Origin of the sequence: Desulfoprunum benzoelyticum, assembly GCF_014201505.1 — a bacterium.
GTDB classification, from domain to species: Bacteria; Desulfobacterota; Desulfobulbia; order Desulfobulbales; family Desulfocapsaceae; genus Desulfoprunum; species Desulfoprunum benzoelyticum.
Map to the genome: position 1 here is coordinate 1 of NZ_JACHEO010000001.1, position 57,671 is coordinate 57,671.

Consider the following 57,671-nt stretch of genomic DNA (forward strand, 5'->3'; position numbering starts at 1 on the left):
AGATCTATACCGGCACCAATCAGATCACCCGGATGGTCACCGGCCGGGCCCTGCTGTTCACGTAACCCGGGGACAGGCCGATACGAACAGATACGTGTTTCAAGAGACCGTCGAGTCTCGCCCCTGCGCTCAGAAGTGGCGGCATCGGTAAAGCCGATGCCGTCATGTATCAGCCGTACACTTGCGTCGAGTGGGTGCTGATGTATCTGGTGCCACACAAGCTCGGCGCAACAAACTGCCCGATCAAATTCCGACTTTCAAATGGTGAAATTGCCACCATCATGGATGACATCAGCCCAGAAAAGAATGAACGTCATCGATTCTCACGTCCATTGAACACCAGCCCGGTACTGGACAAGCTCCTCCTTTCCCGCTCGCTTTTTCACCTCGACGATCCGTCATATTTTTCGTTTTTCAGCTACCTGCAATTTTTCGGAATACCACCTTTTTTTTGAAACGGTTGTGAGAATGGGCGATACGTGTCCCTTTTTCAACCGCAGACAATATGAACAAGACGTTACTATCGAGAAACCCAAAAAGGGAGTTGCGTTATGAAAGAGTTCAATCCGTTGATCGGCAAAATGCATTTGAAAGAGATCCGGCATCCGATGGTCGACCCGATATCGGCCATGCGGATCAAGAGAGGAAAAATCGTCACCGCTGAAGAGGCCATCGATCTTATCCGCGATAATGACACGATTGTCACGGCAGGCTTTATCGGGGCCGGATTTGCCGAGGAACTTGCCATCGCCCTCAAGGAGCGGTTCCTGGAGACCGGCCGGCCGAGAAATCTGACGCTGACGTATGCGGCAGGCCAGGGGGACGGGAAAACCAAAGGGCTGAATCACCTGGCCCAGGAAGGCCTGGTGGGAAAACTCATCTGCGGTCATACCGGTGTTTGCCCGGAACTGGGGAAACTGGTCTTCGAGAACAAGATCCTCGCCTACAACGTTCCCCTGGGGGTTGCATCCCAACTGTATCGCGATATCGCCGCCGGCAAGCCGGGCAATCTGACCCATGTCGGCCTCGGCACCTTTATCGATCCCCGGGTCGATGGCGGCAAGATCAACGAACTGACCAAGACCCAGGGTGAAGATATTGTCACGGTGATGAATGTCAAAGGCAGGGACTATCTGTTCTACCACGCTTTCCCCATCCATGTCGCCTTCCTGCGTGGGACGTCGGCCGACCCTGACGGCAACATCACCATGGAGAAGGAAGCCATGGTCCTCGATGCGCTGTCGATGGCCCAGGCTGTCAGGAACTCCGGCGGGGTCGTCATCGTCCAGGTTAAAAGGATTGCCGACAGCGGCACGCTCAATGCCCGTGATGTCATCATCCCCGGCATCCTGGTCGACTGCGTCGTGGTAGGCAAACCGGAAAACCATCTTCAAACGTATGGTACGTCCTATAGTGCGGCATTCAGTTGCGAGCAGAGGGTGCCGATGCAGGCGATCCCGCCGCTGGAAATGGGTTCTCGCAAGATCATTGCCAGACGAGCTGTATGCGAGTTGAAGCCCAACAGCATCGTCAACCTCGGCGTCGGTATTCCGGAAGGGGTCTCCCGGGTGGCCAACGAAGAACGGGTGCTGGAATATGCCACCCTGACCGCCGAATCGGGGATCATCGGCGGCCTGCCGATGGGAGGACTGGATTTCGGCGCCGGCATCAACGTCGATGCCCTGATTACCGGCAATTATATGTTTGACTTCTACGATGGCGGCGGGCTCGACATTGCCTTCCTCGGCATGGCGGAGACGGACGCGGAAGGGAACGTCAACGTCAGCAAGTTCGGGCCTCGGGTGACAGGTCCTGGAGGGTTCATCAACATCAGCCAGAATGCCAAGAAAGTCGCTTCGTCGGGACGTTCACCGCCGGTGGGCTCAAGACTTCGGTTGAGGACGGCAAGCTGTTCATCGACCAGGAAGGGCAGGAGAAAAAGTTCGTCCGCCAGGTGGAACAGAAAACGTTCAGCGGCAGGTACGCCGCAAGCATCCGGCAGCAGGTACTGTATATCACCGAGCGCTGTGTCTTCACCTTATGCGAGGAAGGGCTGGAACTGATTGAGATCGCTCCGGGGATAGACCTGGAGTCCCAGATTCTGGCACTGATGGATTTCAAACCGGTCATGCGCCGGCCGCCGAAGCTGATGGACGAACGACTATTCCGGCTCCGCCGCATGGGGATCAAGGACGACCTGCTGAACATCCCCGTCGAGGATCGTTTCACCTACCATCCGGAACAGAACACCATCTACATCAACCTCGAAAACTACTACATGAAATCGAGTGAAGATATTCAAGAGCTGAAAAGGGTCGTGGGGGCGATACTGGAGCCTCTCGGCCGGAAGGTGCACACCGTCGTCAACTACGACAACTTCAACGTCTCGCCGCATCTGGTCGACGAATACGTCGAACTGGTGAAGTACGCGGCACAATTCTACGAGAGCGTCACCCGCTATACGACCAGCACCTTCCTGCGGATGAAACTCGGTGATGAAATGCAGAAGCGGGGCGTTGCTCCCCACATTTATGAAAGCAGGGAAGAGGCGCGCAAGGCGATGGCCGACGTCTGAGTCGTCACAACAGATGATGGCAACCTCCAGGCAATGATGGTAGGATCATCGGCAGAGTGCCGGGACAACGACCTTTCCCGGCACCGGCCGCGTGATCCACAGCCAGATCGCCCTCCAGGTCGCCGAACGGGGAGAAGAACAATGACAGTCATCGATTTCCATGTCCATCTGGCCGACGCCCGGTACTTGAAGCCGGAGATCATGGCGTTCATGCGGGAGAACAATCCCGGTTACTGCCGGCACTTCGGCGGCGGGCCTCATCCCGAAGGGATCGTAGCCTATTTCGCAGCGCAAGGGGTGACTCGGGCGGTTATGCTCGCCGAGTACGCACCGAAGGCCACCGGGGTGGTGTCAAATGAAGCCATCGCCGGGTTTTGCCGCGATCACCAGGAACTGATCCCTTTCGCCTCCATCTCGCTCGAGACCGATGCCTCCTATGTGGATCAGGCCCGGCATGCCGTGGAGGAACTGGGCATGAAGGGTTTCAAACTCCTTCCCTCCTATCAGCATTTTTATCCCAACGATCCGGCATTCTTCCCGTTTTTCGATTACGTCCAATCACAGCGGTTGCCGGTCATGTTTCACACCGGTTCCTCGATTTTCCAGGGGACGCGGATCAAGTATGCCGATCCGCTGCTGCTCGACGATGTGGCCGATGAATTCCCGGAGCTGACCATCATCATGGAGCACGGCGGGCGGCCATTCTGGTATGACCGGGCAGCATGGCTGCTCACCAGACATCGCAACGTCCACATCGGCATCGCCGGGATCGCCACGCGCCATCTTCCCCGCTATTTTCCCAATCTCGAAAAGTATGCCGACCGCTTCCTGTTCGGGAGCGACTGGCCGGCGGTACCGCTGGATGTCGAGGGGCTTGTCGACAGGGTGCTGGCGCTGCCCTATTCAGTCGACACCAAGGCGAGCATCCTTTACGGCAATGCCGAACGGTTGTTGGGCCTCAAGAACTGAGATCTCGACTTCTCCCGCTGTCGTCCCGACCACCCCCAATGTCATCTCGACCGCCAGGGAGAGATCTCCAGCGACAAAGCCGAGTTTTCTCGCTGGTGCTTGAAAAAACAACAATAAAACCGTCATTCCATCCATTCCTTCTCCCTCTTCTCGACCTTCCCCCCTCCTTGTCATCCCGGCCGTAAGGAAGAAATCTCCATCGGCGGAAACGAGATTATCTGCCCTGCCTGCATTGCCGCGGTTTGGTCTGGTGGCGGCGATTACTGTCAGTATCTCTCTTTTTTCGTCGATTATTTCTTTTGCTTTGACAAAAATTACACCTTAGGTAAGGTTACACATTATATAGTTGTTCGTTAAATATTTATGCATTGCTGTGTTTGGGTGGCGGTTAGTCGGCGGGTGAACACCGATCAATCGATGCTGGCGATTACTTCCCGCGGCAGGAATAACAGGGGAGGAAGGCCAAAAACCGCCGGGCCGGCAGGAGTGTGTCGTGTAAGAGGTTGGTATGATAGATGTTCACAAGGCACAACAGATTATTCAGGCGGCAATCCCGGTTCTGGGAAGCGAAAGCGTGCCCCTGCTCGAGTCCCTGGGACGGGTGTTGGCCCGGGATATTGTCGCCACCGAAGATTCCCCGGGCACCGATATTTCGACCAAAGACGGTTTCACCCTCCATCATAAGTCGCTCACCGGGGCGTCGCCGCAATCCCCGGTCTTCCTCAAGATCATCGGCGAATCGGCCGCCGGCCGGCCGTGCGGGGCCGCAGTCAAGGCCGGCGAAGCGGTGCGGATCATGGCCGGCGGTATGGTGCCGGATGGGGCGGATACGGTCGTCGGCCTCGAGATTGTCACCGAGGACCACGGCTATGTCGTCTGCACCAGCGCGCCGAGGCGGGGGGGCAGTGTCCGTCTGCGGGGGGCGTTGCTCAAAAACGGCGAGACCGTCTTTCGCGCCGGCATGGTGGTCGGTCCGGCGGAGGTGGGGGTATTGGCGTCGCTGCGGCGGGCCTATGTCCCGGTGCATCGGCGTCCCCTGGTGGCGATTGCCACTACCGGCGATGAACTGGCGGACTTTCATGAGCCGGCCTCGCCGTCGAAAACCATGAGTTCCAACCTCTATGCCCTGGCGGCCCAGGTGCTGGAAGCCGGGGCGGTGCCGCTGTGCATCGGGATCGTCGGGGACGAACTGGAGACTCTGCAGACCCATCTCCGCGAGGCCCTCCATGCCGATGTCATCATCACCTCGGGCGGCATGTCCAAGGGCCGGTATGATCTGGTCCGGGAGTCCTTTGCCGCGCTGGGGATGGACATGAAGCTCTCGACCCTGCTCGGCAAACCCGGCAAGCCTGCGATCTTCGGCAAGATCGGCGCCAGTCTCGTCTTCGGGCTGCCGGGTAGCCCACCGGCGGCGATGATCTCGTTTGAGCAGTTCATCCGACCGGCGATCCTCAGAATGATGGGCCACGCCCGGGTGCCCTCTCGGTCGGCAGCCGATGACCGCCAGGAAGGAACCGGCGACGGCCTGTTTTCTTTGTACCAACTGTTCAAACAGGGGCGGGCGGCGATGCCGGCGGAAAACGGACCCTCGCCGATCCCGTTGAGAATGTCCTCGCCCTGACCAGATTCGCTATCCGTAGGTGGCATTGGGATAAGCCCGGCTACCGGTTCCGGAGCGTTGAAAAGCAAATGCGCCATAGATGGAGATGAGCACAGATGAGATACGCAGAGACAGGATATAACTTGGAAATTGACTTGGCCACCGGCAAGATCGAACGGGTGGAAACCGACCCGAATCTGCTGGGGCAGCATCTCGGGGGGCTGGGGACCAACGTCAAGCTGATGTGGGACCGGGTGCCCCCCGAGACCAAGGCCTTCGACCCTGAAAATCTCCTGATCTTCAGTAACGGCCTGTTGTGTGGCACCCCCGCCTTCAGCATGAACCGGACCGTGCTGTCCTTTGTTTCGCCGCAATCCGATCTGCTGGCCTACCCCATGATGGGCGGTTTCTGGGCGACGGAGCTGAAGTTCGCCGGCTATGACAAGGTCATCTTCCGTAACAAGTCACCGAAGCTGGTCTACATCTACATCAACAATGACAAGGTGGAAATACGGGATGCCGCCCACCTCAAGGGCAAAGGGGCGGTCGAAACGCAGGAACTGATCCGGGAGGAGTTGAAGGAGCCGAGGGCTCAGGTCGCCGCCATCGGCCTGGCCGGGGAGAATCGGGTCTTTACCGCCTCGATCGAGCAGGGCCGGTCGAGTGCCAGCCGCCTCGGCGGCGGCGCCGTCATGGGCGATAAAAACATCAAGGCGGTCGCCGTTCGGGGCACAAAAGACGTCAATCTCGCCCGCGGGGCCGAGTTCATGGCCCACATGAAGGACATAACAAAATACATTCATTACAGGAATAACAATCCCCTGCCGGGTGTCATGACCATCCTCTCCGGCATCGGCTCGCCCCAGGAGATGAAGCACACCGATGAAAAGTGGCACACGGAGAGTTTTGCCTGGGGCAACGCCCGCAAACGACGAAAAGACTTCTGGACCAAGGACATCGAGAAAAGCTGGAAAGAAACGCAGGACAATGCGATCAAGCGCTTTGTCAGTTGCTTCAACTGCCCGCAGCAATGCGGCGGCTTGATCACCCATGGCGACGTATCGAGTTACATGATGAAATGTTTCTCGAAACTGACCTACCTGATGGGCGCCTATGTCGATGATCTGGACTTCGGTTTCAGGATCGCCAAACGGGCCTTCGAGTACGGCGTCGACTCCTTCTCGACGCCGCAGATCCTGGCCTTCGCCGTCGAGCTGTATGAGGCCGGCATCCTGACCGACAAGGATTTCGAGGGGTGTCCGACCGACAAGGAGGGCCGGTTCGTCTGGCTCCTCGACCGGCTGGTGCGGAGAGAGGGAATCGGTGATGTCCTGGCCGACGGCACCTACTGGGCCGCCCGCAAGATCGGCAACGGCGCCGAGGCCTACGATCACAATACCGTCAAGAAGCACGAGCAGATGAACATCAAACTCGGCATGCTCGACCCCCTGTATTACCTGATGTACGCCACCAACGAGAAGATCAGCATCACCCAGATCGAGGGTAACTGGCCCCAGGGCGCGTTCCCCTCGCGGGAGGATCGGGAGGCGTTCGTGGCCGACTGGCCCCAGCTCCCCGACGACAAGTTCAAACAGTATTTCCTCGACTGGAACCCGCGCGGCGAAAATTCCAATCCCTATTACCCGACGCCGCAGATGTGCAGTGAAATAGTGGACTGGATGGAGATGCTGCACAATGTCGACGATGCCATCGGCCTGTGTGCGGGGATGGGATCGTTCTGCCTGAAACCGCCGTATCACATCCACAACTATCCGAAACTGATTTCGGCCGCGACCGGAATGGATCTCGATGAAGAGGGCCTGAAGAAGATCGTCAGCCGCAGCCGCAACCTGCACCGGGCCTTCAACAACCGCCGGGGCATGACCCGGGCGGATGAAAAACCGCCCGAGGATCATTGGAAACATCGCTTCCCCGAGTATGAAGAGCAACTCCTCAGCACGTACTACACCTATAAAGGCTGGAATCATGACGGTGTCCCGACACGGGAGAAATTGATGGAACTGGATTTGGGCTATGTCGCCGATGACCTGGAAAAGAGAGGAATTTTGAAAGATGGCCAAAATAAAGAAGATAATTAAGACAATCACGGTCGATGCGGATAAGTGCAACGGCTGCCGGAGCTGCGAGGTGATCTGCTCCGCCTTCCATTCCACGCCGAAGTACAGCACCATCAACACGGCCAGGGCACGGATTCACGTGACGACCCACCGTCTGAAAAACATCTGGCTGCCGGTTTTCGCGGGGGACTATGTCCCGGCGGAATGCGGTTGCCGCGATAAGTATCTGCTTGACGGCAAGGAATACAGTGAATGCAGCTTCTGCCGGGCGGCCTGCCCCTCACGGGATCTGTTCAAGGAACCGGATTCCGGACTGCCCCTCAAATGCGATATGTGCGAGGGCGAAGCAACACCGCTGTGCGTCGAGTGGTGTCTCAACGACGTCCTGACCTATCAGGAGCGGGAAGAGGAGGTCGAAGAACCGGTTATGATGGGAGATCTCGAGAAGGGACTGGAGTCCCTGGTCGCCAGATTCGGGCTGGACAAGCTCACCGGTTCTCTGACCCGTCTGTCGCGGAAGGATTGAGGGGAAATCGTCCGCTCGCCCCGTCGCCGGCCGGCCATCGGCGGCGCTGTTCCGGCTTGGAACCGTGAAGGGGATTTCCGGAGCGACCACATCCCTGGGGGCGAGCGATCTGGTGTTGAGGTCGAGCCGCTCCTCGGGGAACAAGGTGACTTGAGTTGTGAGAAAGTCTACGGCACACGTTCAGCAGTTGCAGAAGATGTATTCCCTTGACAACGGCAGATTGCAGGGAGAAGCCGGGTGGGAGAAATTTCCCCTCTTCTGGTTCATCCTGTTCCTGTCGTACCAATGCACCCGGAAATGCAGGTACTGTTATGCCCTCAACCAGGCCGGGGTCGGCAGACAGCGGCTGGAAATGGATGAGGATACATTTGCGGTGCTGCTCGATTGGATTCCGGATGTCTGGAGACGGAACAACGTCAAGGTCAACATCGTCAACTTTCTGGGCGGCGAGCCCCTGCTGCGGACCGATCGGATCAGAAAGGTCATGGATGTCGTCTACAGCCATACCGATGGGATGCAGGGGCTGGTCAACACCAACGCCGATCTGGTCGATACGGTCAATTGGGACGATCTTGAATCGATCCAGTGGATGACGGTCAACATTGCCGACACGAGCCTGGAAGAGCTGGCGCGACGGATGAACGTCATCCGGCAAAGGTCGAATGTCATCAATCAGACCATCGCCGCCACCCTCGATGAGGTCAATCTCGAACGGGTTGTGGACATCACCCGTTTCGGGATGGAAAACGGCTACCGGTTGCGGTTCTACAAGAATCTGTTTGCAGCACCTGGTGGTGAATATCATCGAAAATTGTTGAAGAAATATCACGAAGTCGTTGATCTGCTGGAAAAATACATCGCTCGCGGCTTCAATGTCCATACGACGTTTCTCATTGATATTCTCATCCCCTCCTGGGACCTTCCCTCCAGCCCTTATCCCTGCGGCAGGAGATTGGCCGTGGTCTTTCCCGATGGAACGATCGGCCCCTGCATCCGTAACCACGGCTTTACGACCGGAACCATACTTGATCCGGATCCGCTGCGCCGCCTGCAGTGCGCGATGTTTCACTATGACGGGACAAGATCGGACCTGCCGGAAGATTGCCGGGAATGCCCCAGTAGAGATGTCTGCCAGGGTGGATGTCCGAATGACAAGTTACTGGTGACCGGAAACAGTGCGGGCAGATCGGTTGCCTGTGACCTGCACCGGGAGATTATTCCCCGGTTGCAGCACCTGGATAGTCTGCAACGGCGCTCCTGACCTGCCTTGTGCGCCCCCTGAACCTGCTGATACAAGGAAAACATGGCTTTCATACCCGATACGATCGCCACCTGGCGGATGATGCAACCGGAAACCCGTGACAGGGCGACGGGCGAGATCATTCCAGGCCGGTTTGAACTGGTGGAGATACCGGCGCCCGAATTGGCCGCCGGAGAGGTGCTGGTGGAAATCGCCGGCTGCGGCGTCTGCGAATCGGATCTCGGGTTCTTCTACGATGGCATCCCCACCGCCGGAATTCCGCCGGTGACGCTGGGACATGAAATTTCCGGAATCGTGGTGGCCGGCGAGACTTCCTGGCTCGACAAGGAGGTCGTCATTACCGGTTACGGCACCGGAATCCATGGGGGATTTGCCAGCCACATTGCGGTGCCGGCCGGTAATCTGTGCGAAATTACACATCGTGGAAACATCCCCCTGGAGCACATGGCGGCGGTTGCCGATACCGTCGCCGCATCTTTTCAGGCTGGCAGAAGAGCGGCGGTAACGGGCGGGGACAATGTGGTCGTGATAGGTGCGGGGGGGAGGGGGCCGTTCATCGTGCAGATGGCCAAGGCCTTCGGGGCGGCAACCGTGATGGTCGTCGATGTCGTGGACAGCCGTCTCCACAGGATGCTGACCTGTGGCGCCGATGCTGTCATCACCGCCGTCGGCAAAGCGCCGGAGGAGGTGGCCGCCGAGGTGCGGCATCTTCGGGAGACGCACGGACTGCCGACCTCCGGGTGGAAGATTTTCGAGGCCACCGGAACCAGTTCCGGCCGGGAAACGGCACTGGCCCTTGTCGGCGAGGGTGAAAGACTCATCCTCGTTGCCTCCGACACGGCCACCGGTGAATATGCGATGAGCCCATTCCCCGCACTGGATGCCGAAATCATCGGTATCGATGGATGCCCGCCGGACGTTTTTCCCCTGGTTCTGGACATGGTGAGCTCGGGGAAGATTGTCCTCGGTCCATTCGTGCAAACCCGCCCGATGAGCTGGATCCGGGAGGCGTTCGCGGAGGCACGTGGAACACCTCCGGCCAGGCACACCATTCTGACGGCCGATGATATCGGTCTGGAGGATTGCCCGGAGCCCAAGTCCTGCCGGTAACGTGGTGTTCCATGCGTTTCGCTGATCATTGGCAAGCTGCTTTCCGCCGCTGTGCTGCCATCGAATACATCTCACCGAATCCCGGCAGGAAAAAATGAGAAACCTCGTAAATTTCCGAGCTGTTGGTTGTTCACTGTTCTGGTTCACTGTGGCCAGGGAAGCGCAAGCATCCTGAGGATATAGTGCAACTGAACATGAAACCAAGGAGGAACAGATGACATGTAAGAAAATTTTGCTCTGCGGGGTGCTGATTTCCGGCCTGGCAGGCGTCGAGGCGGTGGCCGCGGCAGAAACCGTGCCGGGGGCGGCGGTTGAACCTGAGAAGGTCAAAAAAATGCGAGGGGCCAGTGGTACGCCGGTCAACTCCGCCATCGCCGGCGGAGCGATCGTGCCGAAGGGAATGCTGTCGAGTGCCTTGAATTTTTCCTACCGCGACAAGGATGATATCGTCGACAATAACGGCAACGGGGCGAGAACGTCTGAGAATGAATTGTTCCTGCTGAAATTGCGGTACAGCCCGACCGATCGTTTCGAGATCGCCTTCGTACCGGGGTACGTCAACATCGATCGTGATGCCTTTGGTCCCAATGGGTCGGATAGTATCGATGGGTCAACGGATTTTGCCCTTGCCGGCAGCTATGCCTTTTTTTCGCAACGGCTCGGCGATCCTCTCAGCGCCGCCGTTATCCTGGGTGTCAACATGCCTACCGGTCAGGAGGGGGTCGATCATCCCCCCGGCAGCGATGTCTGGTCGTTTAACGGGAAAATCGGGATAACGAAGGTCTGGCATCCCAACCACCGCGTCGACTGGGACCTGGGCATCGTCCAGCCGACGGAAACCGGCAATCAGGGGTTCAAGAAGGACACCGTCTGGTCGACGACCGGCAGCTATCACTACGTCTTCAACCCCAGGTTCGATCTGGGCCTGGAATTCACCGTCGAGAACACCAATGACTGGGAGCGCTACGGCGCTGACCTGAACAACGGCGGCATCGAGGTCTATGCCGGGCCGACGGCGAACTATGTCATCCCGAAATGGAATATGTGGCTGGGCGCCGGCCTGTTCTTCCCCGTCGTCAGGGAGTACGACATCCCGACGGCAACCGATGATATCCAGGTAGAAGTCAAGCTCGGCAAGGTCTGGAGCTGGTAAGACAACACGGCATGATCTTCCTGCTCAAATCCGTTTGGGCAGGAAGAATGGTCGTTTGACCAGCGAGATCCCGCCCGGCGGACAACCGGATCATTTAATGCCGTGCTTGACGGCAAAACGCATCAACTCCGCCGAACTCTTGAGCCCCAGGGTCTCCATCATGCTGTACTTGTGAAATTCGACCGTCCTGGCCGAGATCCCGAGGAGAGTGGCGGCCTCCTTCACCGAAAGGCCCTCGGCGATCAGCTGCAGGACCTCGCGCTGGCGCGTGGTCAGCCGGGCCAGCTCCGCTCCCGGCTCCTCGCCACTGGGGCGATTGCGTTGATAATTGAGCAGTTCACCGGCCAGCAGCGGGGTGATGTAGGTTCTCCCCTTGAGGGCGCTGCTGATGGCGGTCAGCAGTTCTGACGGGGCCGAATGTTTGAGCACATAACCGGACGCCCCGGCCTCGAAGGCGCTCGCGGAGTAGGCGACATCGAGGTGCATGGTCAGAAAGACGACGGCGACATCCTTGTTTTTCTTCTTCAATTGCCGGACCGCCTCGATCCCGTTCAAGAGCGGCATCGACACATCCGCCACCACCACGTCCGGCATCAGCCTGTCCGCCGCCTCCAGCAGAGCCCGGCCGTCTTCGACGATCCCCACCAGTTGATAGTCCGATTCCAGCAGACCGCGCAGCCCCTCGGCCACCATGCGATGGTCGTCAGCAAGCAGTATTCTCGGCTTTTTCATCCTCCCCCCTGTGTACAGGAACCGACAGCGTGATCACCGTTCCATTCCCCGGTTCGGAACTGACGGTGAATTCCCCTTTGACATACTGTACCCGCTCCCGCATGCTGGCCAGGCCGATACCGGGCGTATGGCGGGCGCATTTTGGTTCAAAACCGGCGCCGTCGTCCTCGATGGTCGCCAGCAGCCGGTTGGCCGAGCCTTTGAGGAAGACGTCGACGTGCCGGGCGTGGGCATGCTTGGCAATGTTGCGCAGGCCTTCCTGGATGACGCGATAGATACACAGGGCAGCGTCCGGCGACAGGTTTTCCGGCAGAGCCTCGTAGTGGCAGGTCACCGGGATGTCCTCCCGGTCGGAAAAGTTGGTGCAGAGCGAGTTGATCGCCCGTTCCAGGCCGAGATCCTTGAGGATCGCCGGGTGCAGTTCTCTGGAGAGGGCGTGGATATCGTCGGAAAGATTGATCACCTGCTTCTTGATGTGGCCGATCCTGTCCCGCAGCGGGGCTGGTTCGAGCTGCGCCGAGTGGAGCTCGAGGGTGCCGGTTTCGATCGCCAGTGCCGCGAGTCGCTGGGCGTAATCGTCGTGAAACTCGCGCGACAGACGGCTCAGCTCTTCTTCCTGAGAGGAGATCAGACGGCCGGCCAGTGTCTGCAGTTCACTCCGGCTGTCCTGCAGGGCGGCCTCGGCCTTTTTGCGCTGCCGCAGGTTGAACACCAGGCCGACGATCAGCAGCGTCTGCAGGGCCAGCAGAACGACGACGCCGATGATATACCGTTTGTACAGATCCCAGAGCGATGCCTCGCGAAAGAGGATGGTGCTGTCCTTGGGCAGCAGTCTCTCGGCGATGTTGTGGCGCTGGAGTTGTCGCCAGTCATACTGGGTGAGGGCGATGTCGTCGGGGGTGATGAAGGGCGAATCGCCGGGAGGCTGGGCGCGCAGGATGCGCAGGGCCATTTCTCCTGCCTTCCTGCCTTCGAGGCGCAGGGAAATCAGCGGCCCGCCGATGATGCCGTCGCCCAGGTAGGATTCATAGGGGCCGAAGATGGGCAGATCGGTATGGGCGGCAATCGAGCGCAGTACATTGCGCGGTACGTAACTATGACCTTTGCCGTCGACGAACAGGGTCGAATAGAAAATGATCGAATCGGGAGAAAGTTTTTCTACCCGTTCAAGGATATCACCCAGCCCCAGACCGGTGAGGTCGGTAAATTCCACCTTTGGCGTCACTGCCGCGAGGGCTTTACGGAGGGCGGCGGATCGGGCACGATCGTTTTCGAAGGATCCGGCAATCAGGACGGCGTGTGCCGTGTCCGGCTTGAAACGGAGGGCCGATTCGACCAGATACTGCGACACGGCAGCCGGTTCCAGCACCCCGCTGACTCTCTCTTTCAGGGGTGAGGTGAGAAGAGGCTCGCTGAGCGACTCGGGAATGGAGCACATGACGATCGGGATGCCGGAAAAGAGCTTGTCGCCGTACTCCATCAGAAAATATGCCGCCGGCACATCAACGCAGACCACCAGGTCGATATTGCCGCCAACGTAGCGGTTGTGGAGGAGGTTGGCCAGCGCCGTGCGCTGCGGCATATCGCGAAAACGGGAGAGATCGAGATATTCGGAATACAGCTGGACCGATCTCCGGTTTTCCTTGCCCAACCCTTCCATCAGGCCCTGTTCCACCATCTCGGTAGCCGGGAAATCACGTGGCTGCGAATAGAGGACAACCACCTGCTTCTCCCTGGTGCCATTCGGTTGGGGCTCGGCGGTGAGCGGAGCGGGACGGCCGATGAGGAGTATCGCCATCAGGACCACGACGATGTGAACAACGTTGGGGGAAAGTGACCCTGGTGATTGTTTTCCAGACATGCTTGTTTCGCTCCGGCCGGTGCGGGAGTGCCGCTTTTTTGAATTTGAAACTGTATTCTACAGGATAAGGGGGAAAAATGGAAAAATGCTCCAACGGCGGAAGGAATTTCCGACCGGGCCTACTCGGAGTCGAAAAAAGCAGGAGAGGGAAGCCGGATTGCAGGTCCGGTTTCCCTCTCCGATGGCCCGTACGTCAGGATGATGATTATTCGATCTCTTCCAGGCTCTTGCCGCCGGTGCGCTGGCCCCAGAGCAGCAGCGGGATGATCGGCAGGAAGAAGAGGACAGCCACCGAGGTGAAGATACCGGCAAACCCATACGCCTGATGGATTATCGGGATCAGCGGCTGCGAAGCGGAGACCGACAGCCGAGCCAGGCCGTTGTGGAAACCGGTGGCGGTGTTGCGCATCCGCGTCGGGTAGGATTCGGCGGTATAGGAGAACAGGATGAAGTTCAAGGCCATGTTGAAGACCGTGACGGTGAAGCCGAGGAGGGTCAGCATCACCAGGCTCTTCATGCCGCCGAAGACCAGGGCGGCGACTGCTGCCAGGACGCCGAGGATGGCGAGGGGTGTCTTCCTGCCGCCCATATCGGAAACGAGCGAGTTGAGGAAGCAGCCGACCGGCACGCCGATGCTGATGATGGTCATTGCGGTGAGGCTTTCCTTGACCGAGAAGCCAAGCATCTTCAGGAGCTGGGTGGTCCAGGTTGTCAGCAGGAAGCCGGCCGGGGTGATGCAGATGAACAGCAGCATGATCAGCAGGGTCCGGCCGATGTATTTCTTCGTGAACATGCCGGTCAGCACTTCCATGACCGAAATTTTCGGCTGCACCGATTTGGCGGCCTCGGAGAGGTCGATGTCCTTACCGGTCAGGTAGGTGACGATTTCCTCGGCCTCCTTGACGCGGCCGTGGGCCACCAGCCAGCGTGGCGATTCCTTGAGATACTTGAGACCAAGGAGAAAGGGAATGACGCCCAGGCCACCGGCGTAAAAGATCAACCGCCAGGCCTCGTCAGCCATGGGGATGACCATCCGGCAGACTAGGGCGACCACCGGTACGGCGCAGAAGCCGATGGCGGCGACCCGGCCCTGCCACATGCCGCGGGTCTGGCACGGCGCCATTTCGGCGATATAGGCCTGGGAGGTGACCATCATGCAGAACACGCCGAAGCCGGTGAGGGCCCGGAAGATGGTGAAGATAACAAAATTGTCGGTGAAGCCGGTGATCACCGAACTCACCGAGAAGATGACAATGGAGATGAGGAAGGTCTTGCGCCGGCCGATGAAGTCGGAGATGACGCCGCCGAGGAAGCCGCCCGAGGTCATGCCGATAAAGTACCAGAACAGGATCGTGGCGATGTCGGTGGGTTTGAGGCCCCAGGACTGGGCGATGGCCGGGGCGGCAAAGCCGAAGTTCCAGTTGTCGAACTGCTCGAAGAAATACGCGGCCATGATGATGAAGAACAGCAGCGCATGGATGCCGCGGACGGGGATGCCGTCGAAGTAGTTGTTGACAAACCGGCCTTCGGTTTTTCCCACGTCGAGGACGCAGGGGGTCTGGTCATTCAGTTCGAATCCCAGGCCGGGGGCGCAGTTGGCTTTAGCTTTTGGCGTTGGTTCCATAGATTCCTCTTTCCGTCGTGTTGTGAGATTACAGTTGCCTCGGTACCATCGGTTGCATGCCGCATTTCTTTGAGATATTTTCCCGCCCTCCGGCAGATGAGCGTTCCCTGCTCATGCACGTCATTTAAAGAAAAAGCGGCTCCTCCAACAACTCGCAAACTTACGAGGTTTTTTACTTAATGTTACGAGGTAGAGGACGTGGTGGACTGGTGCTGGGGATGGGGATGGAAGCCTGAAGGGGTCGGGTGAGGGACAGAGGGCTTGGCGACGCGGGATGTCAAGAAAGGCGGTGGTGACAGGTGTCGCCGAGCGACGGGCGAGTGCTGCGATCAGAACGCAAACACCCTGACGTGTTGTCGGGGTTGGATGGAGGGCGACGAATACGCTTCTCCTTTCCCCTCTGACAACGCCAGGGTGTGATGTACTGCCGATTGGCAGCTATGCCGAGATTACCCTGCGATCACGAACAGCAGATGGTCACGCCGGTCTGGTACTTCTTGTCGTTGATGATCAGCTTGAGCTTGAACACGCCGTTCAGGCCGAGCTTGCTCACGTGCATCTTGACGTCGCGGTCGTCCTTCTCGAGGAAGGCGCCGGAACACATGGCCAGGTGCACCACTGCAGCGGTGTTGATGAAGTAGTGGTGGCTCTCCTGCTCGTTTTCCAGGCAGAGCATGGCCAGGGTGCCCTTCTCGAACCGGCCGTGGAACACGAAACGGTCCTCGTCCTCCTCGATGAGCAGGTTGTGGAAGGAGGGCGGCAGGGCGAACACCTCTTCCGCCTCGGGCACGGTGTCGAACTCCTCGGTGACCTCGAGGCTGCCGAGCAGCTGGCCGTCGCCGAGCACCAGGTTGTCGCCGTCATGGTAGAGCGGCAGCTTTTCGGCCCGGTAAAAGTTGCCCTCGGTCTCCAGCTGGTAGAGGACCACGCCGTCCTTCTCCTCGACCGTGATCGAACGCAGTTCCACGTTCGGGTCGTCCGCATCGAGGAAGGCGCCCAGGCCCTTGGCGGCGTAGCCGCTCTCGCGGCCGATGCCGCCGGAGTGGATCATGTAGTGGCCCTCGGCGTAGAACTCGACGTTGCAGATGTAGGGGCTGAAGAACTCCTGGCCGCGCTCCTTGCCGTACTGCCAGACCTGCTCGATCTCCATCTTCTCGGTGTCGATGCAGTAGCGCACGCCGCGGCTGAAGTTGTCGCGGTTGTCGATGTATTTTTCTTTCGACTTGGCACGGTACTGGCCGTTGTCGAAGCACATCACGTCGCCGTTCGGGCAGATGACGCAGGCGTGCTGCTCGTACTGCCAGTCGAACCTGGACAGATCCCCAACCGGCTTGAAGAAGTACTTGTCGACCAATTCCTGGGGCCAGCCTTCCGGGTCGCCGATGACCCAGTTGAGGTCGCCGGTCTCGTAGTCGATGTTGATCACCGCGTCCTGGTGCCGACCGGACAGCGTCAGGCTGTGGGTCTTCTTGTCGTACCAGACGGCGTTGTTGTGGAACCAGTCATGGGCGTCCTGCGAACCGGAGCCGCCCACGTCCATGGGCAGCACCTTGCGGTAGTCCCAGGTCTTGAGGATATCGCCGGTGTTGCGGTCGATGAGCACGCACATGTCCTCCACCGTCTCCCGGAAGAAGTCCTGGGTGAGGGCGAGGAGGTTGCCGTCCTCCATCTCGAAGTGGTCGTGATGGTAGTTGCCCGGCATGCGGTATTCCTTGTAGATCTTGCCCAAGAGGTTGATCTCGATCATGCCGGTGCTGTTGTAAGGCATGTGGCAGAAGCGGCTGGAACCGGTGACGATGTTGCCGTTCTTCATCCGCTTGATGTCGAACATGGTGTTCTCGGTGAGCATCCAGCGGATGTCGCCCTTGTAGTCGTAGGCGGTGGGCAGGTTCTTGCCGGCCGGGGTGAGGAACATGATGTTGTCGCCCAGGTAGTCGAGCGTGGCCTGGATGTTCTGGCAGCGGCACACATCCTCGGGCAGTTTGCCGGTCTGGATGGTCAGGGTGGTGGTCTCGCCGCCCGGCAGGCTGACGGTCACGGTGTTGGCGAAGTCCTCGTAGAGGCCGAGTACGGGCAGGAAGTGCTCGGTGGCGGCCTTGAAGGCGTGGGTGAGGTTCTCGCGCTCGAAGCGTTTGCCGTGCACGGTCAGGGTCGGGGCCACGGCGGTCGGGGTGGTGAACATCACCAGGGCGCAGAGGGGGTTGATCAGGTAGGGGTTGACCACCACCTTGGGCGCGGCAAAGGTCGGCTTCTCGGCCTTGAAGGCGGCGAGGAACTCCCGCTCGGCGCGGTTTTGGCGGGTGATGAGATGATCCTCACTGATGTAACGGACTTTTGTGCTCATGGTAGGCTCCTTTTCAGGCGATCGCTTCGATCGCTTTGATGATGGCGGGTTTCTGTTTCAGGCCTTCCAACCGGCTGACCTCCTTGCCGTCCTTGAAGAACAGCATGGTGGGGAAGCCCTTGACGCCGAGGCGCTCCTTCAGTTCCCGGTTTTCGTCGAAATCGATGATGTAGATGGGGAAGTCCGGCTTCTGCTTGGCGATGTCCTTGAGGACAAAGGCCAGCATCTTGCACGGCCCGCAGGTCTTGGAATAGAACTCGATCAGCATGGGCACGCTGTGGTCGAGCGACTCGTACTCTTTTTCGTTGACTTCGGTGATCATGGTGGGCTCCTTAATGTTTAAAACAACTCACTGTTTGAGGGATTCGACGTAGGAGGCGGCGCTGTTGGCGGCCACGGCGCCGTCGCCACAGGCGGTGACGATCTGGCGCAGGTGTTTGACGGTGATGTCGCCGGCGCCGAAGATGCCCGGGACCTTGGTGCGCATGCGCGCGTCGGCCTCGATGCAGCCGGTGCGGTCGACGATGCCGAGCTTGGCAAAGGCCTCGGACGAGGCCGCAAAACCGATGTATTCGAACACGCCGTCGCAGGTGACGTAGCGTTCGGTGGCGTCTTCCTTGGTGGACTTGAAGCGCACGCCGGTGAGGCGGTCCTCGCCGGTGAACTCGAGCACCTCCTGGTAGGGGTAGACCGTGACGTTGGGCATCTTGCGCAGCTGGTCGCAGGCCTTGGGGTCGGCGGTCAGGTCGAACATGGTGACGATGGTCAGCCTGGTGCAGATGCCGGCCAGGTAGATGGACTCTTCCACCGCCGAGTTGCCGCCACCGATGACCACCACCTCCTTGTCGCGGTACTGGGCGCCGTCGCAGATCGCGCACCAGCTGATGCCGGAGCCGGCCCACTGGTCCTCGCCGGGCACGCCGAGCCGCCGGGGCACGGTGCCGGTGGCCAGGATCACGGCCCTGGCCTTGTACACAGCGTCGTCCTCCTCGCAGACCACGGTCTTCCACTCGCCCTCGTCCTTCAGGTCGATGACCGTGCGGTAGTCGAACTCCACGCCCAGTTCCTGGGTGTGCTCGAACATCTTGATGGCCAGCTCGGCGCCTGTCAGCTTGCCGGCGCCGGTGTAGTTCTCGATCTCGTTGGTGTTGATGATCGCCCCGCCGGGGGCGAGCCGGTCGAGCATCAGGACCTTCATGTTGGCCCGGATGGCGTAGATGGCGGCGGTCATGCCGGCCGGGCCTGCGCCGACGATGACGATATCGTAGGTATTCTCCATGGTATGCCTCCCTGACCGTGATCGCGGTCAAAATATGATGAAACTGAAACGAGCCGCTGCAATCGCAGGAGCGATCGACTCGAGCGCCATGAAACCGACAAGGGAATTTTTCAGCAGGGACTGCCATCCATTTCGTTGCAGGTCATTCCCGGCGCCGGTTGAACGCTCGTCATGTTCATGGTGTGATTAAATAAAAAACCGGCCCTGGGAACAACTCGGAAACTTACGAGGTTTTGCGTTTAATTTTTCGAGGGAGGGGAAATTCGAGCGTCAGGCAGTGGTCGATCGGCAGTGTCGGCCAATGTGAGAGCGGAGGTTCGAAACATTCGATACTGTTGAAATGCTGCAGTCAAAAAACGGTCGAGGCGAGGTCCCCGACCGTTTGAGCGATTTCAATATTTGCGCGGTGCAACGGCAGCTTAAATCTTGATCTTCATTTTTCTGATAAAAAAATCGGCGCCGATGCCGATCGCGAAGGCCCAGCCCATGTTCGGGACGACCAGGGCGATGCCGGCGATCAGCAGGGCGACGAAATATTCCTCGTTGGTTTTCAGGCTGCGCAGCAGCGGGCAGAGTTCGAGGCCGGCGAAGACCAGCAGCACCCCGAGGACCGACTGGGGAATGAGAGCCAGCAGGGTGAAGCCGAACTCACCGAGCACCAGGGCGACGACAATGAAAAATATGCCGATCATGATCGGGGCGCCGCCGGTCCGGGCGCCGAAGCGGAAGTGGGCCGCCAGCCCGCCGGTGCCGTGGCACATCGGCACCGCCCCGAACAATCCGGCCGGCAGGTTGATGATACCCATCGAGAAGGCGAACATCCCCGCCTTGGCCTTGCGCAGTTGCGAATTGCCGCTGAACAGGCTGGTGCAGGTATCGGCTGTGCCGACGCAGGCATTGCCGATCGTCAGCGGAATCTGGGGCAGGATCAGCATGATGAAGGCGGTCCAGAAATCGGCCGGCGTCGGGTGGATGAGGTGCATGTCCGTGGGGCCGAGCGTCAGGGGGCGGCCGGCAAGTCCGCCCAGGGCGATCCCCGAGACGATGCCGACGGCGAGGGCGGCAAGGGCGGCCGGGAACCGTTTGTTGTCGAGCAGCAGCAGCACCAGGCAGAAGACCGCGATGCCGATGACCATGTTGACCGGAAGCCCGCTCAAACGGCCGGAAACTCCGGACATGAACAGATCCTTGTGTATGATCAGTTCGATGCCTTTTTTGAGGAAGATCAGTCCCAGGGTCAGCTGGATGCCCCGGACCACCGCCTGGGAGAAAAGTTTGGCCAGCTGGTCGACCATGCCGGTCAGGGAGAGGGCGAGGAGGATGACCCCGAAGATGATGCCGGCGGCGCCGATGACCGATTCGGTGATGACCGCCGGGTAGGCGATGGCGATGGCGCCCACGGCCTTCAACGGCTGCACCGGAATCGGCAGACGGTAGTAGAAGCCCGCCAGCAGGTAAAACAGGCCGAAGGCGAGAAACACCGTCGATGGGCTCAGATTGTTGATCAGGATCATAGCCACGACGATGGGCAGCAGGGTCCCCAGGTCGCCGAAGGCGCCGGAAAGTTCGACCCGGTCGAATCGCAGGGCGGCTGTCTCGGTGGAGGACTGGTCCGGGGAATGATCCCGGCCGGACTGCTCCGGCTGCAGATCCGGCTGTTTGTCTGGGTTCGTGGTCATTGGTCACTCCTCGGCACGGGCTGTTTCCGGCCCCGCATGTCCTGCTGTATCCGGAACCGACGGGCATCCATAGCAGGAGTGCACGGATCCCGACGGCAGGGCGATAGGGAAGTTTTGCTAACACGATTAAAAAAATAATCGTGTTACAAATTCTTACCGTGATCAAGGTCGGTTTGTCAAGTTTTTCAGGGCCTGATCGCAGCGGGTGCAGGCGGCGATGACAGGAGGCGGGCGGTGACGGACGGGCATCGGCCTTCGGCGGCGAAAGACGAAATCAGAAACCGGTCAGCAGGCCGGTCCGTTCGAAATAAGCGATCGCCTGCCACAGATCTTCCTGGGAATGCGGTTCGAGCGTGATGATCGGGTGACAGTCCTGCTGTTTCAGGAAATGGAAGAGACCGGGAAAATCGAAGCTGCCCAGTCCCGGGGCGAGGTGCTGATCCTTTTGCCCCGAGTTGTCGTGGAGATGCAGCTGGCCGAGCCAGGGCAGCATGGCGGGCAGCCAGTCCTGCCAGGAGCCGCGGGCAAAGGCGGTCACATGGCCGACATCGAGGCAGAACCCGATCGCCGGGTGCTGCAGTTCCGTTAAAACCATCCTGTGTATGTCGGGGGTGGTCTCGTAGGTATTTTCGAGCATGATCCGTGCCCCGACAGCTGCCGCCTGATCCGCCAGCATTCGCCAGGTGGCGAGAGACTGGGCCAGCCAGCGATCGAAGAAATAACCGTGCTTGTTCTCCTCGTACTGGAGGTGGCAGACAATCGATCGCGGTTGGAAGATCGCCGCCAGCTTTATCGCCCGCCGCAGTTTATCCTGGCTTTTGGCAAGGATATACGGATCAAGTGACCCGGGGGCGAGGTCGATGAAGGGGGCGTGCAGCGTACACTGCAGGCCCCGGTCGTCGAGCAGTTTCTTGATCCGTGTGAACTCGCCGATATCCTCATCGTACAGACAGGTCCCCTCGAGGCCGATCTCGGGTTGCAGGCGGTATTCGAGAACGAGGTCCAGCAGCCTGCCTTTGAGGTCGTACCAGGGGGCGTTGACGAAACAGCCCTGAAGCACGTTCGATCGCGGCGGCATCGGTTCAGCCTGCCGCGAGGGGACGGGACAGAACCGCCTCCTTGAAGGTGTCGATGCCGATCCGTTCGATGAAGCGGCATGCCCGTTCCTTTGTCTTCCCGTGTTCGACGTAGTAATCGATGCAACGGTTGATCAGGGTGATGGCCTCATCCTCGCTGATCTCCTCGGCGATGATATCGCCGACCCGGGCCGCCTTGCCGGAATTGCCGCCGAACGAGATCGTCCAGCCCTTTTTCCTGCCGGTCACGCCGATATCGCGGACCAGGCCTTCGGCACAGGTAAAGGGGCAGCCGGAGACCCCGACCTTGAGCTTGGCGGGCATTTCCCGGCCGGCCAGCATGTTTTCGAGCTTGATGCCGAAGCCGAGCGAATCCTGGGCCCCGAACTTGCAGACTGCTGTGCCGGGGCAGGCCTGGACGTAATGGAGGCAGAGCTCGGTGGCCTTGCCGGGGTCCATTCCCAGGTCGGCATAGATGTCGTTGATCTGCTCGGCCTTCATGCCGACCAGGGCGATGCGGTGACCGGAGGTCAGCTTGACGATCGGGATGTCGTATTTTTCCACGACCGTCGCCAGGTTCCGAAGTTTTTCTTTGGTCAGCAGACCGCAGGGGATGCGGGGAACAATGGCGTAGGTTTCTTTATCGCGCTGCAGGATCGCACCTTTGGGGGCTTCTTCCGTCGACATGATTATCTCTCCTCTTCATCGTGATGGTAGTGAAAACAGGGTTTGGGAATCAATGTGCATATGCATCAATCGGCATATATTACCAGATTTTCTTCTCAATGCACCGCCGATTTGAAGCGATGGTGATCTTGTCGACTGATCGGCAGATCCCCGGACGAGCGAGTGGTTGGTCCGGGATCCGTGGCGATGGGGGGCTCGGGTGGTTCAATCCGTCGCCTGGCGGCGGCGACTGCGGGCCTACGACCGGTTCTTCGTGACCGCCCGGCCACCGGCGGCTTTGCGCCGCAGCAGTCGGGTGAGGATGCCTTCCAGTTCGTCGCGGTTGATCGGCTTGCTGAGATAGTCATCCATCCCGGAGCGGAGGCATTTGTCGCGGTCCTGCGGCCGGGCATGGGCGGTCAGGGCGACAATCGGTACCTCGGACTGTTTGTCGGGAAGCATCCGGATCCTGCGGGTCGCCTGAAATCCGTCGAGTTCCGGCATCTGCAAGTCCATCAACACCAGGTCGAAGGGACCGGAGTCGTAGATCGCGGCGAGGGCGGCGGCACCGTTGGCGACAGAGGTGACCTCGATTCCGAACTGGTTGAGCAGGGTGGTCGCCAGCATCTGGTTGATCGGCTCGTCTTCGGCGAGGAGGACCCTTCTGCCGGACAGACTCGTGCTCTCCGCTGCCGCAGCGGCCGTCTCGGTCTGGCGTTTCGGATCGATTCTGGCGGCGGTCTTTTTCAGGGCGCAGATGAACCAGAAGGTGGAGCCGTGGCCCGGGGTGCTGTCGACGTAGATCTTGCTTCCCATCAGCGATGCCAGCTGCGACGAGATCGCCAGTCCGAGGCCGGTCCCCCCGTATTTGCGCGTCGTCGAGGTGTCGGCCTGGTTGAACGATTCGAAGATCAGGTGCTGCTTATTGACCGGAATGCCGATCCCGGTGTCGACGACGTTGAACCGCAGGCAGACCTCGTCCTCGGTCGTGGCGGTCATCGGTACGACCTCGAGCCGCACCTCGCCCCTGTCGGTGAACTTGATGGCGTTATTGAGCAGGTTGATGAGTATCTGGCTCAGGCGGTTCGGATCGCCGTGGACCCACTGGGGCACCGTTTCATCGATGTGGCGGGAGAGGACGAGATCCTTCTGAAGGGCCGGCAGATCGAGCATGTGAAGGCACTCCTCCAGGGTCTCATGGAGGTTGAAATCGACTGGATCGAGCTGGAGCTTGCCGGATTCGATTTTGGAAAAGTCGAGGATGTCGTTGATGACCTTGAGCAGCCTGGCCGCCGATTGCTGGACAAGTTCGAGATAATGCCTCTGGTCGGGGGTGAGGTCGGTGGTCAGCATCAGGTCGGTCATGCCGATGATGCCGTTCATCGGGGTGCGGATCTCATGACTCATGTTGGCGAGAAAATCACTCTTGGCGGAGTTGGCCATTTCCGCCTCGCGACGGGCGATCGACATCTCTTCCCTGAGTTTCTGCTCGTTTTTGACCCGCTGATCAAGTTCGCCGAGGATAGTGTCGAGGTTTTCGAACTGCTTGGCGACCAGTTCGGCAGTGATCGCCGCCGCCTGCCGCGCCACTTTCAGCTCGTTGAACAGGGCCCGGTTTTCCTCGTGCAGCCGTTGGATGATCTGGTCGTTGTCGTTGTCGCTCATCGCTGACTCATCCGGCGGAGACGGATTCCGGACGGCAGGGGCAGCCGTTTTCGGAGCCGACCAGGTCCAGGCAGAGCCTGGCCGCCTGCCGGCAGACAGGCACAGTCGCCGGACCTTCGATGCCGACGACGACGACCTCCGGCACCGGCGGGTCGAGGATGTGGGGGATTGCCTGGAGCAGATAGGCCAGGCCGGCCTGATGGCCGTAGTCCACCGGTGCGGATGGCATCGTCGCCGGATCAAGGATGATGACGCCGGGGTCCGCCCTGAAGCCCTCGACCGCGTCGACGACGATGACCTGGTTGCAACCCTCGAACAGCGGCAGCAGGCGGAGGCCGGCGAGACCGCCATCGACCAGGTTTACCGACGCCGGCAGCGGGCAGCCGGCAAGAATGCCGTAGACCATCGGTCCTGCCGCATCGGCAGCGATGAACGGGTTGCCGATGCAGATTATACGCGCAAGCATCGCGAATGACCGGCTGTGTGATCGTCGGTGGTCAGCAGGTGGACCGCGCAGACCTGGCAGGCATCGAAGGAGCGGATGACATGGCCGATTTCGACCGGATTGTCCGGGTCGGCGATCGGTGTGCCGATCAGGGCCTCCTCCCACGGCCCGCGGACCCCGTCATGATCGCGCGGTGAACCGTTCCAGGCGGTGGGGGTGATGATCTGGTAATGGGCGATTTTCTGCCGGCTGATCTCCACCCAGTGGCCGAGGGCGCCGCGACTGGCGTCGATGAGGCCGTAGCCGCGGCCGTCGGGGATCTCGCGCACCGATTGGTAGAAGGGGGCTTCGGGGTCGATTTCTCCGGCCCAGATCTTCATTGCCGGCAGGAGCTCGGCCGGTCGGGTCAGGCGCGCCAGTTCCCGGATATAGGCGTTGGGGCCGCCGCCGGCGATCATGTCGGTGAACAGCGGATGGCCGGAGATCAGCATCTGCGCCAGCGGCCCGGTCTCGGCCGGTCGGCCGTCGTACCGCGGGGCCTTGCAGAACGAGTACTTGATGATCTCGTAGGGCGAGACATAGGGCTGGGTCTGACCGTCGAAGGGATGGAGGCCGCCGGGATAGTCGACGAAATGGGAGTAGGTGACATGCTCGGTGACCAGTTCCTGATCACAGTCCGTGGCCGCCTGCCCCTGGCCGATGAATCCGGGAGATAACAGCAGCGCGCCATCCCTGTGACCGTGGACGGCGCTTCCTTCCGGCAGTTCGAGCTGACCGAAACTGAGGAAGTTGCCATGGCCGCGGCCGAGGCGGTGAAGGTCGACCAGCCGGGCGAAGCGGATGAAGAACCCGAGATCGCTGTCGCGGTGCGAGTCGCTTTCGTCCAGCCACGCCTGCAGCTCCTGTTCGCTTCGCACCTGCTGCCAGCGATCGAGCGGGCAGCCGAGGATCTGCTCTTCGTACCAGGTCGTGAAGTTGTTGATGATATAGGTGCAGTTGACGATATCGTTGAAGGTCGGGACGCTGGCGACGCCGCCGGGGACGATGAACGACGAGTTGGGCCACTGGCCGCCGAGGATGGCGACGATTTCGAGGATCTTCTTGGTCATCCTGATGGTCCTGACAACCGAGCGGCCCTTGAAGGTCTGGTAGCGGTGGATCGCCTCTTCGTAGAGGGGCAGGCCGACGTAGGCCGGGTTGAGGCAATCCTGCATGAACATCAGGATGCCGTGACGGAGATCGCTCTGGATGTGCTCGGCCATCATTGCCACGTTGCGGACCAGCATGGCGTTGGTCGGCAGATGGACGCCGCTGATCATGTCGAGGGCCTTGGCCGCGGTCAGCAGGTGGGCGGTGCCGCAGATGCCGCAGACCCTGGGGGTCAGGACCAGGCCGTCCCGCGCTCCCCGTCCCTTCAGCATGTTTTCGAAACCGCGGTACATGATGCCTTTGCTCCAGGCATTGGTGACCACGCCGTCTTCGTGTTCGATCTTCAGTTCGAGATCGCCTTCGACCCGGTTGAGGGCCAGGTCGATCGTCTTTTTCCCGTTCTCGGTCATGTCAGACCTTGGGTTGGCGGTGTTTCAGCCGTTCGGGCGCCGCCGCCGCGGCCATGCCCTTGTAGGCGAGATAGTGGGGGCGGTCGACGCCGTCGGGCAGATTGATCGGCAGGCCGACGATGTTCGGGGTTTCGAAGAACGGGGTGTCCTGCGGGAAATCGGGTTCGGTGCAGCCGAAACAGGGGATGCCGGAGCGCGTCTTGCAGCTGCGGTTGTTCCACAGGAACTTGTTGCAGGGGCCATGGGCCAGCGGCCCGTGGCAGCCCATGTGGAAGAAGAGGCAGCCCATCTGGCCGAAATCGGTCTCCTCGATCTGGTACTCGTGGTACTCGTTGCGAGTGCAGCCCTGGTGGACCAGCATGTTGTAGTACTCGAGAGGGGCGTTGCGCTCGTTGAGCTTGAGCCGCTTGCCGACCACCAGGGCGCTGAGGGTGCCGATCAGGACCTGGGGATGGACCGGACAACCGGGGAGGTTGATGACCGGCGATCCTTCGCGGCTGAGAAAGTCCGGGCCGAGAAAGCCGCCGGCATCCTTGCCGGCGAACTGCAGGCCGAGGCCGCCGACGTCGCCGGCCCGGGTGACGCCGCCGAAGGCGGCGCAGGTGCCGACGGCGACGATCAGTCCGGCCTGTGCCGCCAGTTCGGCGATCAGGTCTTTCTTGGGGCGGCCGGCGAAGGTCTCGAACATTCCGGTGCCATTGGGGCCGGTGATGACGGAGCCTTCGACGCAGAGGATGTCGAGGGGCAGGGCGCCGCCAACCAGCTCGTCGAGGAGCCGCAGGTGCCGTGCCGGCGTCAGGGTCGAGAACGAGGGGTGGAACAGGACATCGAGGCCGATGGAATTGGTGGCCTCGGCGATGTTGGGCGAATCGGCGTTCAGCATCGACATCGTGTCGCCGCTGCATCCGCCGCACTGCAGCCAGTACAGGTTTGGTCTCATATCTCTCCAGGTGCTCCGCGATGGGGAGCCCGATGCGGCGGCGCTAATAGACCGGTTTGTAGTCGAAGAAATGCCGCGTCTCCAGCTTGCGGTAGGTCCGTGTCTCCCCCCGGGCGATAAACGAGGAGGTGATGGCGCCGTTGGATGTGAAGCGGACGCCTTCGAGGAACTCGCTGTCGGTGACGCCGGTGGCGGCGATCGCCACCTCCTTGCTCCGCACCAGATCCTCGACCCGGAAGATCTTGTCGAGATCGCTGATCCCGTGCGCCTCGGCCTGGGCCCGGTCGCGATCGTTCTCGTAGAAGATCTTGCCCTCGAAATAACCGCCGAGGCAGCTGATCGCCGCCGCGACCAGGGCCCCCTCGGGGGCGAAACCGTAGCCCATGTAGATATCGGCCCGCTCGCCGGTGATCGCCGCCAGGCAGCCGGAGATCTCGCCTTCGTCGATCAGCTTGATCCTGGCGCCGCAGCTGCGGACCTCGTTGATCAGCTGCTGGTGGCGGGTCTGGTTGAGGATCAGCACGGTGACGCTTTCGGTATATTTTTTCAATGCCCGGGCGACCCGTTTGACATTGACGATCGGCGGCTGGTTGATGTCGATGACCTGGCCGGCCTCGGGGCCGACGACGAGTTTGTACATGTTGAGGTTCGGCACCGACTGGATCGACCCCTCCTTGGCGATGACGGCAAAGGAGGTGGAGTTGTTGCGGCCGTCGGCGGCGGAGTGGTAGGCCTCGAGGGCCACCGCCATCAGGTCCGCCTTCTGACCGCCGCGCCCGATGGCTGCCGGCAGTTGAAAGATGCCCTGGCGGTCGACGAAGCGGTCGTTGACGAGGCAGCCCTCGATCGCCAGCCGGTTGAGGGTCTTGGCAATGGCCTGGCGGGTTTCGTTGAGAATGCCGGCATGGTCGCCAAGTCCCTGCAGCCGTGCGGCGGTCAGGGCGGCGATCTCCGTCGCCCTGACGATCTCCATTCCGTAGTTGGTGTCCATGAAATCAGTTCTGTGCATAGGGAGGAAAGGCGGCGGCGTGCCCGTTCTGTTGCGCCAGCTTCCTGATCTGCGCCATGATCTCGTCGCGCTGTTTCTTCAGGGCGCGGCCTTCGATCGTGTCTTTGATTTTCATCGGCTGGCGGAATTCGTCGATCAGTTCGATATCGAGCGGCGCCGATTCGAGCCGGCGTTCGGCCTCGATGATCTCGGTCGGCGTCGGCAGGATGATCCCGTACAACTGGTGCGGGGTGTGGACCAGCGAGTGGCCGCGGTTGTAGTAGGCCTCGGCGAAGCCGCCGTCGATGTTGATCGCCACCCCGTCCGTGCTCGCCATCTGCGCCCCCTTGCGGTAATCGATCGGGGTGTGGCCGTAGATGACCCGCTGGATGCCGAACTCCTGCTGCATCTTCTCCTTGAAGGCCTCACTCTGCAAGTTGTCTTTCCAGTACAGCGATCGTTCCTTGTGGGTCTGCTTGTCGCTCAGGAAGTAGCGCTCGAAGGTCTTCATCGCGTGCTTGCCGAAAAACGGCGACCTGGGGCCGCACCACAGGTAGAAGAAGAGGGCCTGATCCTGAGGGCGCTGCGGTTTGTCCTGAAGGTAGTTGGCGCCGACCCGTCTGATCGTCTCCTGGACGAAATCGAGGAGCTGTTTGCCCTTGCGACCGAGGAACTCCTCGAAATCACCGTCGGCGGTCGACGGCACCAGGGCGTGGATGTTAAGGAAATTATTATGGATCAGGTATGTCTGGCCCTTGGTGAAGAAGAACTTGAGCAGCCGTTTGAGGCGGCGGTTGGTGGCGAATTGACGGGCGAGATCATCGATAATCTCCTGTTCCTCCGGCAACAGACGGCCGGGATCTTCGAGATCGATGGTCGGAAAGCTGGTGTCGTTGAGCCCCTCGGTGTTGCCGCTTTTCAGCATCAGTGCCAGGCGGTCGAGCCACAGCCGCGCCTTCATATCGTACTCGGGGTAGTCGCGGATGGTCTGCTCCTCGAGCTTGAACTGGATGATCGCCAGCGCCTTCTCCATCGCCCGTCCCTTGCTGGTCTTGGCCTTGAAGTTGCCGGTGATGGTGTCGACCGGATAGGTGCGTTCGGCGAATTCGGCCAGATGGGTCGTGTCGAAACGCAGCCGTTCGATCAAAGCGAAGTGATCGTAGCGGCAGGTGATCCGCATCGTTTCGGCGATCAGCGAGCGGTTGCCGGAGGCGGCCCCCATCCACAGGATGTCGTGATTGCCGTAGACATAATCGACCATGTCGCGATAGGCGCTCGACGACAGGATGCGGATGATCTTGTCCGGCTGCGGCCCGCGGTCGAAGATATCGCCCAGGACCTGGATCCGGTCGAGCAGCACCTGGCGGATGATGTGGGCGAGGTGGGCGATCAGGCGCAGCGAGATGATCTCCTCCTCGAAGATCGGGTTGGGCACCGGCAGGCCGGAGAGCAGCCGGCTGATGGTGTCGCTGAACTCCGGCGGGAAGATCTCGCTGACCTGGTAGCCGATGTTGGTCAGCTTGTACTGCAGGATCTGGACCAGGCAGAAGATGACGTCCTGCATGTCCATGGCGATCTCCTCGTCGCGGAGGTACTGCTGTTTGCGGATGATGCGGACGAGGTACTGGATCTTGTCGGGGCTGAAGGTGTTGGGCAGGGCCTCGCGGCAGGTCTGGTAGAGCATGCCGAAGCGGCCGCGGAGGATCGATTTGAACCGGTCGCCTTCACCGTGCAGATCGCTGATCCACAGGGTGGTCGGGATATTGGAGTTGAGCCGGTTTTCCAGCTTCAGGAGCTGATGGGCAAGCCGGTCGATCTCTCCCACCATGACCTGCCTGTCGATAATCGGGCTTGTCTTGTTTGTCTGATCGGGTGATAATCCGGGTCGCATACCTGCTGCTCCGTGGCTGTCATAGAAAGAAATAAAGTGATGTGTCTGCCGTCCTGCCCCTGGGTGTTGAGCATTACGTCATCCGGCCATGACTGACCGGTGTGAGCTAATTGTATTCGTATCCATGATATTTTTCAAAGAAAAAGCCTCGAGCTCCGGCAGCGGCGATCAATGCCCGGTCGGTTGCACCGATGCCGAGGCGTGTGGTGGCGACAGGTGACGCCGGGCCGTCACCTGTCAACAAGCCAAGGCAGTAATGGCAGAAAAAACCGGATGGCAGACGATGTGAAGGCCGGTCAGTCGGCCTGGTGCATATGTACATCCTGTTGCGGGAACGGAATGGATATGCCTTCGGCATCGAACCGTTTTTTGATGCTTTCCTGCGTCGCAAAGAAAACATCCCAGTAATCCCCAGTCTTGACCCAGGGACGTACGGCAAAGTTGACACTGCTGTCCGCCAGCTCCAGTACGCCGATCGTCGGGGCGGGATCCTTCAGGACGCGATCGTCTTTGGCGAGAATGTCCGCCAGAACGTTCTTCACCTTGTCGAGATCGTCTTTGTAGCTCACGCCGGCAACAATATCGACCCGCCGGATTTCCTTTGTCGTGTGGTTGACGATATTGTCACCAGCCATCTTGCCGTTCGGCACAATGATCTTCTTGTTGTCCGGCGACTTCAAATCCGTCGTGAATATCCCGATCTCCTCGACGACGCCGGCGACACCGCCTCCCTCTACGTAATCACCTACCTTGAACGGTTTGAAGATGATCATCAGGACTCCGGCGGCAAAATTGGCCAGCGAGCCCTGGAGGGCCAGGCCAACCGCCAGACCTGCCGAACCGAGGACGACGACGAACGATGCCGTCTCCACCCCAAGCTGGCTCAGTGCGGCGATAATGACAAATGCCAGGATGCCGATGTAGCACATACTTGATACAAACGATATCAGTGTTTCGTCAACACGTGCCCGTCGCATCGTTCGGCGGATGATTTCACGAATACCTTTCGCGGCAATCCGACCGATCACCAGTATGGCTATGGCGGCTATGACCTTCAGTCCATACAAGGCGATCAATTCTTGAAGTTTAAACATTACCTGTTCCATCTCCTTCCTCCTTTCTGTGATTCCTGTTCGACAACGTGAAGCTCCCCGGCGGCAATGGAGCGCAACTGAGGTGCAGTTCGAGATAATGGTGTTGCTGGCAGATTGTTGTATTTCAATTTCCGGGAAACAGACTGTAAAGCGGAGATGTGGGAAGTTGTTCGTACCACTCTTTCAAATCAGTCTGTTGATCGATGATGCGATGCTGACCTTGCGGATTCCTCTTGACGCGGCATGTTCCAACGCATGCTGAACAAGCCTGGTTCCAAAATTCCGGCGGCACATTTCAGGAAGGATTGAGAGACGTTGAAGAGAGCGAACATCGGTTCCGCCAAAACTTCGCGGTCATCCGTCGTGGCTTCTTTGACCGTTTCGAATCTATCGGCAGTCCAGCGCCAACGCGTTTCTCGTCTCCTTTTAAGAAAAGGGAGCGGGTCAGTGGTCAGGTTATTTTTTATTTTTTAATCATCACTCCTTTAAATTTATGATTTTTTTTGAGGTATATTCTCCCACATCGGCAAGTCCATCCATCGGCATGAATATGTTGGCGTTGCTTGAATAGAGGCAGGTTGCCGAAGCAGGAAAATCATCGTCTGCTTCATAAAAGATGTAGCAGAGGGCGATCTTCGGCAGTGGATAGACGGTAAAGGAGAAATCGCCTCCTGTTCCGGGGGGAGCTTTCTCCCCATTCAGTGCTTCGAGAATACTTGGCACCGACTCCTTGATCCTCGCAACATACGGCACAAGCACCTGTTCCGTGTGGGTCGTGAAAGCCCCCACATAGGGCATGCTGTCGGGGAACTCTTTGAAAGACCTGAAAGGTGCAGGAACACAGATATCGGAACAGGCATTCAAGGCATAAAGCGAGATTAAAATGCCGAATACCGAGGAGTGCTCGGTCTTGCCAAGGGTAATTCTCTTCGGCTCGATAACGCACCTTTCCCCAAAGGCAGTAAAGACAAATCGATCTCCATTCTGCTCGCCTGGAAGGTTGTTGGCGAGGCCATCAGGCAGATTACGGTACAGCCGATCAAGATTGTCCTGGACTAAGATTGCGTAATTATCAGGCATTCGTCACCACGAGGGTTTTTATCACGAAGTTCGCGCTAACAGCTCAGCACATTGATTTTTTGATACAACGAGCTTTGTTCTGGTCCGGTGAAGTGACTTGTTAAGTAATTATGCTTTTTGCTTTTATTTAATAAATGTACTTTTGGTTAGAGTGAAGTCTGTGCTTATTTCTTATGATTATCACACAGATTTTTCCAAATTACCTCATAACTCACGGCATCCCCGTGTTTAAATCTTCAATGGGCGTCAATTTCATCCCAACCATTTCCTTTAAATATATGTTCACAGAGAGGACATTTCTTCGGTCTGTTTTCAGTAATTTTTCTGTGCAGCATAGACAGTCGATTAAATCTCCTCGAAAATAACGTTTAACACGCAGTGCTGACTCTTCTGGTTAATGTTTGAACAAACCTGGGCGATGCCGATTCCATTGCTGTCTATTTGACAATTTAACCATCTTTTAAAGTGTATTATTTGACGCTTACTGATTGATTCCATGTCATATAAATATCACAAATTATCAGTTACCTTAGTATAAATTCCGGCAATTGACAAGCCGGAATGGTAAGGATTTGCTCTGTCACTTTCTGGAGCAATGCTGTTGTTATGCTGTGGTGACATTACAGGCCATGCTTGTTACATCCTGGCCGCCCCTTATTTCTGCTCGGCGCCGCCCTTGCTCAGTGGGCCGATGTCGCTGTTACCGCCGGCGCCGCCTGGTCCACCCACTGCCACCAGACCGCCACGACTCTCCGATCATATTTGCCCATGCCGGTGAACTGGTGATTTGATTCTCGGTTCTCGTTTTTCAGGATCAGTATTGCTTGCCTTGTCCATTAATTATGTTTATTCTAAAACGATAAGTTGCTCAGGCCTCGGCTGAACAGAGAGAGGCCTCGCGTTGAGTCACTCTGCGGTATTCCTCCGGGATACCGTCTCTCTTCCCTCGAACAGAAAGAGTCGCAACCTTGAAAAAACGAATCCTTGTCGCCAACAGGGGCGAAATTGCCATCCGGCTCATTCGGGCTATTCAGGAACTTGATTACGAGGCCATCGCCGTTTATGAAACACCGGACAGAAACTCGCGGCATCTGCGGATAGCCGACGAGGCGATCTGGATCGGCGACGGACCGCGAAAAGATTATCTCGATGTCGAAAAGATCATCGGCACCGCCCTGCGCTCGAATGTCTGCGCCATCCATCCCGGCTACGGTTTTCTGGCCGAGAATCCCGATCTCGCCCGGGCCTGCGAGAATGCCGGGCTGATCTTCATCGGTCCCCCCTCCAAAGTCATCGAAAACCTCGGCAGCAAGGTCATGGCCCGCCGGATCATGGCTGAGGCCGGTATCGCCATGGTGCCGGGCACCGAAAATCTCCCGTCTGGCGAGCAAGGTCTGCAGGTGGCGATGGAATTTGTCGCCAGGTATGGCTTCCCGATCATGCTCAAGGCGACTTCGGGCGGCGGCGGCCGCGGCATCCGCCGGATCGAGAATGAGCACGAACTGCGGGAGCAGTACCCGATCGCCCGGGCCGAGGCCAAGGCAGCCTTCAACGACGATTCGGTGTATCTCGAAAAGGTTGTGGTCAATCCGCGCCATGTCGAGGTCCAGATCCTGGCCGACCGCGCCGGCAATACCGTCCATCTCGGCACCCGTGACTGCTCGATCCAGCGGCGCAACCAGAAACTGGTTGAGATCGCCCCGGCCTTCCAGATCAGCGAGGAACTGCGGGAGGAGATCAGCCAGACGGCGGTCAAGGCCGCCAAGGCCTCGGGCTATTTCAACGCCGGCACCGTCGAATTTCTGCTCGACAGCGACAACAACTATTATTTCATGGAGATCAACACCCGCCTGCAGGTCGAGCATACCGTCACCGAGATGGTCACCGGCATCGATATCGTCCGCAGCCAGATCAGACTGGCCATGGGCCATAACCTCCACGTCCGGCAGGAGGAAATCAGGACCCGCGGCCACGCCATCGAGATGCGGATCAATGCCGAAGATCCGCAGAACAACTTTATGCCGGAAGGCGGCAAGACCATCAGCGTCTATCGCTCGCCCGGCGGCTACGGGGTCCGTCTCGACGGCTTCTGCTACCAGGGGTTCACCATTCCCGAGGTCTATGACTCGCTGCTGGTCAAGCTCACCGTTTTCGGCTGGTCATGGGAGGAAACGGTCGACCGCCTGCGCCGCTGTCTCACCAACTACGTCATCACCGGGCCGAAGACAACGATTCCGTTCTACCTGAATCTGGTCAACGATCCCGATTTCCAGCAGGGTGTTTTCGATACCTCGTACCTGGAGACCCATGAACACCTGTTCGAGTACAAGGAAGACAACTCCGAGATCAACAAGCTGGCGCGGCTGATTGCCGAGATCCATAACCGGGGCGAGAACCGTTACGCCAAATGAGGCGGCGATTCTCTTGAATCATCGTTTTTCCGCAAAGAATTCTACGGACACCATTATGACCCGAATCGTTCAGAACACCGATGCTGCCACCGTCATCGCCACCCTGCGTCAGGCCGACGGCTATTATGTCACCAATACGGCCCGGGATCTGTCCCAGGCCGACTTCAAGAACCGTATCCTGCTCCATACCGACCTGATGGCGGCCAAGGGACGGGAGGCGGCCGGCTATTTTTCGCTCGAGATCACCGGTGGGGCCTCGGTCCATGTCGACATGCTGCGCAAGCAGGTCGACCCCTTTCTCAAGCTCGAACTGCTGCGCAAGGCGATGCCGAAGACGATGTTTCAGACCCTGTGCCGCGGCACCAATCTCTTCGGCTACCGCCCCTACCCGCAAAACGTCATCCGCCTGACCGTGCGGGAGTTCGCCAAATACGTCGACGTCTGGCGGACCTTCGATTTTCTCAACCACGTTCCGAACATGCAGGCGGTGTTTGAAGAGGTGGCGCTGGCCGGCAAGATCAACGAACCCAGCATCTGCTTTTCCACCGGCCCCGAGCACACGAACGCCTACTATGTCGGCAAGGTCGGCGAGATCCTGGCCGTCACCGGCAGCGATGTCATCCTCTGCATCAAGAATCATGGCGGCCTGGGGACGCCGCAGCGGATCGGCGAACTGGTCGATGCCCTGAAACAGACCTACCCCGACCTGGTGATCCACTATCACGGCCACAATACCGACGGCAACGAGATCGGCCGGATCGTCGAGGCGGTGCTGCACGGCGCCAAAATCGTCGATGCCTCCGACCATGCCTTGACAGGATTCTACGGTCCGCCGCCGGTGCTTACCGTCATCCAGACCCTGAACGGGTACGGCAAGACCGCCGTCGGTATGAGCGAGGAGGCGGTGATCGAGACCTCCGACACCATCCGTGACCAACGCCGCTACTATGCCCAGTTCGAGGCTCAGATCAAGGGCTTCCAGCCGACCGTGCAGATCCATAAACTCCCTGGCGGGGCGATGGGCTCAAGCCTCGAGCAGGCGGACAAGGGCGGCTTTCTCGACCGGATGCCCGATATCCTCCACAAGGAACTGCCGCGGGTGCAGAAGGATCTCGGCAACTACTGGAGTGTCACCCCCGGCTCGCAGATCCTGTGGACGACGGCGGTCTCCAATGTCCTCGACGGGGAACGCTACGCCAACCCTTCCGGCGATCTGAAGAACCTCCTGCTCGGCAAGTACGGCCCCTTCCCGTTCTACAAGCCGGCCGACTGGATCTACAAGAAGGCCTTCGGTCCCGACTGGAAAAAAATACTCGAGGCCGAGGAGGGGATGCCGGGCATCGAGGATGTCGATCTCGATCAGGAGCGGGCGGCGTTGACGGAAAAACTGGGAATGGAACCGACCGAGCAGCAGCTCGTCCTCTATCTCCAGCACCCCAACGACGCCGTCGATTTCTTCAAGTTCGAGGAGAATTTCGGTAAGGCCTATGTCCTGCCGCCGGCAATCTTTTTCCGGGAAGGAAGCTTCGCGCTCGGTGAAAAATTGACGTTCAAGGATCATTTCGGCAAAGAGCACGTCGTCGAGATCGGCCCGACCCAGAAGACCGAACTGGGTGAGACCAACGTCTACCTCAACGTCGACCACGACCAGCGGCTCTATCTCTTTGAACCGGAACTCCAGGCCGGAATCCAGGCCGAGGTCAAGCTGACGAAAGAGGAGATTGCCGCCCTGGCGACTGAAGGGGATGTACGGGCTCCCTTTGCCGGCACCATCTGTGACGTCAGCGTCGAGATCGGCGACGAGGTGGGCGTCGGCGATCAGCTGGCGGTGATCGAGGCGATGAAGATGCAGACGCCGATTCTCAGCGAGGTCGCCGGAGTCGTCAATGCCGTTTCGGCCAAGATCGGTACGATGCTGCAGGCGGGCGACAGGATCTTCAAGATCGATCGCTTCGAAGACTGACCCTGTGATCCTGCCGGCCTGTCACCCCGATCTTCTGTAAGATTTGGGGGAAATCAGGGTCCCTTCGCTATGGTAGCCGGAGGGCGCGGTGGTGTTCGGCATCAGCACGCAGTTCCTGCCGAGGATCGTGCCGGGGTTGGTGACCGAGTTGCAGCCGGTCTGGGTGTTGTCGCCGAGGATGGCGCCGAGCTTGCGTCGCCCGGTGTCGATCCGCTCGCCGTTGATTCGGAGGGTCACGTTGCCGGTCAGGAACCGGAGGTTGGCGAATTTGGTGCCGGCGCCGAGGTTGGCGCCGGCGCCGAGGATCGAGTCGCCGAGGTAGGCGAAATGGCCGGCCTTGGCGTCGTCGAGGAAGATGCTGTGCTTGACCTCCGTCGCATGGCCGAGTATGCAGCGGCGTCCGGCGAGACAATAGCCCCTGAGGTAGGCCCCCTGCCGGACCTCGCTCATCTCGCCGATGATCGCCGGCGCCTTGATCATCGCCCCGCTCTCCACCAGAACTCCCCCTCCGAACTCGATTTCCCGCCCGAGCAGTACCGCTCCGGCCATGATCACCGTCGCCCCTGCGAGAATTTCCCCGCTGTCCCTGACGATCAAACCGCCCTTGGTCGTATCGCCGTAATGGATCTGCAGCCCGTCGGCGGCAAGGACCCTGCCGCCATGCAGGACGACCGTCGCCGCGAGAGGCACGCCCTGCGGCAGCAGCGGATCTTCGGGCAGAGTGTATGGAAAATCGTTCATGTACCGTTTGAGACCGTTGAGCGCGGTCCAGACATAGGCGCCATCGACGAACAGTTGCGGGTGCCCGAATGACGACAGGTCAAAGAAGGTTGCGGCGGTCAGCATTGTATTTCCATCGGTTGGTATGTCATTGCAGAACAAGGCCTGGAGGATACTGTCACTATGGTGGATAAATGGCAACAGTTCAACGGAAATCGGCTCGTCGCGGTCAGGCCGGGAGGAAACGCCGGCAGAGCGCATTCTCGTGGCGGTCGGATGGCCGGGGCTTCGGCATAATGAAAAATCCGGTGATTTTCCGGGGCATTCGGCAGGCCAAGACTTGACTTCGGCGAAGTCATGTTTAGTCTTTCACAGGTTTCTGGATTAATGATGTTTATAGTGTACTTTATGAGCGTGAATGGTCAGGGCAGGCCTCCGCATGGCCTTCCCTGCAACAGAAGGGGCAGGGCGTAATCCGCCCCACAGTCCTGTCGGAGGTATGTGTGGAATTTAATGATGCGCTGAGCATTGGAATGGACGATTTCTCCAACAACGAGGAGATGGAGATCCCCGAAGTGCTGCCGATGATGGCGGTGCGGGACGTGGTGGTCTTCAATTATATGATCATCCCGTTGTTTGTCGGCCGTCCGGGATCGGTCGAGGCGGTCAACGAGGCCCTCGGATCCAACAAGCTCTTGATGCTGGTGACCCAGAAGGATGCGACGAAGGACAACCCGGGCAAGGAGGACCTCTATTCCGTCGGTATGGTCTGCATGGTGATGCGGACCTTGAAACTGCCGGACGGCAGGCTGAAGGTCCTGGTTCAGGCGATGTCCAAGGCGAGGATCAAGGACTACGTGCGGACCGATCCTTTCTACCAGGTGACGGTCGAAGTCATCGAGGAACCCGAGGTCCAGGAGATCACCGTCGAGATCGAGGCGCTGATGCGGACCGTGCGCGAGCAGACCGAGAAGATCATGTCGCTGCGCGGCATCCTCTCCGCCGACCTGATGATGATCATCAACAACATAGAAGACCCCGGCCGCCTCGCCGACCTTGTCGGTTCGAACCTGCGGCTGAAGATCGTCGAGTCCCAGTCGATCCTCGAGGAGACTGACCCGGTCAAGCGGCTCAGGCTGGTCAACGACCTGCTGTCCAAGGAGCTCGAGGTCTCGACCGTCCAGGCGAAGATCCAGAATGACGCCAAGGAGGAGATGAGCAAGTCGCAGCGCGAGTATTTCCTGCGCGAGCAGCTCCATGCCCTGCAGAAGGAACTGGGCGACACCGACGACAGGATCCAGGAGATCGAGGACCTCGAACGCAAGCTGCGGCGGACCAAGATGCCGAAAGATGTCCGCAAGGAGGCCAAAAAGCAGCTCAGCCGCATGGAGATGATGCACCCCGATTCATCCGAGGCGACGATCATCAGGACCTATATCGACTGGATCCTCGACGTTCCGTGGCTGAAAGGGACGACCGACCGGCTTGACCTCAAGGAGGCGAAGGAGGTCCTCGACAACGACCATTACGGCCTCGACAAGGTCAAGGAGCGGATCCTTGAATACCTGGCGGTGCGCAAGCTCAACGCCTCCACCAAGGGACCGATCCTCTGTTTTGTCGGCCCCCCCGGTGTCGGCAAGACCTCGCTGGGGCAGTCTATCGCCCGGGCAATGGGCCGCAAGTTCCACCGTATTTCGCTGGGCGGCATGCGTGACGAGGCCGAGATCCGCGGCCATCGCCGCACCTATATCGGGGCGATGCCCGGCCGCATCGTCCAGGGCCTGAAGACGGTGGCGTCGAACAATCCGGTGTTCATGATGGACGAGATCGACAAGATCGGCTCCGATTACCGCGGCGATCCCTCCTCGGCCCTGCTCGAGGTCCTCGATCCGGAACAGAACTTCGAGTTTTCCGATCATTATCTCAACCTGCCGCTTGACCTGTCGAAGGTCATGTTCATCACCACCGCCAACATGACCGACACCATCCCCGGGCCGCTGAAGGACCGGATGGAGGTCATTCGCCTGTCCGGCTACGCCCTGGAGGAAAAGATCGTCATCGCCCGCAAGTACCTGCTGCCGCGGCAGATCAAGGAAAACGGCATCAAGCCCGCCCATCTCCGGCTGACGGACGAGACCATCGAGTACATTATCAGTCATTACACCCACGAGGCGGGACTGCGGAATCTCGAGCGGGAGATCGGCAAGGTCTGCCGCAAGATCGCCCTCAAAATCGCCGAAGGCGGGAAGGGTCCCTATACGATCAATGCGACGACCCTCGACCGGTATCTCGGGCCGCCCAAGAGCCTGCCCGAGGCCGAACGCGAGCAGCTCGATCAGCCCGGACTGGTCACCGGTCTGGCCTGGACCGAGGTCGGCGGCGAATTGCTGCAGATCGAGGTCAACCTGATGCCGGGCAAGGGCAAGCTGACACTCACCGGCCAGCTCGGCGATGTCATGAAGGAATCGGCGCAGGCGGCGCTGACCTACTGCCGCAGCCGGTCGGAAGAACTCGGAGTCGACGCGGGATTTTTCGAAAAGAACGATATCCATATCCATGTGCCCGCCGGCGCCATCCCGAAAGACGGTCCGTCGGCCGGGATCTCGATGGCCACCGCCCTCTATTCGGCGATTACCGGCAAGAAGGTCATCAAGCGGCTGGCGATGACCGGGGAAGTGACCCTGCGCGGCCGCGTCCTGCCGATCGGCGGATTGAAGGAGAAGGCCCTGGCCGCCCTGCGGGCCGATTTCGACAAGGTCATCATCCCCGAGCTCAACAAGAAGGACCTGGTGGAAATCCCGCAGAACATCAGGGACAAGATGCACTTCTATCCGGTCAAGGACATGGATGAAGTCGTCCGCATCGCCCTGGGCAAAACGGCAAAGGCCGGCGGCCGCAAAGAACAATAAAGGGTAGTTTCCGCAGTGGTCGAATCCGCACCGAACCCGTCGCCATCATCGTCATCATCGCCATCAAGGGCAGTCTTAAAGGCTGCCCTTTTCCTTTGCGGCTGCTGTCTGCTGGCCGCCGGTTGGCTTGCCGTCTATGCGTTCTCTCCCGGTCCTTCCACTGTGGAAGGATCGGCGGTCGTGACGATCGCCCGGGGCACGCCGCTGAAGGAGATGTCGAAGGTCCTCGCCGGGGCGGGTTTGGTGGAGGAAGATGTCCGCTTCGCGGTCCTCGCCAGGCTCCTCGGCTACTCCGGCCGGATCAGGGCCGGAGAGTTCAAGCTGGCAACCGGGATGAATCCGCTGCAGGTTCTCAGGCAGTTGGTTGCGGCCCGACCCGTCCAGCACTCGGTGACGATCCCGGAAGGCCTGCGGGTGCACGAGATCGGCCGTATTTTCGCCCATGGGGGGTGGTGCGACGAGGAGCAGTTCCGGCAGCTGGCCCATGACAAGGCCTTCGTGACGGGTCTCGGCTTCGGCGACCTCGACAGCCTCGAGGGCTACCTCTTCCCCGACACCTATCATCTCACCCGGGATATTCATGGGGCCGAGGAACTGATCATCATGATGACCCGACGGTTCCGGGAGGTCTGGACTGAGGTAGCCCCGGCGCCTGCCGCCACAGCCAGGCAGCATGAGGTCGTGATCCTGGCCTCGATCGTCGAGAAGGAAACAGGGCGGGGCGAAGAGCGGGCAGTCATCGCCGGCGTCTTTCACAATCGGTTGAAGAGCGGGATGCGGCTCCAGTCCGATCCCACGGTGATCTACGGGATCGCCGGTTTCTCCGGCAATATCACCAAAAAACACCTGCAGACACCTTCACGGTACAATACCTACACCCTGACCGGCCTGCCGGCGGGACCGATCAGCAATCCGGGCCGGTCGGCGCTCGAGGCGGCGCTGCATCCGGCCGCCACCGACTATCTCTATTTCGTCGGCAGAAACGACGGAACCCACCAGTTTTCGCGGACCCTGGAAGAGCATAACCAGGCCGTGCGCAAATACCAGCGGAAAAAGCCGGAAAAAAACGGTAAAGGTTGAAAGGGAACCCGCCTCGTCAAGGCGATACATACTATTGTCGGCCTGGATCATAGTGCATTCACAGCTTTCAGGTCAGGAGAAGAACCAAAGGTGAAAATAGCCCTGATACAGATCAACCCGGTCATCGGCGATTTCCCGGCCAACAGCCGGAAAATCGTGGAACGCGTCGACGAGGCCCGCGACCGGGGATGCCGCCTGGCAATCCTGCCGGAACTGGTTCTGCCGGGCTATCCGCCGCAGGACCTTCTCGAACGCGACTCCTTCCTCGCCGATCATGACCAGGCCCTGGCCCGGCTGATGGCCGAACTACCCGATATCGACGTACTGTTCGGCTCCATCGTCCGGCGGGAGGGGGGAAAGGGGAAACGGTTGTACAACTCCGCCGTTGCGGTGCGTGGCGGCAGGATCGTCTTTCGTGCCGACAAACGGTTGCTGCCGTCCTATGATGTCTTCGATGAGACCCGCTATTTCGCGTCCGGCGCCATGCCCGGACTGTACCGGGTCGACGATCTCTGTTTCGCCGTCACGGTGTGTGAGGACGTGTGGCAGCACGAGATCGGCGAATACCGGACCCAGCCGGTCGACGAACTGTTCGCCGCCGCCGCTGCCCGCGGCGAAACAATCGATGCGGTCATCAACATCTCGGCCTCGCCGTTCCAACGCAACAAGGAACAGACGCGGAAGGCCATCTTCGCCGAGATCTGCCGCACCTGCCAGGTCCCCTTCCTGTATGCCAACCAGGTCGGCGGCCAGGATTCCCTGCTGTTCGACGGCCGCAGCCATGCGCTGGATCGCGACGGCCGCACGATCTGCCAGGCCCTGGGCTGGTCCGAAGACCTGGTAGTCGTCGACAGCGCCGACTGGCGGGGAGAAAAGCATGCCCCGGCCGCAGTCGAGGAACTGGCCTCGGTTTATGACGGTCTGGTCATGGGGGTCAGGGATTATGTCCGCAAGTGTGGTTTTTCCGCTGTCGTCCTCGGTCTGTCCGGGGGCATCGATTCGGCCCTGACCGCCGCGATCGCCGCTGCCGCCCTGGGTCCGGAAAATGTCCTCGGGGTGGCGATGCCGTCGGTCTACAGTGCCGAAGAGTCCCTGGCCGACGCCCGTCTGCTCTCGCAGCATCTCGGCTGCCGCTTCGAAGTGATCCCGATCAAGGGCCTGTTCGATACCTTCCAACAGACGCTGGCACCGTTGTTTGCCGGGCGGCCCGAGGATCTGACCGAACAGAATCTGCAGGCCAGGATCCGCGGCAACCTGCTGATGGCCCTGTCCAACAAGTTCGGCCGGCTGCTGCTGACCACCGGCAACAAGAGCGAGATGGCGGTCGGCTACTGCACCCTGTACGGCGACATGAGCGGCGGCCTGGCGGTGATCTCCGACGTGCCGAAACAGCTGGTGTACGAGTTGGCCGGATATGTCAACCGGGAGCGGGAGATCATCCCCACCCGGACGATCGTCCGGGCGCCGACCGCGGAGCTGAAGGCCGACCAGCGTGACCAGGATGACCTGCCGCCCTACGAGATCCTTGATCAGATCCTGGAAATGCACCTGGAGAAAGGACTTTCCCTGGCCGACATCGTCGCGCAGGGCTTCGACGAGGCCATGGTGCGGGACATCCTGCGCCGGATCCGGATCAACGAGTACAAACGCAAACAGGCGCCGATGGGGCTCAAGGTGACGAGCAAGGCCTTCGGCTACGGCCGGCGCTATCCCAACGTCCAGAATTACCGCGAGTAGGTGAGAGGCGATGGAAGAGGGGAGGAGGAGCAGACGCAGGATCCTGGTGCCGGCCGTGAGCCTGGTCCTGGTCGTCATCGCCAGCACCTGGCTGATCGTGCGCGAAACCCGGCTCAAACGCCCGCCGCAGCTGATGACGACCCTGGCCGGCAATATCGATATGTGCCTGTCCTGCCACCAGGACGTCAAGCTCGATCCCGCTCACGATCCGATGGTCATCGGCTGCGCTCCCTGTCATCTCGGCAATCCGCTGGCGGTGACCGAAAAAGCGGCCCACAAGGGCATGGTGATCAACCCCGGCGACCTCCGCGTCGTCGAACAGACCTGCGCGGTCGAAGGCTGCCACCCGACGGATGCCCACAAGGTCAAGAACTCGCTGATGGCCACCAACCGCGGCATCCTCGGCACCCTGCTCTACTACTGGGGGGAAGCCTCGAGCCAGGATACCGATCTGACCGTCGAACAGCTGCTGCAGTCCGGCCAGACCTCGCTCGCCCTCGACTACTTCCGCAAACTGTGCGCGACCTGCCATCTGTGGAAGCAGAAGAACGACCTGCCCGGCGAGGCGGCCTTTTTCAACGACAAGGGCGGCGGCTGTTCCGCCTGCCATTTCCAGAACCCGCCGGAGGTCCCCGTTGTCGATATCCGCTATTCCGGTGACGACATGGCGCCGCCCCCGGCCGGCGACAAGAAGAAACCCCACCCCCTGATACAGAAGACGATCGCCAGCGACACCTGCATCCGCTGCCACAACCGCTCTGGGCGGATCGGCCTGTCCTATATCGGCCTGTTCGAATCGGAGGGCTACGGCACCCCGTACGAGCAGGGGGGAATGACGAAGAAGCAGCTGCCGGGGGCGCGATTCTATCTCGAGATCGCCGATGACATCCATCACGCCCGGGGCATGGAGTGCATCGATTGCCACACCCGCAATGAGATCATGGGCGACGGCACCAGCTATGCCCATTACGAGGAGCAACTGGAAATCTCCTGCCAAATCTGCCATGGGTCCCAGCCGTTGCCGACGAGGAAAGGCGAACCGCTCAACAATATTGAAAAGACCGAGGAGGGGTGGCGACTCAAGGGTAAGGTCGATGGCCGGCTGCGGCCGCTCAAACCGCTGCGCGAGGGAGTCTGCAACTACAGTGGCCACAGGCGGGTCGGCTGTGAGGCCTGCCATTCGACCTGGGTGCCGCAGTGCTACGGCTGCCATGCCAAACGCGATGCGCGGGGCAGGCATCTCGACAAGCTGACGCTGGAGGAGACCGAGGGGTTGTGGGAAGAGGGGCGGTCCTATATCCGCTATGAACGGCCGATGCTGGCGGTGTGGAAGGACGAGGTCGTGATCGTCACCCCCGGCTGCCAGGACATCGTCACCGTGATCGGCAAGGAGGGCAAGATCGATGAGGCCTTCAACCGCTTCACGATGGCGGCGATCAATCCCCACACCACCCAGGCGAAGGGGCGGGGTTGCGCCGACTGCCACGCCTCACCGAAAGCCGTCGGTCTTGGCGAGGGGACGGTCTCGGTGAAGGACGGCCGGCTCGTCTTTGCCGGCATCGATCAGGGGGTGGACACGGCGGCCGGTCGCACCGTGCCGTTCGACGCCTATGTCCGGATCGACGGGACGCCGCTGCAACTGGGGTCGCGGCCGGATCTGCGACCCTTCAACGGAGAGGAACTGCGCCGCATCCTGAGGGTCGGCTTCTGTGTCGGCTGCCATGACGAAACTGATACCAGGGTCTGGAACAATTACTCGGCGAAGACGGTCTGCCGGCGGCCGGGGGCCGAAACGGACCTGCAGCTGCCCGGACCATCAGTGCTAGAACAGGAGGTAACGCCATAGCCAATCTCACCGGAAACCTTGATGGGTTGAAGAAGAACCAGCTCCGGCTGCTCGAACGGCTGGCGGGGAAGAAGAGCCACCGTGACCTGATAATCTCCCCGGAGATCGCCAGGACCCTGTGCGAACTGTCGTTCCAGATCAATCGCCAGATCGGGTTGCTGATTCATCGCTCGGGACAGATCGAGATGGTGATCGTCGGCACCTTTTCCGGCCTGATGATCCCCCAGCTCAACGCGATCCGCACCGCCGGCGGGCGCCTGCGGGGGCTGCGTCTGGTCCACACCCATCCGGGCGGCGAGGACATCAGCGACGACGACTTGATGGACCTGCTCTTCCTCCGCCTCGATCTGCTGTCGGTCCTCAAGATCACCGCCGACGGGCTGCCGGAGCGGCTGTATTCGGTGCATCTGCTGCCGGCGGACACCGCCGGTCGAGGCTGGACCTTCCTGCCGCCGGTCCATCCGGCCAACCAGAAAGAGTCGTTCGAAGACCTGATCAACGCCCTCGAGGGTGAATTCACCCGGCTGCAACGGGCGCGCACGATCGAACGGCGGGAGGATCGGGCGATCCTGGTCAGCGTTAGCGCCGAAGCGAAGATCGTCGCCGAGGAGTCGCTGGGCGAGCTGGTAGAGCTGGCCCGGTCCGACAACATCGAGGTCCTGCATACCGTGCTCCAGCGGCAGCGCCATCTCAACCCGCGGCTGATCGTCGGCAAAGGCAAACTGGCCGAGATCATGATCCGGGCCCTGCAGCTCGACGCCAACCTCCTGATCTTCGACCAGGAACTGAACCCCTCGCAGATCCGGTCGATCACCGATTTCACCGATCTCCGGGTCATCGACCGCACCCAGTTGATCCTCGACATCTTCGCCCATCGGGCTATGAGCCGGGAAGGAAAACTGCAGGTGGAGATGGCCCAGCTGAAGTACATGCTGCCGCGCCTCTCCACCCGCGACGATGCCCTGTCGCGGCTGACCGGCGGTATCGGCGCCAGGGGGCCGGGGGAGACGCGGCTCGAGATCGACCGCCGCCGCATCAGCGACCGCCTGGCCCGGCTAAGCGGTGAGCTGAAGGCGATCGCCAGCGAACGCTATCGCCGCCGCTCCAAACGGCGGAAGAAGGATCTGCCGGTGATCTCGCTCGTCGGCTACACCAACGCCGGCAAGTCGACCCTGCTCAACACCCTGACGCACAGCGACATCGTCGCCGAGGACAAACTGTTCGCCACCCTCGATCCGACCAGCCGCCGGCTGCGGTTTCCGACCGAGATGGAGGTCATCATCACCGATACGGTCGGTTTCATCCGCCACCTCCCGGATACCCTCCTCCAGGCCTTCAAGGCGACCCTCGAGGAACTGCAGGAGGCCGACCTGCTGGTCCATGTCATCGATCTGTCGAACCCAGCCTACCGGGAGCAGATGGCCGTGGTCGACAAGCTGCTCAATGAACTCGAGCTCGGCGACATCCCCTGCCTGCGGGTGTTCAACAAGATCGACAAGGCCCCGTATCCGGTGCAGGCGCGGGCCGAGGCGGAAAAGGAGGGGGTGGTGATCAGCGCCATCGATCCTGGAACCCTGGCGCCGTTTCTCGAGCGGGCGGAGCGGATGATGGGCAAGGCCCTTGCGCCGATGTGAAGAAAGACCGGCATGGAACGGCGGGCCTTTGACAACGGCCCGGTTCGTAGGGGAATTCGCCGCCTCGTCGCCGCTGACACAGATCTGCAAGGATCAGCTTTCTGCGGCAGCGGTGGGGCAGGGGTGATGGGGATGGCCTTCAGTCGTAGATGATGGCCGTGTATTTCTCCAGAATCTCTTCGGTCTCCCGGTCCAGGTCGCCGGCCACCTCATGGATCTGGTATTCCTGCTTGCAGCCGGTGCAGCGCATCCGCACCCGCCGGCACATCCGATGCACCTCCAGTTTTGCCGAACACTTCTTGCATTTCATCGTCATGGCGCCAGCAGTTCCGTGCGGGTGAATATCGATTTGAGCCGGTAGCCGGCCCTGGCCAGCTCTTTGACTCCGCCTTCCTCACGCTCGACGACGGTGGCGACCAGACCGACCTTGAATCCCTGGGCCTCGACGCGCTCGATGACCTTGAGCAGGGTGCCGCCGGTCGTGACCACGTCTTCGATCAGGGCGACGGTGCAGCCTGCCGCCATGTTCTTCAGCCCCTCGATGTAGTTGCCGGTGCCATGGCCCTTGGCCTCCTTGCGGACGATGAAGGCGGGAATCGGCGCCTGCTCCAGATAACTGACGATCGAGACGGCGGTCACCAGGGGATCGGCGCCCAGCGTCATCCCGCCGACGGCCTGGATCGGTGTTTTCTCCTCTTTGATCAGGGCGAAGAGGAGCTTGCCGCAGAGATAGGCCCCCTCTGCCGACAGGGTCGTCTGCTTGCCGTCGATATAGAAGTCGGAGGTCTTGCCGGAGGTCAGGGTGAAGGTCCCCTGACGGTAGGATTTTTCCAGCAGGATCGCTTTCAGTCGCTGTCGTTCATTCATGGGGATGTCAACCTGAGGGGAGGATTTTGTTGCGGTCATCGCAAAATCAACGGTCTTTGATTTTACTTAAATAGGACCGGAGAGAAAAGAAAAAACTCGCGTTGCCGGAAAATAGCATGGTATTCTCAATTTTTACCTGTCAGTTATCGGACTGATGGCAGAGCGTCCCTTTGTTCATCGTTTCCATCCTTTGGTGAGGAGAGTCTATGTGCGGCATCGTTGGTTATATCGGGCCCCGGCGGGTGGTGCCGGTGCTTCTGGAAGGCCTCAGGCGTCTTGAGTACCGGGGCTATGATTCCGCCGGCGTGGTCTATCTTGAAAACGGAGAATTGACCAAGTACCGCTGTCAGGGCAAACTTTTCAATCTCGAAACGCTGATCGACGATGCGATCGTGGCTCCTTCCCATATCGGTCTCGGTCACACCCGCTGGGCGACGCACGGGGCGCCGACGACGGCCAACGCCCATCCGCACAGTGATTGCACCGGCAGGCTGGTCGTGGTCCATAACGGCATCATCGAAAATTACCATTCGCTGCGCGAGGAACTGAAGGCCAAGGGGCACCGGTTCAGCTCCGAGACCGATACCGAGGTCCTGGCCCATCTTATCGAGGACTGTCTGGAGGATGATCTCCCCACCGCCGTCCGCACGGCCCTGCCGCGGGTCGAGGGGTCGTATGCCCTGGGGGTGCTGTGGGCCAACCAACCCGACCAGCTTGTTGCCGCCCGCAACCAGAGTCCGCTGGTGCTCGGCATCAGCGCGGAGGAGGGGTCTTTTCTCGCCTCCGATATCCCGGCGCTGCTGCCCTTCACCAACCAGGTCGTGTTCCTGGAGGACATGGAGATGGCGGTGCTCACCAGCGGGGGCCGGGATATCTACTCGCTGACCACCGGGGAGCCTGTCACCCGCCTGCCCCAGACCATTCTCTGGAATGCGGCGATGGCCGAGAAGGCCGGGTTCAAACACTTCATGCTGAAGGAGATCTTCGAACAGCCGCAGGCGATCACCAACACCGTCAGTGGCCGGGTGAACCCGGAGACCGGGGAGGTCAGCCTTGCCGAGATCAATCTGTCGGCACAGGAGTGCCGCAACATCGACCGCATCTTCCTCGTCGCCTGCGGCACCTCCTGGCACGCCGCCCTGGTTGCCAAATACTGGATCGAGCGGCATGCGAAGATCCCGGTGGAGGTCGATATCGCCTCGGAATTCCGCTATCGTCATCTGCTCATCGACGAACGGGTGTTGACGATCACGATCTCCCAATCCGGCGAGACCGCCGACACGCTGGCCGGGATGCGGATCGCCAGGAAGATGGGATCGAAGGCGATCACGATCTGCAACGTCGTCGGTTCGACGATGACCCGGGAGGCCGACGGGACCGTCTACACCCACGCCGGGCCGGAGATCGGGGTGGCTTCGACCAAGGCCTTCACCTCCCAGCTGGCGGCCCTCTTCCTGTTCACCATTTTTCTCGGCCGACACAGAGGAACGATTGACCTGGCGAAGCAGCAGGAACTGGCCCAGGCCCTGATCGGTATCCCGGCGATCATCGAACACCATCTGCCAAAGATTCAGGAGCAGGTCGGCGCCTTGATCGAAGGTTACTACGATTGCCGTGATTTCCTCTTTGTCGGCCGTGGACTGTCGTACCCGATCGCCCTCGAAGGCGCGCTGAAACTGAAGGAAATCTCCTATATCCATGCCGAGGGGTACGCCTCCGGCGAACTCAAGCACGGGCCGATCGCCCTGATCGACAAGGAGATGCCGATCGTGGCGATGGTGCCGCAGGACAAGGTGTACCACAAGACGATTTCCAACATCGAGGAGATCAAGGCCCGCCAGGGGCGGCTGATCCTCATCGGCAGCGAAGGCGACAGCCACCTGTTGACAATCACCGACGATGTCGTGTGGCTGCCGAAAATCCACGAGGATATGAACCCCATCCTCTACACCATTCCGGCCCAGCTGCTGGCGTATGAGATCGCCACTCGCCGCGGCTGCGACGTCGATCAGCCCCGCAATCTGGCAAAGAGCGTGACGGTGGAGTGAGCCGCTTGCCCCACCTGCCGCCACCTCCGCCGGGACTGCCTGCGCTCCTGCAGGCAGTCCCGGATCCGCAGGCGGGATAGGATCACTCGCCGTGTTGACACACTGATCAGCCCCCCCGCAACGTTCCGTCTTTGTCTGCACATCATTTTTTCCCCTGTCATTTTTCCGGCCAATCTGCGGGAATCGTTGTCACGGTACCGCAGTATTCTCCGGGAACCGGCAAGCTGCAACCTTGTAATATCCTCAAGATGCTCTACATTTTTCAAAACATCGAAACCCGGTCAAGCAATGATCGCCAAGCGCCAGCAACACACCGTTGAGACTTTGTCATGCATATGAAACTACCTGGATACATCCAACGATTTGTTTTCGTAGTCGTTCTCTGCACGGTGGCGCTCCTGCCGCCGTTCGTCGGTCCGGCGGAGGCCAGAACCGCCGCCATCGAATGCCTCTCGGTCGGCTGGCCGTCGTCGCGCAGCGATCTGCAGCCGGACCCGAGTCTTGTCCGGGGGACGCTGCCCAACGGTCTCCGCTATGTGCTGAAGGAAAACAAGGAGCCGCGCAACCGGGTCGCGGCCTATCTCGATATCCAGGCCGGATCGCTGCACGAAACCGATGAGCAGCGCGGCTATGCCCATTTCCTCGAGCACATGCTGTTCAACGGTACGACCAATTTCAAGCCTGGAGAACTGGTCGAGTACTTCCAGTCGATCGGCATGAGTTTCGGCGGCGATATCAATGCCCGAACGTCCTTCGACGACACGGTCTACCACCTGATCCTCCCCGATGCCGACCGAGCGCAATTGGAAAAAGGGTTTGCCGTCCTTGCCGACTATGGCCGCGGCGCCCTGCTGCTGGAGAGGGAAGTCGAACGGGAGCGTGGCGTGATCCTCTCCGAACGGCGGGCCCGGGATTCGGCCGAATATCGGACCTACGTCGCCGGCAGCGAGTTCGCCCTGCGCGGCACGAGGATGCCGGAGAGGATGCCGATCGGCGTCGAGGAGACGCTGCAGAAGGCCGATCGTAAGCTGCTCAAACAATATTACGATCAGTGGTACCGGCCGGAAAACATGATCCTGGTGGTTGTCGGCGATTTCCGCAGTACCGAAGTCGAACCGTTGGTGCAGAGGATTTTCGGCGGCCTCGCCGCTGCCGCAACTGTCCCGGCGTGTCCGGATTTCGGCAGCCTGCAGCATCAGGGGGTGGAGGCCTTCTACCATTACGAGGAGGAGCTGGGCAAGAGCGAGGTGTCGATCGAATCCCTGTGGAATACCAGCGAAAAAAACGACTCCCGGGCTCTCCAGGAAGAGGAGCTGCGCAAACACGCGGCCGCGCTGATTGTCCGGCATCGGCTGCAGCGGTTGCAGGAACGTCCGGACACCCCGTTCTCCCAGGCCTTCTACAGTGCGGGCGAGATGTTTGAGCGGATCGGCTATGCCGTGCTTTCGGCCGAGGCAAGGACGGGCAAATGGCGGGAGGCCCTGCGTCTGCTCGAGCACACCCTGCGCCAGGCCCTGATCTACGGAGTCAGTGAGGCGGAACTCGACCGGGTGAAGAAGGAGATCAAGGCCAACCTCGAGAAGTCGGTGTTGACTGCGGCCACCAGGGATTCCAAGAATATCGCCAATGACATCATCCGCCATCTCAATCAAAACAGGGTATTCATGTCGCCGCAGCAGGAATTGGAACTGTACGGGCCGATACTGGCGGCAATGGATGTCGAGGCCGTCAATGATGCGCTGCGGGCGTCCTGGGCCAATGACAGCCGCTTGATCGCCCTGACCGGCAACACCAGGCTGGACGACAAGACCGCCACCGCCGAGATTCTTGCCGCCTTCCGGCAGGCGGCGCAGGAGCACCTCGATGCGGCCGCCGGTACTGCCGAGATTTCCTTTCCGTACCTGGACAAGCCGGAGGGCGCAGCTCCCAAAGAGGTCATCCCGTTCAAGGAGATCGCGGCCGAACGACTGGTCTTTGCCAACGGGGTGACGGTCAACCTCAAACGCACCGAATTCAAAAAGAACGAGGTGCTCGTCGAGATCCACAGCGGCAGCGGGAGACTCGGCGAACCGAAGCCGGGCCTGGCTCTGTTGACCGAAGGCGTTGTCAACGGCTCCGGTACCGGCACCCTGTCGCGGACCGAGTTGGACGAGGTGCTGGCCGGCAGTACGGTCGGGGCGAAGTTCAAGGTCGGCGAATCGAGTTTCATCTGGTCCGGCAAGGCGATCAGCAAGGAAACCGAACTGCTGTTCCAACTGCTCCATACCTTGACTGTCGATCCGGGCTTGCGTCCGGATATCTTTGATCGCGTCAAGCGCGATCTGCGTCAGACTTACCAGGGGATGGAGCGCGACGTCGACGGGGCCATGCAGTTCCGGATCCTGCCCTTTCTCGCCGGCGACAATCCGAAATTCGGGATGCCGCCCTGGTCAGTCGTCGACAAGGTCGGTATTGAAGATATCAGGCGATGGCTGCTGCCCGAGATGGTCGGCGGACCGCTCGAGATATCGATCGTCGGCGATGTCGAGCGCGATGAGGTCGTGCGCCTGACGTCCACATATTTCGGGGGTCTGCCGCCGCGGCAGGGCAAGGGTGTGGAGGCCGATCGCATCGATTTTCCCGTCGGGAAGATGTTGACCGCCACAGTGGATTCATCGATAGACAAGTCGATCCTGCTGATCGCCTGGCCGACTGACGACTTCTGGGATATCCACCGCAATCGCCGGCTGCACATGCTTGCCTCGGTCCTTGATGACCGGTTGCGCAAGGTTATCCGTGAGAAGCTCGGGGCGACGTACTCCCCCCAGGTTTTCAGTTCAGCCAGCCGCGTCTACCCGCATTACGGCATGTTGATGGTCCAGATGGTCGTGCAACCGGGCCAGGAGAAGAAGGTCGGCGACGAGGTGCTGCGGATTGCCGATGATCTGCGTCGCGGCGGCGTGACGGAAGAGGAATTGGAACGGGCGAAGGCGCCGATGATGACCTCGCTCAAAGATGCGGTGCGCTCCAACGGTTACTGGCTGTCATCGGTGTTGACCCAGTCGACCGCTCACCCGCAGCAGCTGACTTGGCCGCTGTCGATCCTCAGCGATTTCAAGGCGGTGACATCAGCTGATCTGGCGGCCCTGGCTGATAAATATCTGGTCAACGATAAGGCGGCCACGGCCTGGGTCGTCCCGGTCCCCGGGACCAACGGCCGTCAGTAACGAGGCTCAATCGGGGGGAGAGATCGGTCGCGAGATGCTCCTGTGGTCTGCTGCCATGGCGCAGGCAATCAGCCGATGATCCACAGCGCCATATTCTGGGTCTGCATCACGGTCCGGCTCGAGATGCTGCCCAGAACACCCTTTGCCGTTCCCTCCTGGCGGCGGCCGATGACGATCGTGCCGCAACCGTGTATTTTCGCGTGACTGATGATACTGGTGCTTTCTTCCAGGGTCGTTGGTTCCGGCAGGGTGTGGATCATCTCCTTGTCGATGCCGGCATCGATGAGCAGTTGAATCGGGCCGGTGAACAGGCAGTTTTTGCCCTGCAGGTGCGTGTCGCACCATTCCTTTCCCCACCTGCTGTAAAAATCCTCGGGAACACACTGGATCCTCGATGACAGGAGGCCGCGGGCATGAAAGAACAGAAAGGCGACGTCGTTTCTGCCGGCGAAGATATGGGCCAGGTGATCAACGGCCATCAGCGAGTTGACCGATCCGTCGACGGGGACGAAAAAACGATTGTTTTTGACTTCGCCATCGATGATCCATAACGGTATTTTGCGGCATTTTCTGAACAGTTCCGCCGATACCGAGCCGAGGAGCATCTCCCCGACCACGCCTATTCCTCGCCTGGCGACGACGATGCTGTCGACCAGGTGTTTCTCCGCATACCCCTTCAGCGATGCGGCGATACTGGTGGAGTGGGGAACGGTCGAGGAGGTGATGCGATCGGCGGGAATCCCGAGGGAGGTCAGTCTGTCTTCGGCCTTTTTCAGATGACGGAGGCCGGCAGCATGGTTGCGATCGAACCTGCCGTTAGACGGCAACAGGCTGTTTGCCGGGTCTTCAGCCTCGGGGAGGACAGGACAGCCGACGTTGGTACAGTGCAGGACATGAAAGTTGACGTCATGGCGGTCGGTAAAGAGTGCAGCGACATAGTCTAGGGCCTGGGCGCTGAAGGTCGAGCCATCGACGGCGAGAAGAAGCTTTTTTTCCATGGAACCACCTTGTGGTAACACTGTTTTTTTAAAATAAATGAAGTATATAGTTGAACATGAGGCGAAGTCAACGGCAAAACCTGATATTCCAGGATGTGGAGAATTGCGGCAAATTCAGTTGAAGTTCTGATTTCATTTGCTTAAGTAACGAGAGAACAGCAGTCATCGGTACAAGAACATCACGAAGAACCTGGGGAAGATGCATGAGCGGACAACAACCTGAACAGTTCCACGAGCGGCGCAAGGGGATGCGGACGCGGTTTGTCACCAGAGTATTTCTGACCTTGCCGGAAGAGCAGGAGCAACTGGAAGGGGACCTCCAGGATATCAGCCTTTTCGGGATGTATGTCGGGACCAGGCGCCAGGTGGCGATCGCAAGCGTCTGCTCCATTCGCATTGTCATCACCGCCGAGAACAGCCGCCTGATCCTGGACGACCTTCAGGGCCAAGTCGTCCGTCAGGATGAACAGGGATTGGGGATCCGCTTTGCCGCCAGACTCGAATGGTATGTCCTGTTCAATATCTATACCCACTTCGGCAAGGGCCGGAGAGTTCAGAATGCCGTCGTCCAGGCCGAACAACCCGATGTCGAGGCGAACTGACCAGCGGCATACAGCAAGGCGGTGCCGCCCTAGATGACGGATACCTCGGCGAGAAGGGCTTCCGCTTCCAACTCCTTTCGAACCCAATGTGTCTGGAAACCGCCATTGCGGCGGATGATCATCGTTGAAAAATAATGCGGGTTCTCGGGAATGCGTGAGAGATCGCGGATGATCCGTTCGCCTTTCATGCCCGCCCGCTCGATCAGCACGGCCCTGTTGAGAAGACCGGTTTCCTGAAGCAATCGGCAGATTCGGGGCAGAACCCGATGGACCTTCATCAGGACGATGGTGTCGAACTTCTCGAGCGTCGATCGCAACCGTTCGTCGCTGAAGGTTGCCGGCACCACCGCCAGCATCTCATTGCCGAGGCAGATCGGCATCGCTGTTTCCGCCGAACAGCAGCTCATCGCCGGAATCCCGGCGTGAAACTTGACCCGGACATCCGGCCGCATCGACAGCAGGGTGTCGTAGAGATAATAGCCGGTCGAATAGATCGCCGGGTCGCCAAGGGTCGGGAAGGCGACATCGAGTCCCCGATCGAGGCAGGCGATGATCTTTGCCGCCGCCGTTTGCCACGCCAGGCTGACATCTCTCTCAGGGGCCTTGCCGGCCCTGATTTTCTTCATTGGAAAGTACAGTTCAAAGATATCCTTGCCGGCGAGATCGACGACCTGGCTGACGATCGCGAGCGCCGTTGAACTGCCGCCCGGTGTGGCCTTGGGGGCAGCGATGATCGGGCAGGCCGTAAGGGTTTTCAAGGCTTTGAGGGTCAGGAGATCCGGATCTCCGGGGCCGGTGCCGATGATATGGAGGGTCGCGTCACGCATGTTTTCTTCTCGGGTTGAAAGGGAATTGATGATTGTCATTGGCGGTTGTCAGTGGTCTGTGGCTGAGGGTAGAACAGCCGGTGCAGTCGTTCGATGCCGACGAGCAGTCTCGGCGTCGGCCGGGATACCAGGGTCTCTTCGATCAGGTAGACCCTGCCGTCCTTGAAGGCCTTGATCAGCTCAAAGCCGGGTTCGACCTTCAGGGTGTCGATATCGATAGGGTTCATCCGCCCGGTCTGGCTGAGGAAGATATCGATCTCGTCGGCCCGGGCGATGATATGTTCCTTGCCGTATTCGGCGATATTGCTCTTGTTTCTCGGTCTGGCGTCGGTGGCGATGTTTCGGCCGCCGGCCGTTTCGACGGCATAGACCGTGATCGAGGTCGGGGAAAAGGTCTTCATCTTGGCATGGATCGCCTCGACATAGACCCCGGGGCGCCTGTCGTGGTCGGCGATGGGGATCTTCCGCTTGATCGCCGCAACCCCGGCGAGGAAACGGGTTTGCATCGAACGCGCGGCGGCGGCGCGGCCGGTCAGATCACCGAGGGTCCGCCAGTAGGCGAACATCCCCTCCACTTCGGTCGGCTGGAGCGAGACGACGGTGATGCCGCTGGCTCGCAACCGGGCGAGCAGGGCCGGGTGGGCGCGCGAAATCATCGGCCGGACGAGGACCAGGTCCGGTTGAGCGGCGAGGAATTTTTCGGCGCTGTCGCTATCGCTGAAGGTCTGCTTGTGGTGAACGGCATCGGGATTGTCGCCGCGGTTGACCCCGATGATCTGCGCCGTCGCCCCGAGTTCGACCAGGTTTTCGGTGTGGGCGGGATAGAGGGAAATGATCCGGGAAAAGGGGCGATTGAAAACGATCGCCGTCCCGTCCTGGTCGACGAACTCTGCCGCGGCAGTGGTCTGCGGCAGGAGGAGAATGAACAGCAGCAGCACCACGACGTTCCCCAGGGTGGATCGGCGACGCAACGTCACGGTCGGCGGCAAACGATGATGAGGGAGAGTCGAGTCAGGCATAACGGTATTGCACCCGTGGTTTTCCGAGCAGTTCATCAGTGAAGACCAGCGCTTCGGCGGCGAAGACCTCGCGGATCAGCGGCGCGGTCATCACCGAACCCACCGGTCCGTGGCAGTAGAGCGAGCCGTCATGGAGGACGATCAGCTCGTCGCAGAAGACCGAGGCGAGGTCGAGGTCATGGATGGTGGCGATGACGGTGATGCCGGTCTCGGTCACCTTCCGCCGCAGGATTTTCATGATATCGAGGGTATGACGGATGTCGAGGCTTGCCGTCGGTTCATCGAGCAAGAGGACCGGGGTGTTCTGAGCCAGGGCCCGGGCCACCAGAACCCGCTGCCGTTCCCCGCCGGACAAGTGCAGGACCGAGCGGTGCTGCAGGGTACCGATGTCCATCTCGGCCAGCGCCGCCTGCACCAGGTCGATGTCTTCCTGCGCCGGTTGCGAGAATCTCGGGATAAAGGGATGACGGCCCATCATCACCACATCGTAGACCGTGAAGTCGAAACTGATATGGAGGTCCTGGGGGACGACGGCGACCAGCCGGGCCAGGGCGGCCTTGTCGTAGCCGGCGACCTCCCTGCCGTGCAGGGTGATCCGGCCGTCGACGGGCTTCGCGGCACCGGTGAGCAGGTCGAGCAGGGTCGTCTTGCCGCTGCCGTTCGGGCCGAGGAGGCCGTAAAACCGGCCGGGATGCAGCTCCATACTGATCCCGGCGAGGACCGGGGTCGCGGTGTAGCCGAAGCTGCAGCGGTCGACAACGAACAGCGGGCCGTCTCCGGAGGTCATCTTCCCCTCCCCAGTTGCCGTTTCCTGAAGATGTAGCAGAAGAACGGGCCGCCGATCAGCGCGGTGAGGACCCCGATCGGGATCTCGTGCGGCAGCAGGGCCCGGGTGACGGTGTCGGCGGCCAGGAGCAGGATCGAGCCGGCGAGGAAACAGGCGGGCAGCAGCAGGCGGTTGTCGGCGCCGAGCAAGAGGCGCAGCAGATGCGGGACGATCAGACCGATGAAACCGATGATCCCGGAGATGGCGACACAGCCGGCGGTCATCAGGGTGGCGACGGTCAGCAGCAGCTTTCGGACCTTGATGCTCTCGACGCCGAGGGAGTCGGCGGTCTTCTCTCCCAGCGCCATGATGTTGAGGTCGCGGGCAAAATAAAAGATGACGAGAAGGCAGGGCAGGGTGATGGTCAGGACCAGCAGCACCTCCTGCCAGGTCTTGCCGACCAGGCTGCCCATCAGCCAGAAGATGATGATGCTGACCTCCTCGTCGGCCATGTACTTGATGAAACCGATCCCGGCGGAGAGGATGGCGGCGACGATGACCCCGGCCAGGATCAGGGTGTTCGAGGAAAGACGGGAGTCGGTCGCTGCCAGACTGAAGACGACAACCAGGGTGGCGAGCGCCCCGGCAAAGGCGAAGAACGGCACGGTCCAACTCAGCGGCAGGGCGATGCCGAATAGGGACAGGATGATGGCGAGGGAGGCGCCGAAGGCGGCGCCGGAGGAGACTCCGAGGGTGTAGGGGTCGGCCAGCGGGTTGAGGAGCAGGGCCTGGAAGACCCCGCCGGCGACGGCCAGACCGCCGCCGACCAGGGTGGCGGCGACG

44 protein-coding genes and 1 pseudogene (1 of these 45 running past the window's edge) are annotated in these 57,671 nt (G+C 60.2%); 19 read left to right on the top strand and 26 right to left on the bottom strand.

The window, feature by feature from the left end; translation table 11 throughout:
• The first annotated feature begins 164 nt into the window (after positions 1 to 164).
• From HNQ81_RS00005 to HNQ81_RS00045, 9 genes and pseudogenes are all read left to right on the top strand, one after another.
• Entirely contained in the window at positions 165 to 455 is a 291-nt protein-coding gene (locus HNQ81_RS00005; protein ID WP_183347012.1) for a hypothetical protein, read from the top strand.
• Between the two features lie 153 nt (positions 456 to 608).
• A pseudogene (locus tag HNQ81_RS00010) lies at positions 609 to 2,575 on the top strand (acyl CoA:acetate/3-ketoacid CoA transferase).
• A gap of 141 nt (positions 2,576 to 2,716) precedes the next feature.
• The gene (locus HNQ81_RS00015) at positions 2,717 to 3,544 is read left to right on the top strand and encodes an amidohydrolase family protein (RefSeq protein WP_183347014.1); all 828 of its coding nucleotides are present in this window, start codon (positions 2,717 to 2,719) and stop codon (positions 3,542 to 3,544) included.
• A 508-nt stretch (positions 3,545 to 4,052) separates the two neighbouring features.
• Entirely contained in the window at positions 4,053 to 5,165 is a 1,113-nt protein-coding gene (locus HNQ81_RS00020) for a molybdopterin molybdotransferase MoeA (RefSeq protein ID WP_183347016.1), read from the top strand.
• A 95-nt stretch (positions 5,166 to 5,260) separates the two neighbouring features.
• Positions 5,261 to 7,243, top strand: a complete 1,983-nt coding sequence (locus HNQ81_RS00025; RefSeq protein WP_183347018.1) for an aldehyde ferredoxin oxidoreductase N-terminal domain-containing protein — start codon at positions 5,261 to 5,263, stop codon at positions 7,241 to 7,243.
• Positions 7,218 to 7,748, top strand: coding sequence for a 4Fe-4S dicluster domain-containing protein (locus HNQ81_RS00030; RefSeq protein ID WP_183347020.1), 531 nt, complete (start codon positions 7,218 to 7,220; stop codon positions 7,746 to 7,748). Before HNQ81_RS00025 ends, HNQ81_RS00030 begins: the two co-directional genes overlap by 26 nt.
• Before the next feature lie 157 nt (positions 7,749 to 7,905).
• Complete coding sequence (locus tag HNQ81_RS00035; protein ID WP_183347022.1) at positions 7,906 to 9,009, top strand: radical SAM/SPASM domain-containing protein; 1,104 nt, start codon at positions 7,906 to 7,908, stop codon at positions 9,007 to 9,009.
• Between the two features lie 42 nt (positions 9,010 to 9,051).
• Positions 9,052 to 10,119, top strand: coding sequence for a zinc-binding dehydrogenase (locus HNQ81_RS00040; protein WP_183347024.1), 1,068 nt, complete (start codon positions 9,052 to 9,054; stop codon positions 10,117 to 10,119).
• A 214-nt stretch (positions 10,120 to 10,333) separates the two neighbouring features.
• Positions 10,334 to 11,272 (top strand): transporter, encoded by a 939-nt coding sequence (locus tag HNQ81_RS00045; protein WP_183347026.1) that lies wholly within the window; start codon positions 10,334 to 10,336, stop codon positions 11,270 to 11,272.
• A gap of 90 nt (positions 11,273 to 11,362) precedes the next feature.
• Here the strand turns inward: HNQ81_RS00045 and HNQ81_RS00050 are convergent, their stop codons facing one another.
• The 18 genes from HNQ81_RS00050 to HNQ81_RS00135 form a co-directional block, all read right to left on the bottom strand.
• Positions 11,363 to 12,004, bottom strand: a complete 642-nt coding sequence (locus HNQ81_RS00050) for a response regulator (RefSeq protein ID WP_183347028.1) — start codon at positions 12,002 to 12,004, stop codon at positions 11,363 to 11,365.
• On the bottom strand, positions 11,976 to 13,865 hold the full coding sequence (locus tag HNQ81_RS00055; RefSeq protein WP_183347031.1) for a sensor histidine kinase: 1,890 nt from the start codon (positions 13,863 to 13,865) through the stop codon (positions 11,976 to 11,978). The genes HNQ81_RS00050 and HNQ81_RS00055 overlap by 29 nt, the downstream gene beginning before the upstream one ends.
• A 205-nt stretch (positions 13,866 to 14,070) precedes the next feature.
• Positions 14,071 to 15,489, bottom strand: coding sequence for an MFS transporter (locus tag HNQ81_RS00060; protein WP_183347033.1), 1,419 nt, complete (start codon positions 15,487 to 15,489; stop codon positions 14,071 to 14,073).
• Positions 15,490 to 15,949: 460 nt separating this feature from the next.
• Positions 15,950 to 17,833 (bottom strand): aryl-sulfate sulfotransferase, encoded by a 1,884-nt coding sequence (locus HNQ81_RS00065; RefSeq protein WP_183347035.1) that lies wholly within the window; start codon positions 17,831 to 17,833, stop codon positions 15,950 to 15,952.
• Positions 17,834 to 17,846: 13 nt separating this feature from the next.
• Positions 17,847 to 18,155 carry a thioredoxin family protein gene (locus HNQ81_RS00070; protein WP_183347037.1) on the bottom strand — a complete coding sequence of 103 codons (309 nt, stop codon included), beginning with the start codon at positions 18,153 to 18,155 and terminating at the stop codon, positions 17,847 to 17,849.
• Positions 18,156 to 18,182: 27 nt separating this feature from the next.
• Positions 18,183 to 19,112 (bottom strand): NAD(P)/FAD-dependent oxidoreductase, encoded by a 930-nt coding sequence (locus HNQ81_RS00075; protein ID WP_183347039.1) that lies wholly within the window; start codon positions 19,110 to 19,112, stop codon positions 18,183 to 18,185.
• Between the two features lie 419 nt (positions 19,113 to 19,531).
• Positions 19,532 to 20,791 carry a putative sulfate/molybdate transporter gene (locus tag HNQ81_RS00080; RefSeq protein ID WP_183347040.1) on the bottom strand — a complete coding sequence of 420 codons (1,260 nt, stop codon included), beginning with the start codon at positions 20,789 to 20,791 and terminating at the stop codon, positions 19,532 to 19,534.
• Between the two features lie 274 nt (positions 20,792 to 21,065).
• Entirely contained in the window at positions 21,066 to 21,869 is an 804-nt protein-coding gene (locus HNQ81_RS00085) for a sugar phosphate isomerase/epimerase family protein (protein ID WP_183347042.1), read from the bottom strand.
• A 4-nt stretch (positions 21,870 to 21,873) separates the two neighbouring features.
• Positions 21,874 to 22,554, bottom strand: coding sequence for an NAD(P)/FAD-dependent oxidoreductase (locus HNQ81_RS00090; RefSeq protein ID WP_183347044.1), 681 nt, complete (start codon positions 22,552 to 22,554; stop codon positions 21,874 to 21,876).
• Between the two features lie 237 nt (positions 22,555 to 22,791).
• Complete coding sequence (locus HNQ81_RS00095; protein ID WP_183347046.1) at positions 22,792 to 24,198, bottom strand: response regulator; 1,407 nt, start codon at positions 24,196 to 24,198, stop codon at positions 22,792 to 22,794.
• Between the two features lie 7 nt (positions 24,199 to 24,205).
• On the bottom strand, positions 24,206 to 24,664 hold the full coding sequence (locus HNQ81_RS00100) for a hydrogenase maturation protease (protein WP_183347048.1): 459 nt from the start codon (positions 24,662 to 24,664) through the stop codon (positions 24,206 to 24,208).
• Positions 24,649 to 26,202, bottom strand: coding sequence for a nickel-dependent hydrogenase large subunit (locus HNQ81_RS00105; RefSeq protein WP_183347050.1), 1,554 nt, complete (start codon positions 26,200 to 26,202; stop codon positions 24,649 to 24,651). The genes HNQ81_RS00100 and HNQ81_RS00105 overlap by 16 nt, the downstream gene beginning before the upstream one ends.
• A gap of 1 nt (position 26,203) precedes the next feature.
• Positions 26,204 to 27,142, bottom strand: coding sequence for an NADH-quinone oxidoreductase subunit B family protein (locus HNQ81_RS00110; RefSeq protein WP_183347052.1), 939 nt, complete (start codon positions 27,140 to 27,142; stop codon positions 26,204 to 26,206).
• Between the two features lie 43 nt (positions 27,143 to 27,185).
• Entirely contained in the window at positions 27,186 to 28,133 is a 948-nt protein-coding gene (locus HNQ81_RS00115; RefSeq protein WP_183347054.1) for a fructose-bisphosphatase class II family protein, read from the bottom strand.
• Positions 28,134 to 28,137: 4 nt separating this feature from the next.
• Entirely contained in the window at positions 28,138 to 30,021 is a 1,884-nt protein-coding gene (locus HNQ81_RS00120) for a fructose-bisphosphatase class III (RefSeq protein WP_221270800.1), read from the bottom strand.
• Between the two features lie 296 nt (positions 30,022 to 30,317).
• A complete protein-coding gene (locus HNQ81_RS00125) occupies positions 30,318 to 31,115 on the bottom strand; it encodes a mechanosensitive ion channel family protein (RefSeq protein ID WP_244960465.1) in 798 nt (265 codons plus the stop codon).
• 183 nt (positions 31,116 to 31,298) lie between these two features.
• Positions 31,299 to 31,409 carry a GNAT family protein gene (locus tag HNQ81_RS17970; protein WP_183347058.1) on the bottom strand — a complete coding sequence of 37 codons (111 nt, stop codon included), beginning with the start codon at positions 31,407 to 31,409 and terminating at the stop codon, positions 31,299 to 31,301.
• Between the two features lie 183 nt (positions 31,410 to 31,592).
• Positions 31,593 to 32,195 carry a DUF3786 domain-containing protein gene (locus HNQ81_RS00135; RefSeq protein ID WP_183347060.1) on the bottom strand — a complete coding sequence of 201 codons (603 nt, stop codon included), beginning with the start codon at positions 32,193 to 32,195 and terminating at the stop codon, positions 31,593 to 31,595.
• A gap of 968 nt (positions 32,196 to 33,163) precedes the next feature.
• Here HNQ81_RS00135 and HNQ81_RS00140 point away from each other — a divergent pair.
• The gene (locus tag HNQ81_RS00140; protein WP_183347062.1) at positions 33,164 to 34,606 is read left to right on the top strand and encodes an acetyl-CoA carboxylase biotin carboxylase subunit; all 1,443 of its coding nucleotides are present in this window, start codon (positions 33,164 to 33,166) and stop codon (positions 34,604 to 34,606) included.
• Positions 34,607 to 34,661: 55 nt separating this feature from the next.
• Positions 34,662 to 36,569, top strand: coding sequence for a biotin/lipoyl-containing protein (locus HNQ81_RS00145; RefSeq protein WP_183347064.1), 1,908 nt, complete (start codon positions 34,662 to 34,664; stop codon positions 36,567 to 36,569).
• Positions 36,570 to 36,590: 21 nt separating this feature from the next.
• On the opposite strand, the gene HNQ81_RS00150 is transcribed toward HNQ81_RS00145, so the two are convergent.
• The gene (locus HNQ81_RS00150; RefSeq protein WP_183347066.1) at positions 36,591 to 37,415 is read right to left on the bottom strand and encodes an LbetaH domain-containing protein; all 825 of its coding nucleotides are present in this window, start codon (positions 37,413 to 37,415) and stop codon (positions 36,591 to 36,593) included.
• Positions 37,416 to 37,822: 407 nt separating this feature from the next.
• On the opposite strand from HNQ81_RS00150, the gene lon reads away from it, so the two are divergent.
• The 5 genes from lon (at position 37,823) to hflX (ending at position 46,495) form a co-directional block, all read left to right on the top strand.
• Positions 37,823 to 40,198: an endopeptidase La gene (lon, locus tag HNQ81_RS00155; protein WP_183347933.1), complete on the top strand. Its 2,376-nt coding sequence runs from the start codon at positions 37,823 to 37,825 to the stop codon at positions 40,196 to 40,198.
• A gap of 15 nt (positions 40,199 to 40,213) precedes the next feature.
• Positions 40,214 to 41,278, top strand: coding sequence for an endolytic transglycosylase MltG (gene mltG / locus HNQ81_RS00160; RefSeq protein ID WP_183347068.1), 1,065 nt, complete (start codon positions 40,214 to 40,216; stop codon positions 41,276 to 41,278).
• A 90-nt stretch (positions 41,279 to 41,368) separates the two neighbouring features.
• Entirely contained in the window at positions 41,369 to 43,015 is a 1,647-nt protein-coding gene (locus tag HNQ81_RS00165; RefSeq protein ID WP_183347070.1) for an NAD+ synthase, read from the top strand.
• Positions 43,016 to 43,025: 10 nt separating this feature from the next.
• A complete protein-coding gene (locus HNQ81_RS00170) occupies positions 43,026 to 44,861 on the top strand; it encodes a hypothetical protein (protein ID WP_183347072.1) in 1,836 nt (611 codons plus the stop codon).
• Positions 44,862 to 44,887: 26 nt separating this feature from the next.
• Positions 44,888 to 46,495, top strand: a complete 1,608-nt coding sequence (gene hflX / locus HNQ81_RS00175; RefSeq protein WP_240191558.1) for a GTPase HflX — start codon at positions 44,888 to 44,890, stop codon at positions 46,493 to 46,495.
• 139 nt (positions 46,496 to 46,634) lie between these two features.
• Here the strand turns inward: hflX and HNQ81_RS00180 are convergent, their stop codons facing one another.
• Together HNQ81_RS00180 and pyrE are read right to left on the bottom strand one after the other, a co-directional pair.
• Positions 46,635 to 46,811 carry a dual CXXC motif small (seleno)protein gene (locus tag HNQ81_RS00180; protein ID WP_183347996.1) on the bottom strand — a complete coding sequence of 59 codons (177 nt, stop codon included), beginning with the start codon at positions 46,809 to 46,811 and terminating at the stop codon, positions 46,635 to 46,637.
• Entirely contained in the window at positions 46,808 to 47,362 is a 555-nt protein-coding gene (gene pyrE, locus HNQ81_RS00185; RefSeq protein WP_183347074.1) for an orotate phosphoribosyltransferase, read from the bottom strand. The genes HNQ81_RS00180 and pyrE overlap by 4 nt, the downstream gene beginning before the upstream one ends.
• A gap of 206 nt (positions 47,363 to 47,568) precedes the next feature.
• Here pyrE and glmS point away from each other — a divergent pair, with 206 nt between their 5' ends.
• Together glmS and HNQ81_RS00195 are read left to right on the top strand one after the other, a co-directional pair.
• Positions 47,569 to 49,410: a glutamine--fructose-6-phosphate transaminase (isomerizing) gene (glmS, locus tag HNQ81_RS00190; protein ID WP_183347076.1), complete on the top strand. Its 1,842-nt coding sequence runs from the start codon at positions 47,569 to 47,571 to the stop codon at positions 49,408 to 49,410.
• 329 nt (positions 49,411 to 49,739) lie between these two features.
• Positions 49,740 to 52,616, top strand: coding sequence for a M16 family metallopeptidase (locus HNQ81_RS00195; RefSeq protein ID WP_183347078.1), 2,877 nt, complete (start codon positions 49,740 to 49,742; stop codon positions 52,614 to 52,616).
• Positions 52,617 to 52,684: 68 nt separating this feature from the next.
• On the opposite strand, the gene HNQ81_RS00200 is transcribed toward HNQ81_RS00195, so the two are convergent.
• Positions 52,685 to 53,614: a universal stress protein gene (locus tag HNQ81_RS00200; RefSeq protein WP_183347080.1), complete on the bottom strand. Its 930-nt coding sequence runs from the start codon at positions 53,612 to 53,614 to the stop codon at positions 52,685 to 52,687.
• Between the two features lie 203 nt (positions 53,615 to 53,817).
• Here HNQ81_RS00200 and HNQ81_RS00205 point away from each other — a divergent pair, with 203 nt between their 5' ends.
• Positions 53,818 to 54,216, top strand: a complete 399-nt coding sequence (locus tag HNQ81_RS00205) for a PilZ domain-containing protein (RefSeq protein ID WP_183347090.1) — start codon at positions 53,818 to 53,820, stop codon at positions 54,214 to 54,216.
• A 29-nt stretch (positions 54,217 to 54,245) separates the two neighbouring features.
• On the opposite strand, the gene cobI is transcribed toward HNQ81_RS00205, so the two are convergent.
• The 4 genes in view from cobI to HNQ81_RS00225 are tightly spaced (at most 35 nt apart) and all read right to left on the bottom strand, a layout consistent with a single transcriptional unit that may run on beyond the window.
• Positions 54,246 to 55,043 (bottom strand): precorrin-2 C(20)-methyltransferase, encoded by a 798-nt coding sequence (cobI, locus tag HNQ81_RS00210; RefSeq protein ID WP_183347092.1) that lies wholly within the window; start codon positions 55,041 to 55,043, stop codon positions 54,246 to 54,248.
• A 35-nt stretch (positions 55,044 to 55,078) separates the two neighbouring features.
• Complete coding sequence (locus HNQ81_RS00215) at positions 55,079 to 56,062, bottom strand: ABC transporter substrate-binding protein (RefSeq protein WP_183347094.1); 984 nt, start codon at positions 56,060 to 56,062, stop codon at positions 55,079 to 55,081.
• Entirely contained in the window at positions 56,055 to 56,849 is a 795-nt protein-coding gene (locus tag HNQ81_RS00220) for an ABC transporter ATP-binding protein (protein ID WP_183347096.1), read from the bottom strand. Before HNQ81_RS00220 ends, HNQ81_RS00215 begins: the two co-directional genes overlap by 8 nt.
• Positions 56,846 to 57,671: the 3' portion of a FecCD family ABC transporter permease gene (locus tag HNQ81_RS00225; RefSeq protein ID WP_183347098.1), read on the bottom strand. The gene runs 203 nt beyond the window's last position; 826 of the gene's 1,029 nt are visible here — the last part of the coding sequence; the start codon falls outside the window, past its right edge; the stop codon is at positions 56,846 to 56,848. Before HNQ81_RS00225 ends, HNQ81_RS00220 begins: the two co-directional genes overlap by 4 nt.

Coding starts and splice junctions, on each gene's coding strand:
- HNQ81_RS00095 (WP_183347046.1), bottom strand. CDS start 24,198: ATGAGCGACAACGACAACGACCAGATCATCCAACGGCTGCACGAGGAA.
- HNQ81_RS00220 (WP_183347096.1), bottom strand. CDS start 56,849: ATGACCTCCGGAGACGGCCCGCTGTTCGTTGTCGACCGCTGCAGCTTC.
- HNQ81_RS00075 (WP_183347039.1), bottom strand. CDS start 19,112: ATGGAGAATACCTACGATATCGTCATCGTCGGCGCAGGCCCGGCCGGC.
- HNQ81_RS00065 (WP_183347035.1), bottom strand. CDS start 17,833: ATGAGCACAAAAGTCCGTTACATCAGTGAGGATCATCTCATCACCCGC.
- HNQ81_RS00015 (WP_183347014.1), top strand. CDS start 2,717: ATGACAGTCATCGATTTCCATGTCCATCTGGCCGACGCCCGGTACTTG.
- HNQ81_RS00020 (WP_183347016.1), top strand. CDS start 4,053: ATGATAGATGTTCACAAGGCACAACAGATTATTCAGGCGGCAATCCCG.
- HNQ81_RS00120 (WP_221270800.1), bottom strand. CDS start 30,021: ATGCGACCCGGATTATCACCCGATCAGACAAACAAGACAAGCCCGATT.
- HNQ81_RS00060 (WP_183347033.1), bottom strand. CDS start 15,489: ATGGAACCAACGCCAAAAGCTAAAGCCAACTGCGCCCCCGGCCTGGGA.
- HNQ81_RS00090 (WP_183347044.1), bottom strand. CDS start 22,554: ATGTCGACGGAAGAAGCCCCCAAAGGTGCGATCCTGCAGCGCGATAAA.
- HNQ81_RS00145 (WP_183347064.1), top strand. CDS start 34,662: ATGACCCGAATCGTTCAGAACACCGATGCTGCCACCGTCATCGCCACC.
- HNQ81_RS00200 (WP_183347080.1), bottom strand. CDS start 53,614: ATGGAAAAAAAGCTTCTTCTCGCCGTCGATGGCTCGACCTTCAGCGCC.
- HNQ81_RS00135 (WP_183347060.1), bottom strand. CDS start 32,195: ATGCCTGATAATTACGCAATCTTAGTCCAGGACAATCTTGATCGGCTG.
- HNQ81_RS00110 (WP_183347052.1), bottom strand. CDS start 27,142: ATGAGACCAAACCTGTACTGGCTGCAGTGCGGCGGATGCAGCGGCGAC.
- HNQ81_RS00170 (WP_183347072.1), top strand. CDS start 43,026: ATGGAAGAGGGGAGGAGGAGCAGACGCAGGATCCTGGTGCCGGCCGTG.
- HNQ81_RS00105 (WP_183347050.1), bottom strand. CDS start 26,202: ATGACCGAGAACGGGAAAAAGACGATCGACCTGGCCCTCAACCGGGTC.
- cobI (WP_183347092.1), bottom strand. CDS start 55,043: ATGCGTGACGCGACCCTCCATATCATCGGCACCGGCCCCGGAGATCCG.
- HNQ81_RS00150 (WP_183347066.1), bottom strand. CDS start 37,415: ATGCTGACCGCCGCAACCTTCTTTGACCTGTCGTCATTCGGGCACCCG.
- HNQ81_RS00005 (WP_183347012.1), top strand. CDS start 165: ATGTATCAGCCGTACACTTGCGTCGAGTGGGTGCTGATGTATCTGGTG.
- HNQ81_RS00205 (WP_183347090.1), top strand. CDS start 53,818: ATGAGCGGACAACAACCTGAACAGTTCCACGAGCGGCGCAAGGGGATG.
- HNQ81_RS00080 (WP_183347040.1), bottom strand. CDS start 20,791: ATGACCACGAACCCAGACAAACAGCCGGATCTGCAGCCGGAGCAGTCC.
- HNQ81_RS00040 (WP_183347024.1), top strand. CDS start 9,052: ATGGCTTTCATACCCGATACGATCGCCACCTGGCGGATGATGCAACCG.
- HNQ81_RS00125 (WP_244960465.1), bottom strand. CDS start 31,115: ATGTTTAAACTTCAAGAATTGATCGCCTTGTATGGACTGAAGGTCATA.
- HNQ81_RS00180 (WP_183347996.1), bottom strand. CDS start 46,811: ATGACGATGAAATGCAAGAAGTGTTCGGCAAAACTGGAGGTGCATCGG.
- HNQ81_RS00055 (WP_183347031.1), bottom strand. CDS start 13,865: ATGTCTGGAAAACAATCACCAGGGTCACTTTCCCCCAACGTTGTTCAC.
- HNQ81_RS00070 (WP_183347037.1), bottom strand. CDS start 18,155: ATGATCACCGAAGTCAACGAAAAAGAGTACGAGTCGCTCGACCACAGC.
- HNQ81_RS00045 (WP_183347026.1), top strand. CDS start 10,334: ATGACATGTAAGAAAATTTTGCTCTGCGGGGTGCTGATTTCCGGCCTG.
- lon (WP_183347933.1), top strand. CDS start 37,823: ATGGACGATTTCTCCAACAACGAGGAGATGGAGATCCCCGAAGTGCTG.
- HNQ81_RS00030 (WP_183347020.1), top strand. CDS start 7,218: ATGGCCAAAATAAAGAAGATAATTAAGACAATCACGGTCGATGCGGAT.
- pyrE (WP_183347074.1), bottom strand. CDS start 47,362: ATGAATGAACGACAGCGACTGAAAGCGATCCTGCTGGAAAAATCCTAC.
- HNQ81_RS00215 (WP_183347094.1), bottom strand. CDS start 56,062: ATGCCTGACTCGACTCTCCCTCATCATCGTTTGCCGCCGACCGTGACG.
- glmS (WP_183347076.1), top strand. CDS start 47,569: ATGTGCGGCATCGTTGGTTATATCGGGCCCCGGCGGGTGGTGCCGGTG.
- HNQ81_RS17970 (WP_183347058.1), bottom strand. CDS start 31,409: ATGTGCCGCCGGAATTTTGGAACCAGGCTTGTTCAGCATGCGTTGGAA.
- HNQ81_RS00100 (WP_183347048.1), bottom strand. CDS start 24,664: ATGCTTGCGCGTATAATCTGCATCGGCAACCCGTTCATCGCTGCCGAT.
- HNQ81_RS00115 (WP_183347054.1), bottom strand. CDS start 28,133: ATGGACACCAACTACGGAATGGAGATCGTCAGGGCGACGGAGATCGCC.
- HNQ81_RS00050 (WP_183347028.1), bottom strand. CDS start 12,004: ATGAAAAAGCCGAGAATACTGCTTGCTGACGACCATCGCATGGTGGCC.
- HNQ81_RS00195 (WP_183347078.1), top strand. CDS start 49,740: ATGCATATGAAACTACCTGGATACATCCAACGATTTGTTTTCGTAGTC.
- HNQ81_RS00085 (WP_183347042.1), bottom strand. CDS start 21,869: ATGCCGCCGCGATCGAACGTGCTTCAGGGCTGTTTCGTCAACGCCCCC.
- HNQ81_RS00025 (WP_183347018.1), top strand. CDS start 5,261: ATGAGATACGCAGAGACAGGATATAACTTGGAAATTGACTTGGCCACC.